The sequence below is a fragment of the Gordonia alkaliphila genome (assembly GCF_039542465.1).
GTDB lineage: Bacteria > Actinomycetota > Actinomycetes > Mycobacteriales > Mycobacteriaceae > Gordonia > Gordonia alkaliphila.
This window is the reverse complement of the sequence record NZ_BAABIE010000005.1, coordinates 169,622-220,674: the sequence shown is the minus strand read 5'-3', so window position 1 is coordinate 220,674 and position 51,053 is coordinate 169,622. Positions and strand designations below refer to the sequence as shown.

General features: G+C 67.0%; 56 protein-coding genes and 1 pseudogene (1 of these 57 cut by a window edge). 23 read left to right on the top strand and 34 right to left on the bottom strand.

Annotated elements, in window-relative coordinates:
* The first annotated feature begins 147 nt into the window (after positions 1-147).
* Entirely contained in the window at positions 148-813 is a 666-nt protein-coding gene (locus tag ABD989_RS07735) for an alpha/beta hydrolase family protein (RefSeq protein WP_345313031.1), read from the top strand.
* Positions 813-1,229, top strand: coding sequence for a type II toxin-antitoxin system PemK/MazF family toxin (locus ABD989_RS07730; RefSeq protein ID WP_345313030.1), 417 nt, complete (start codon positions 813-815; stop codon positions 1,227-1,229). Before ABD989_RS07735 ends, ABD989_RS07730 begins: the two co-directional genes overlap by 1 nt.
* A 12-nt stretch (positions 1,230-1,241) precedes the next feature.
* Here ABD989_RS07730 and ABD989_RS07725 read toward each other — a convergent pair whose 3' ends face one another.
* On the bottom strand, positions 1,242-2,381 hold the full coding sequence (locus ABD989_RS07725) for a sulfotransferase family protein (RefSeq protein WP_345313040.1): 1,140 nt from the start codon (positions 2,379-2,381) through the stop codon (positions 1,242-1,244).
* A 249-nt stretch (positions 2,382-2,630) separates the two neighbouring features.
* Between ABD989_RS07725 and rpsT the strand changes: the two genes are divergently transcribed.
* Positions 2,631-2,891, top strand: a complete 261-nt coding sequence (rpsT, locus tag ABD989_RS07720; RefSeq protein ID WP_345313029.1) for a 30S ribosomal protein S20 — start codon at positions 2,631-2,633, stop codon at positions 2,889-2,891.
* A gap of 163 nt (positions 2,892-3,054) precedes the next feature.
* Here the strand turns inward: rpsT and holA are convergent, their stop codons facing one another.
* Positions 3,055-4,017, bottom strand: coding sequence for a DNA polymerase III subunit delta (holA, locus tag ABD989_RS07715; protein WP_425556497.1), 963 nt, complete (start codon positions 4,015-4,017; stop codon positions 3,055-3,057).
* Positions 4,018-4,096: 79 nt separating this feature from the next.
* A pseudogene (locus tag ABD989_RS07710) lies at positions 4,097-4,873 on the bottom strand (ComEC/Rec2 family competence protein); the annotation flags it as partial.
* A gap of 274 nt (positions 4,874-5,147) precedes the next feature.
* On the opposite strand from ABD989_RS07710, the gene ABD989_RS07705 reads away from it, so the two are divergent.
* The 11 genes from ABD989_RS07705 to ABD989_RS07655 all read left to right on the top strand — a co-directional run bounded on the left by ABD989_RS07705 (position 5,148) and on the right by ABD989_RS07655 (position 16,269).
* A complete protein-coding gene (locus ABD989_RS07705; protein WP_345313027.1) occupies positions 5,148-5,504 on the top strand; it encodes a hypothetical protein in 357 nt (118 codons plus the stop codon).
* 185 nt (positions 5,505-5,689) lie between these two features.
* Positions 5,690-8,026 carry a hypothetical protein gene (locus ABD989_RS07700; RefSeq protein WP_345313026.1) on the top strand — a complete coding sequence of 779 codons (2,337 nt, stop codon included), beginning with the start codon at positions 5,690-5,692 and terminating at the stop codon, positions 8,024-8,026.
* Positions 8,026-9,828, top strand: coding sequence for a DNA polymerase (locus ABD989_RS07695; RefSeq protein ID WP_345313025.1), 1,803 nt, complete (start codon positions 8,026-8,028; stop codon positions 9,826-9,828). The genes ABD989_RS07700 and ABD989_RS07695 overlap by 1 nt, the downstream gene beginning before the upstream one ends.
* Positions 9,829-9,833: 5 nt before the next feature.
* Positions 9,834-10,400, top strand: coding sequence for a hypothetical protein (locus ABD989_RS07690; RefSeq protein WP_345313024.1), 567 nt, complete (start codon positions 9,834-9,836; stop codon positions 10,398-10,400).
* The gene (locus ABD989_RS07685) at positions 10,397-10,642 is read left to right on the top strand and encodes a glutaredoxin domain-containing protein (protein ID WP_345313023.1); all 246 of its coding nucleotides are present in this window, start codon (positions 10,397-10,399) and stop codon (positions 10,640-10,642) included. The genes ABD989_RS07690 and ABD989_RS07685 overlap by 4 nt, the downstream gene beginning before the upstream one ends.
* Positions 10,639-11,814, top strand: coding sequence for a hypothetical protein (locus ABD989_RS07680; protein ID WP_345313022.1), 1,176 nt, complete (start codon positions 10,639-10,641; stop codon positions 11,812-11,814). Before ABD989_RS07685 ends, ABD989_RS07680 begins: the two co-directional genes overlap by 4 nt.
* A 917-nt stretch (positions 11,815-12,731) precedes the next feature.
* The gene (locus ABD989_RS07675) at positions 12,732-13,442 is read left to right on the top strand and encodes a hypothetical protein (protein WP_345313021.1); all 711 of its coding nucleotides are present in this window, start codon (positions 12,732-12,734) and stop codon (positions 13,440-13,442) included.
* Positions 13,442-15,208, top strand: a complete 1,767-nt coding sequence (locus ABD989_RS07670; protein WP_345313020.1) for a relaxase/mobilization nuclease domain-containing protein — start codon at positions 13,442-13,444, stop codon at positions 15,206-15,208. Before ABD989_RS07675 ends, ABD989_RS07670 begins: the two co-directional genes overlap by 1 nt.
* The gene (locus tag ABD989_RS07665) at positions 15,192-15,668 is read left to right on the top strand and encodes a hypothetical protein (protein WP_345313019.1); all 477 of its coding nucleotides are present in this window, start codon (positions 15,192-15,194) and stop codon (positions 15,666-15,668) included. The genes ABD989_RS07670 and ABD989_RS07665 overlap by 17 nt, the downstream gene beginning before the upstream one ends.
* 2 nt (positions 15,669-15,670) lie before the next feature.
* Positions 15,671-15,913, top strand: coding sequence for an LIM domain-containing protein (locus tag ABD989_RS07660; protein ID WP_345313018.1), 243 nt, complete (start codon positions 15,671-15,673; stop codon positions 15,911-15,913).
* Between the two features lie 20 nt (positions 15,914-15,933).
* Positions 15,934-16,269, top strand: coding sequence for a hypothetical protein (locus ABD989_RS07655; protein ID WP_345313017.1), 336 nt, complete (start codon positions 15,934-15,936; stop codon positions 16,267-16,269).
* A 58-nt stretch (positions 16,270-16,327) separates the two neighbouring features.
* Here ABD989_RS07655 and ABD989_RS07650 read toward each other — a convergent pair whose 3' ends face one another.
* The gene (locus ABD989_RS07650; RefSeq protein ID WP_345313016.1) at positions 16,328-17,704 is read right to left on the bottom strand and encodes a TraM recognition domain-containing protein; all 1,377 of its coding nucleotides are present in this window, start codon (positions 17,702-17,704) and stop codon (positions 16,328-16,330) included.
* 4 nt (positions 17,705-17,708) lie between these two features.
* A complete protein-coding gene (locus tag ABD989_RS07645; RefSeq protein ID WP_345313015.1) occupies positions 17,709-18,020 on the bottom strand; it encodes a hypothetical protein in 312 nt (103 codons plus the stop codon).
* A 104-nt stretch (positions 18,021-18,124) separates the two neighbouring features.
* Here ABD989_RS07645 and ABD989_RS07640 point away from each other — a divergent pair, with 104 nt between their 5' ends.
* Genes ABD989_RS07640 through ABD989_RS07615 form a run of 6 tightly spaced genes read left to right on the top strand, consistent with a single transcriptional unit; the run spans position 18,125 to position 21,013 of the window.
* Positions 18,125-18,289: a hypothetical protein gene (locus tag ABD989_RS07640; protein ID WP_345313014.1), complete on the top strand. Its 165-nt coding sequence runs from the start codon at positions 18,125-18,127 to the stop codon at positions 18,287-18,289.
* Positions 18,282-18,962: a hypothetical protein gene (locus ABD989_RS07635; RefSeq protein WP_345313013.1), complete on the top strand. Its 681-nt coding sequence runs from the start codon at positions 18,282-18,284 to the stop codon at positions 18,960-18,962. The genes ABD989_RS07640 and ABD989_RS07635 overlap by 8 nt, the downstream gene beginning before the upstream one ends.
* 1 nt (position 18,963) lies before the next feature.
* A complete protein-coding gene (locus tag ABD989_RS07630) occupies positions 18,964-19,293 on the top strand; it encodes a hypothetical protein (RefSeq protein ID WP_345313012.1) in 330 nt (109 codons plus the stop codon).
* Positions 19,283-19,531, top strand: a complete 249-nt coding sequence (locus ABD989_RS07625) for a hypothetical protein (RefSeq protein ID WP_345313011.1) — start codon at positions 19,283-19,285, stop codon at positions 19,529-19,531. The genes ABD989_RS07630 and ABD989_RS07625 overlap by 11 nt, the downstream gene beginning before the upstream one ends.
* A complete protein-coding gene (locus ABD989_RS07620) occupies positions 19,528-20,127 on the top strand; it encodes a hypothetical protein (protein ID WP_345313010.1) in 600 nt (199 codons plus the stop codon). The genes ABD989_RS07625 and ABD989_RS07620 overlap by 4 nt, the downstream gene beginning before the upstream one ends.
* Positions 20,120-21,013 carry a hypothetical protein gene (locus tag ABD989_RS07615; RefSeq protein WP_345313009.1) on the top strand — a complete coding sequence of 298 codons (894 nt, stop codon included), beginning with the start codon at positions 20,120-20,122 and terminating at the stop codon, positions 21,011-21,013. The genes ABD989_RS07620 and ABD989_RS07615 overlap by 8 nt, the downstream gene beginning before the upstream one ends.
* Before the next feature lie 87 nt (positions 21,014-21,100).
* Here ABD989_RS07615 and ABD989_RS07610 read toward each other — a convergent pair whose 3' ends face one another.
* The 6 genes from ABD989_RS07610 to ABD989_RS07585 form a co-directional block, all read right to left on the bottom strand.
* Complete coding sequence (locus ABD989_RS07610) at positions 21,101-21,358, bottom strand: hypothetical protein (RefSeq protein WP_345313008.1); 258 nt, start codon at positions 21,356-21,358, stop codon at positions 21,101-21,103.
* Positions 21,359-21,360: 2 nt separating this feature from the next.
* Entirely contained in the window at positions 21,361-21,753 is a 393-nt protein-coding gene (locus ABD989_RS07605; protein WP_345313007.1) for a hypothetical protein, read from the bottom strand.
* Positions 21,750-21,998 carry a hypothetical protein gene (locus tag ABD989_RS07600; RefSeq protein ID WP_345313006.1) on the bottom strand — a complete coding sequence of 83 codons (249 nt, stop codon included), beginning with the start codon at positions 21,996-21,998 and terminating at the stop codon, positions 21,750-21,752. Before ABD989_RS07600 ends, ABD989_RS07605 begins: the two co-directional genes overlap by 4 nt.
* Positions 21,999-22,079: 81 nt before the next feature.
* Entirely contained in the window at positions 22,080-22,949 is an 870-nt protein-coding gene (locus ABD989_RS07595; RefSeq protein ID WP_345313005.1) for a hypothetical protein, read from the bottom strand.
* Positions 22,946-23,554 (bottom strand): recombinase family protein, encoded by a 609-nt coding sequence (locus ABD989_RS07590; protein ID WP_345313004.1) that lies wholly within the window; start codon positions 23,552-23,554, stop codon positions 22,946-22,948. The genes ABD989_RS07595 and ABD989_RS07590 overlap by 4 nt, the downstream gene beginning before the upstream one ends.
* On the bottom strand, positions 23,551-24,213 hold the full coding sequence (locus ABD989_RS07585; RefSeq protein ID WP_345313003.1) for a hypothetical protein: 663 nt from the start codon (positions 24,211-24,213) through the stop codon (positions 23,551-23,553). Before ABD989_RS07585 ends, ABD989_RS07590 begins: the two co-directional genes overlap by 4 nt.
* Before the next feature lie 220 nt (positions 24,214-24,433).
* Between ABD989_RS07585 and ABD989_RS07580 the strand changes: the two genes are divergently transcribed.
* Positions 24,434-26,179: a hypothetical protein gene (locus ABD989_RS07580; protein WP_345313002.1), complete on the top strand. Its 1,746-nt coding sequence runs from the start codon at positions 24,434-24,436 to the stop codon at positions 26,177-26,179.
* 194 nt (positions 26,180-26,373) lie between these two features.
* Here the strand turns inward: ABD989_RS07580 and ABD989_RS07575 are convergent, their stop codons facing one another.
* Positions 26,374-26,823, bottom strand: coding sequence for a hypothetical protein (locus ABD989_RS07575; protein ID WP_345313001.1), 450 nt, complete (start codon positions 26,821-26,823; stop codon positions 26,374-26,376).
* Positions 26,820-27,314 carry a hypothetical protein gene (locus ABD989_RS07570; RefSeq protein ID WP_345313000.1) on the bottom strand — a complete coding sequence of 165 codons (495 nt, stop codon included), beginning with the start codon at positions 27,312-27,314 and terminating at the stop codon, positions 26,820-26,822. The genes ABD989_RS07575 and ABD989_RS07570 overlap by 4 nt, the downstream gene beginning before the upstream one ends.
* A gap of 527 nt (positions 27,315-27,841) precedes the next feature.
* Between ABD989_RS07570 and ABD989_RS07565 the strand changes: the two genes are divergently transcribed.
* Positions 27,842-28,885, top strand: coding sequence for a hypothetical protein (locus tag ABD989_RS07565; RefSeq protein ID WP_345312999.1), 1,044 nt, complete (start codon positions 27,842-27,844; stop codon positions 28,883-28,885).
* Positions 28,886-28,902: 17 nt separating this feature from the next.
* On the opposite strand, the gene ABD989_RS07560 is transcribed toward ABD989_RS07565, so the two are convergent.
* The 13 genes from ABD989_RS07560 to ABD989_RS07500 all read right to left on the bottom strand — a co-directional run bounded on the left by ABD989_RS07560 (position 28,903) and on the right by ABD989_RS07500 (position 44,532).
* On the bottom strand, positions 28,903-30,909 hold the full coding sequence (locus ABD989_RS07560; RefSeq protein WP_345312998.1) for an ATP-binding protein: 2,007 nt from the start codon (positions 30,907-30,909) through the stop codon (positions 28,903-28,905).
* Between the two features lie 41 nt (positions 30,910-30,950).
* A complete protein-coding gene (locus ABD989_RS07555; protein WP_345312997.1) occupies positions 30,951-33,503 on the bottom strand; it encodes a DEAD/DEAH box helicase in 2,553 nt (850 codons plus the stop codon).
* Positions 33,500-35,584, bottom strand: a complete 2,085-nt coding sequence (locus ABD989_RS07550) for a site-specific DNA-methyltransferase (RefSeq protein ID WP_345312996.1) — start codon at positions 35,582-35,584, stop codon at positions 33,500-33,502. Before ABD989_RS07550 ends, ABD989_RS07555 begins: the two co-directional genes overlap by 4 nt.
* Positions 35,585-35,682: 98 nt before the next feature.
* Positions 35,683-35,886 (bottom strand): hypothetical protein, encoded by a 204-nt coding sequence (locus ABD989_RS07545; protein ID WP_345312995.1) that lies wholly within the window; start codon positions 35,884-35,886, stop codon positions 35,683-35,685.
* Positions 35,887-36,037: 151 nt separating this feature from the next.
* The gene (locus ABD989_RS07540) at positions 36,038-36,346 is read right to left on the bottom strand and encodes a hypothetical protein (RefSeq protein WP_345312994.1); all 309 of its coding nucleotides are present in this window, start codon (positions 36,344-36,346) and stop codon (positions 36,038-36,040) included.
* Positions 36,346-36,900 (bottom strand): antirestriction protein ArdA, encoded by a 555-nt coding sequence (locus ABD989_RS07535; protein WP_345312993.1) that lies wholly within the window; start codon positions 36,898-36,900, stop codon positions 36,346-36,348. The genes ABD989_RS07540 and ABD989_RS07535 overlap by 1 nt, the downstream gene beginning before the upstream one ends.
* Before the next feature lie 81 nt (positions 36,901-36,981).
* Positions 36,982-38,283: a hypothetical protein gene (locus ABD989_RS07530; RefSeq protein ID WP_345312992.1), complete on the bottom strand. Its 1,302-nt coding sequence runs from the start codon at positions 38,281-38,283 to the stop codon at positions 36,982-36,984.
* 305 nt (positions 38,284-38,588) lie between these two features.
* A complete protein-coding gene (locus ABD989_RS07525) occupies positions 38,589-39,593 on the bottom strand; it encodes a hypothetical protein (RefSeq protein ID WP_345312991.1) in 1,005 nt (334 codons plus the stop codon).
* A gap of 81 nt (positions 39,594-39,674) precedes the next feature.
* Complete coding sequence (locus tag ABD989_RS07520; RefSeq protein ID WP_345312990.1) at positions 39,675-39,971, bottom strand: helix-turn-helix domain-containing protein; 297 nt, start codon at positions 39,969-39,971, stop codon at positions 39,675-39,677.
* A gap of 442 nt (positions 39,972-40,413) precedes the next feature.
* Entirely contained in the window at positions 40,414-40,719 is a 306-nt protein-coding gene (locus ABD989_RS07515) for a hypothetical protein (RefSeq protein ID WP_345312989.1), read from the bottom strand.
* 225 nt (positions 40,720-40,944) lie between these two features.
* Positions 40,945-42,609 (bottom strand): recombinase family protein, encoded by a 1,665-nt coding sequence (locus tag ABD989_RS07510; RefSeq protein ID WP_345312988.1) that lies wholly within the window; start codon positions 42,607-42,609, stop codon positions 40,945-40,947.
* A 7-nt stretch (positions 42,610-42,616) separates the two neighbouring features.
* Complete coding sequence (locus tag ABD989_RS07505) at positions 42,617-43,357, bottom strand: ComEC/Rec2 family competence protein (protein ID WP_345312987.1); 741 nt, start codon at positions 43,355-43,357, stop codon at positions 42,617-42,619.
* Positions 43,357-44,532, bottom strand: coding sequence for a helix-hairpin-helix domain-containing protein (locus ABD989_RS07500; RefSeq protein WP_345312986.1), 1,176 nt, complete (start codon positions 44,530-44,532; stop codon positions 43,357-43,359). The genes ABD989_RS07505 and ABD989_RS07500 overlap by 1 nt, the downstream gene beginning before the upstream one ends.
* A 188-nt stretch (positions 44,533-44,720) precedes the next feature.
* On the opposite strand from ABD989_RS07500, the gene ABD989_RS07495 reads away from it, so the two are divergent.
* Positions 44,721-45,149, top strand: coding sequence for a DUF898 family protein (locus ABD989_RS07495; RefSeq protein ID WP_345312985.1), 429 nt, complete (start codon positions 44,721-44,723; stop codon positions 45,147-45,149).
* 24 nt (positions 45,150-45,173) lie between these two features.
* On the opposite strand, the gene ABD989_RS07490 is transcribed toward ABD989_RS07495, so the two are convergent.
* The 8 genes in view from ABD989_RS07490 to ABD989_RS07455 are tightly spaced (at most 44 nt apart) and all read right to left on the bottom strand, a layout consistent with a single transcriptional unit that may run on beyond the window.
* A complete protein-coding gene (locus ABD989_RS07490; RefSeq protein WP_345312984.1) occupies positions 45,174-46,022 on the bottom strand; it encodes a DegV family protein in 849 nt (282 codons plus the stop codon).
* Between the two features lie 9 nt (positions 46,023-46,031).
* Positions 46,032-46,802 carry a diglucosylglycerate octanoyltransferase gene (gene octT, locus ABD989_RS07485; RefSeq protein ID WP_345312983.1) on the bottom strand — a complete coding sequence of 257 codons (771 nt, stop codon included), beginning with the start codon at positions 46,800-46,802 and terminating at the stop codon, positions 46,032-46,034.
* Positions 46,799-47,530, bottom strand: a complete 732-nt coding sequence (locus ABD989_RS07480) for a histidine phosphatase family protein (RefSeq protein WP_345312982.1) — start codon at positions 47,528-47,530, stop codon at positions 46,799-46,801. Before ABD989_RS07480 ends, octT begins: the two co-directional genes overlap by 4 nt.
* A complete protein-coding gene (gene rsfS / locus ABD989_RS07475; RefSeq protein WP_345312981.1) occupies positions 47,527-47,925 on the bottom strand; it encodes a ribosome silencing factor in 399 nt (132 codons plus the stop codon). The genes ABD989_RS07480 and rsfS overlap by 4 nt, the downstream gene beginning before the upstream one ends.
* Entirely contained in the window at positions 47,922-48,575 is a 654-nt protein-coding gene (gene nadD, locus ABD989_RS07470; protein WP_345312980.1) for a nicotinate-nucleotide adenylyltransferase, read from the bottom strand. Before nadD ends, rsfS begins: the two co-directional genes overlap by 4 nt.
* A 44-nt stretch (positions 48,576-48,619) precedes the next feature.
* Positions 48,620-50,056 (bottom strand): VWA domain-containing protein, encoded by a 1,437-nt coding sequence (locus tag ABD989_RS07465; protein ID WP_345312979.1) that lies wholly within the window; start codon positions 50,054-50,056, stop codon positions 48,620-48,622.
* A 1-nt stretch (position 50,057) separates the two neighbouring features.
* The gene (locus ABD989_RS07460; protein ID WP_345312978.1) at positions 50,058-50,963 is read right to left on the bottom strand and encodes an AAA family ATPase; all 906 of its coding nucleotides are present in this window, start codon (positions 50,961-50,963) and stop codon (positions 50,058-50,060) included.
* Positions 50,960-51,053, bottom strand: the 3' end of a protein-coding gene (locus ABD989_RS07455) for a glutamate-5-semialdehyde dehydrogenase (protein ID WP_345312977.1). 1,181 nt of this gene lie beyond the right edge of the window; the window shows 94 of its 1,275 coding nt (coding positions 1,182-1,275); its start codon lies off the right edge, out of view — the gene reads right to left on this strand; its stop codon occupies positions 50,960-50,962. Before ABD989_RS07455 ends, ABD989_RS07460 begins: the two co-directional genes overlap by 4 nt.

Below are 51,053 nucleotides of genomic sequence, written 5' to 3'. Positions count from 1 at the left end.
CGACCGGCCAGACACCGTCGGCATCAACGGCTCCATCACAGACCACACCTCGTCAGAGATCTCCTGTCGCGTCACCGTTCAAGACTCGCCCACGACAGCGCGAAACCTCTTGATCAACACGCCCTAGGCGCCGATAGGGTGGACGCCATGACTACGCCCGACGCGCTCGTCCACGCTGACGGAGTGGCCGCCACCCTGGCCTGTCCGAAGAGTCCGCGTGGACTGGTGATCCTGGCGCACGGAGCCGGCAGCGACCGCGACTCGGTGCTGCTGCGCACACTGTCGGACGCGTTGACCGCCCGCGGGTGGGCCGTCGCCCGCATCGATCTGCCGTATCGACAGCAGCGCCCCAAGGGGCCGCCGTCGCCGTCGAAGGCGGTCGCCGACCGCGAGGGCATCCGCGCCGCTATCGCCGCACTCCGCCCGTCGGTGCCCGGCGGCCCCCTCATCGTGGGCGGGCAGTCGTACGGCGGCCGGCAGGCCTCCATGCTGCTGGCGGAGGATCCGACGGTGGCCGACGGCCTGCTGTTGACGTCCTATCCCCTGCACCCGCCGGGCAAGCCGGAGAAGGCCCGCACCGAGCACCTGCCGCACCTCACCACACCGACGCTGATCATCCACGGCCGCAGCGATGCCTTCGCCACCTCGGACGAGATCGCCGCCGCGGCAACACTTTTCGCCGGTCCGGTGCGCGTCGTCGAGGTCGACCGCGCCGACCACGGACTCAAACCCGAACGCAGCGGCGTGGGCGAACTGACCGCAGTCGCGGTCGACGAGTTCTTCGGCAGCGCCGAGTCCAGGGAGGACCACTGATGAGCACGCGGGGACGCGGCCCACTCGCCACTCGACCCACCGGCGACCTCGCGCGCGAGATCGCCTACGCGCCCGACCTGGACGGCGCCGCCGACCCGGGAGAGATCGTCTGGACGTGGGTGCCGTTCGAAGAGGACGCCACGCAGGGCAAGGACCGGCCGGTCCTCGTCGTCGGACGGCAGGGCCCGGAACTGCTCGGCCTGATGCTCTCCTCGCAGGACTACCACCGGAAGGACGACAACTGGCTCAGCGTCGGCTCCGGCGCCTGGGACCGCAACGAACGGGAGAGCTTCGTCCGCCTCGACCGCGTGCTGGTCGTCGAGGAACACGGCATCCGTCGGGAAGGCGCGATCTGCGCCCGCGACGCGTTCGAGGCCGTCGCCGACCAACTCCGGTCCCGCTACAACTGGGGCTGACCGCTCGGCCGCTCAGCGCTGCAGGCGATCGCGCAATCCGACCGCGCGACGCTTGACCCGCCGCGCCACGTCACGCGCCTGCGTCTTCAACGCGGGCCGCGGCTCCGGGTTGGGCATCGTCTTGACCCAGTACGCGAGGGCGTCCAGTCCTGCTTCCAGCGCCTGCTCGGGGGTGGGCGGCGGAGCTTCGTCGACGTCGACGGTCAGGTCCACGCGCAGGTCGTCGAGCGTCCCGGTGACCGCGTAGCCCGCACCTTCCAGGGTGGCGATCATGTCGTTGGACTGCTCGGCGGCCCAGACCCGCTGCTCCGCGGTGAGCCCGAGCGGCTTGCCGGCGCTGGTCGCCCGCAGCGCTTCGCCGATGAAGCGGCGCTTGACGATGCCCTCGTAGCGCCACCAGTCAATGTCGGCGGGCTGGATCCGACTGTTGAGACGCCGCAGGAACTCGGTCTGCGCCGCCGACAGCGAGGTGTTGTCGCGCTCGCCGACCTTCGGCAGCACCGCGGGGTTCACGCCGAGCACGGACAGGAACCGCTCCCACAGGCCGTCGCCCGGCTGCGCGGTACCGGCGGCCGGCACGGTGACGATGTGAATGCGCTCGGGCGGCAGCACCTTGGCCCACTTCTCGACCACGGCCAGGTAGTCCTGGTACTCCCAGAACGGCTCCTCGGCGAAGCCGTCGGCGACCGGATCAGCGTGTCGGTAGCGCGCCACCGACGCCAGGAAGTCGTCGAACGACGCCGGGCGCTGATTCTTGACGTTCTCCTGCCACACCGACGGCAGCTGGCGCGCGAGGTCGCGGACGGTGAGGACCATATGCACTTCGTCGGCGAACGACAGGTCGTCCATCAGTTTCGCGATGTGCTGATCCTTGGCGTTGGCGTACAACTCGTGGGAGACCACCGACTTCCCGGGCCAGGCCTTCATCTGCGCCACCATCCGCGGCCAGGCCCCGGCTCGCTCCGGGGTGGCCCACGCCAGGTAGCGCTCGGGCTGTAGGTGGGCGGCCGCGTGGAAGTGGTCCTCCATCGTCACGCCCGGGTAGAGCAAGTCGGCCTTCTCCAGCGCGAGGTCGCGATTCACCCACAGGCGATCCTGCAGGTGGGTGGTCCCGGTCTTGGGCAGTCCGACGTGGACGTAGACAATCGACATAATGCTGCTCAGCATAGGTCGCGGCGCACCCCGTCGACCGACGGCCCCGCCGCGCGCCGGTCGGCGCGCACTGGCGGATTTGGGGCGGCCCTACCCCGCTGGTAATCTAGAACGCTGTTGCAGTGACATCGGACCGCGAGCCTGGCGAACGGTCCGATCGGGCAGGTCGTTCGGCGATCTCCCACCGCACGTCAAACGAGAAAAAGCGCAGTCGCAGACGCGGCTGACCAAGGATGTAAGGAAATACGCGTGGCAAACATCAAGTCGCAGATCAAGCGGAACAAGACCAACGAAGCTGCCCGCCAGCGCAACCAGTCGGTGCGCAGCGCCCTCCGTACCGCTCTCCGCAACTTCCGCGAGTCCGTCGCCGGTGGCGACAAGGACAAGGCCGCCGCTCTGCTGGTCACCACCAGCCGCGAGCTCGACAAGGCCGCCAGCAAGGGCGTCATCCACAAGAACCAGGCCGCCAACAAGAAGTCGGCCATGGCTGTGGCAGTCAACAAGCTCTGATCTGATCGGCCCGCGGCTCACGCCGCACCCTGCATGAGACCCCTGCGGTCTCGCATAGCTTTCTACGTTCACCCCGACGATATCCACGCGGTCGTCGGGGTGTTCGTCGTCTCCGCGACAGAAGCGGTGGTGCCCCGACCGCGTCCGGCGCGCCGGGACCGGCTCAGCGACCGCGGCGGGGACGCAGCTGGGCGACCGTGGACACCGCGTGCTCGAGCGCGTAGTCGGCGTCGGCGGCCTGGCCCTTGACCGCGCCGTTGAGGTCGGCGACGACCAGGACCGCCTGACCGATCGACGTGGAGTCCCAGGCGCGCGCCTGCGTCTGCACCTTCCCCACCCGGCCCGGCGGCATGCCGAGCTCGGAGGCGATCGAGTACTTGTCGCCCGGCCCGAACGAACGCACCCGGGCGATCGCGTGCACGGCCTCGGCGAGCGCGTCGGCCAGCAGCACCCGAGCGGTGCCACGGTGCTGAGCCCAGGTCAGCGCTTCCAGTGCTCCGGCGAGGTCGCCGGTCACCGCCTTGTCGGCCACCTCGAAGCCGGTCACTTCCGGACGCCCCACGTAATAGGTCCGCACCGCGGCTTCGTCGACCTTGCCGCCGGTGTCCGACACCAGCTGATGACAGGCCGCCGACAACTCGCGCAGGTCCGAGCCGACCAGATCGGTCACCAGTTCCACCACGTCGGCGCTGACCCGCACACCCAGGCCGCGGAACTCGGTGCGGACGAAGTCGACGCGCTCAGACGGCCACTTCGGGGCGGCGCATTCGAACTCGACGGCGCCCGCCTTGCGCAGTTCGCCGACCATCGCCTTCTGTCGGCCGCCGCCGGTGTGGATCACCATCATCGTGATGCCCTCGGGTAGCGACTTCGCGGTGGCGGTGATCAGCCCGGCGGGTTCCTTACCCGCCTCGGCCGCCGACTCCACCACCACGATGCGGTCCTCGGCGAACAGCGACGGGCTCAGCAGCTCGGCCAGTTCCGGTCCGGTCACCTCGCCGGCCCGCACGCGCGTCACCGGGACGTCTTCGCCGGTGTCCCGGGACTGCTGCGCCGCGACCTGTTTGATGACCCGACCGGTCAAGAAGTCGTCGTCGCCCAACAGCAGATACAGCCGATCGCTCACGACGACCATCGTGCCATGCACCCCCGACGGCAGCGCCGCCCAGGCGCTCCCCGGCGCGCTCGCGGGCCCGCCAGACCAGCGCGACGAAGATCCCGATCAGCGTCACCACGATCGCCGCCTGCCACCCCGGCACCTGAGGGGCCGACCACGCGTGCCCGCCCAGCCCCTGCGCGCACCCGATCAGCCACCACATCTCCGGTCCGGTCGCCCGGATCAGCCACTCGGCTACCAGCGCACCGGCACCCGACGTCGCACCGACCGACCCCGCCAGTGCCGCCGCGGTCCCGAGCAACGCGATCACCCCCACCACCGGAGCCACGAGCAGATTCGCCGGCAGCGACACCAGGCTGACCCGGTCGGAGATCGCGATCACCAGCGGTGTGGTCAGGATCTGCGCCGCCATCGTCATCGCCAACAGCACCGCCACCGGCTCGGGCACGCGGCGGACCATCCACCACCGCCGCAGCGGTGCCGCCCACAGCACCAGCCCGAGCGTGGCCACCACCGACAGCGCGAAACCCGGCCCCACGGCCATATGTGGCCAGAACAGCAGCACCACGACTACCGCCGCCCCCAGCGCGGGCAGCGCCTGCGCGCGCCGCGCCGCCAACGCCCCGAGGAGGCCCACTCCACCCATCACCGCCGCCCGCAGCACGCTGTCGGTGGGCCGCACCAGGATCACGAAACCGAACATGGTCGCCAGGCCCACCGCCACCGTCACCCGCGTCGACGCCCCGGCGAGGCGGACCGCGAGCACCACCGCGCCGCACACGAGGGAGAAGTTGGCACCTGACACAGAGAAATAGGGGTATGCGTGACGGCTTTGAGTACTCTGTGATACTCTGTACTCAGTCATCGCAACCCGATACGCAAGGGGCGCGGTGAGGGATAACCCCGAGGGCGGAGTCACTTCCGCGGTGTAGCGCACCGAACGGCCGAGCAGCCGGTACACCTCCGACGCGACCAAGACCCCGCCCGGCAGGCGAGGACACAAGAGGCTGGGTATGGGGTTAGCGCTCCTGTAAAGCGACGGCGGCGTGGCCCGCCAACGAGCACGGTATTGAAGACCGCCCGATGCAGCCGGGAAAGCACCCCTCTCCGGACAGTTGTTTCTGTCTGGAGTTTTTCTCATGGGGACTTCCCTCCTGGCGGCCACCCCGGCCGCCGATTCCGATCGGCTGTGGTCCACTGCCGATGCTGTCCGTCACGGGTGGGCGTATTCGACCGTCCGCAAGCACCTCACCGGCGGCCTGCTGCTCTCCGCTGTCAAAGTCGGCCGCGAGTGGCGCTTTGACCCCGAGGAGTTGGAGGGGCTCGGCCGCAGGGCGATTCCTGTCCACGTCGAGCCTGACGTAACCGAGTTGAGCGATCCGGTGCGCAACTGGGCGCTTGAGCAGGCCTCGTCCGCTCCCCCGATGAGCGCGCGCGAAGCGCGTCTCGTCGCCGCGATCTTCCGGCGCGCTGCGGCGGGTGGTGCAGAGGGATGACCGAAAGCGAAAACCCCGCCGGCCAGGGCGGGGGTTCCAGGGAAACTGCTGTGGATGCGGCTTCTGACACCCACCTTACCGGACCTGGGTCCGCTTGCAAGGATCTCTCCGATGCTCACGCGGCTGAGCTGGCCGCGTCAGCGATTCCACTTGATGTCGCCGAGGCGCATGGTGTCTACACCGCGGTGACCCGCGATGGCTTGCCCGAGTGGGTGCGCTGGCTCGACGACGTGCACGGCGACGCGATCTACCCGGTGCTCTGCTACCCGATGACCGAACCCGACGGCAGTGAGACCGGGCAGGTGAAGCCCGCGGCCGGTTCCGTGGTCGACGCCGACGGCAATGTGATGAAGTATGTCTCCCCTGTCGGCGATAAGTCGCCGCAGCTGGTCGTGGTCCGTGAGGTTGAGAACCCTGTCGGGGTGATCATCGCCGAAGGTGTGAAGCAGGCGCTGGCGCTCGCCGCCCATGCGCCGCCCGGTTGGGCGATCTACCGGATCTGCGGCATCACTGGCTGGGTGCGAAACGGTGTGCCCACCAAGTATCTTCGCGTGGTCCGCGGGCTCGACGTGGTGATCGTGCCCGACGCCGACGCCGCTACCAAGCGCGCCGTGTACGACGGTGCCGCAATGCTCGGTGAGGCCTGTGAGGTGCGTCGGGCGATGTCGGTGAAGTTTGTGCGCGTGGCGGGATTCGGCAACACCGGCATCGATGACGTCCTGGGTGGGTGCGCCGACGACGACGAGCGCGGCGAACTGATCTTGGACCTGCTGGACGCGGCATCGGACAAGCCTGCGAAGAGTCAGCCGAAGGCACTCACGGCGGCTCAGCGCAGGGAGAAGGAGGCCGACAAGGCCGCTACCCGTCTGGCCGCACAGCGCCGGCTGGACGAGCGTCCGGTGATCCACGTCGGCGAAGACCGCGCCGTGGTGATCGACCGGCTCGACGAGGTGCTGCACGAGCGGTTTGACGGCCGGAGTCTGTTTCGGCACGGCGACGCGCTGGGGCACCTGACGGTCGAGGCCAAGGGCCCGGTCGTGGCGGTGGCCTCGCAGGGTGTGTTCGCCGACCTGGTGGCGAAGGCTGCCATCACTGTCGAGGGTGATGGACGTGACGACGGCAACGGCTGCCGCCACGCTCACGCCTGGCCCGACAAGAACTCGCTGGCGGCCGTCGAGTCGCGCTATCGGACCTATGTTCCGTTGGACGGCGTGAGCGCGGTGCCGTTGGTGCGCGAAGACGGCTCGGTGGTGACCGAGTCGGGCTATGACGTGGCCACGCGCCACTACGTGCACCTGTCCGACGAGTTGGCGGGGCTGTCGGTCCCCGAGCACCCGTCAGCGGCTGAGGTCGAGGCTGCACGGTCCTTGCTGGTCGAGGACCTGTTCGGCGACTTCCTCCTCAAGGATCGGGCCGACGTGGCGCACGCGGTGGCCGCACTGATCACCCCGTTGGTGCGGTCGCTGCTGCCGACCTCGCCCGGCTTTGCTGTGAACGGTCTGCAGGCCGGTGTCGGCAAGGGGCTCCTGCTGCACGTGCTGTCGACGGTGGTGGCGGGCGTGAACCCGTCGCTGGCGATGCTGCCGGGCAATGAGGATGAGATGCGAAAGTCGCTGACGGCGTTACTGCACTCCGGCGCGACGTCGGTGTTCTTCGACGAGACTTCCGAGATCGACAGCGCTGTGCTCAACGGGTTCATCACGGCCGAGTCGTGGTCGGACCGGCGCCTGGGTGTGACCGAGCGGATCGAGATGCCCAACAAGTCGGTGGTCGTCTTCGCGGGCAACAACATTGCGATCATCGGCGACGCCGCACGGCGCATGGTGCAGATCCGGTTGCACACCAACAACCCGAATCCCGAGAGCCGGACAGGATTCCGCCACAGCGACCTGAAGGTGTGGGTCGCTGACCACCGATGTGAGCTGTTGGCCGCGTGTCTGACTTTGATCCGGGCGTGGTTCGACGCCGGACGGCCGGTGCCCTCGCACGCCGCCCGTATGGGCTCGTTCGAACGGTGGCAGGACGTCCTGTCCGGAATCTTGTCCGTCGCTGGCATCGATGGTCTGCTGGAGGGTTGGTTCGAGCAGCGCGCTGCGGCTGACACTGAGGGTCAGCACTGGTCGGCGCACCTACGCTGGCTGGCCGATCACTACGGCGACGACGAGTTCACTGCGAGAACCGCGGCCAGTGACTTGTGCTTCGACGAGGACGCGGAGTACCCGCCCGGGCTGGAGAACTTGTCCGAGAAGTCGTCGTCTGCGGCTCGCGAGCTGGGTAAGGCTTGGTCCAAGCAGGCCGACCGCTGGCGTCCGAACGGCCTGCGCATCGTGCGTACAGCCGAAGGCCAGGGTGGCCGGATGAAGTGGCGGATCGAGGAGTTCGACACCGCTGTCGGCGGCCCTGCCGCCACGACTGCGCAGGTTCCGGCCCCGGTAGAACGGGCGACGCCCGCTCCGAAGATGCCCGCTGAGGCTGGCCGTCCGATGCCGGTCATCACGGACCTCGACGGCGGGGTGGCGTGATGGGCAGCCTCTACTTCGACATCGAGACCGCCTCGGTCGACGTGCTGTACACCTACGGCCCGGGCTTCTGTCGCCTGGCCGCCTACGCGGTCGACGACGGCCCCGTGGTTGTCACCGCGGACATGGACGAACTGTGCGAGGTGATCATGGCCGCTGATCGGATCTGGGCACATAACGCGGTCGGGTTCGATCTGGCAGCGCTGGAGCACTGGCACGGTCTCGACGTGGTCACGCTGGTTGAGCAGGGTCGGGTGCGGGATTCCCTGATCCTGGCTCGGCTGAACGATCCCCCGCTGCCGGGCAAGGCCGATGCACGCCGCTACGGCCTCGACGCGCTGGGTCGCCGGCTGCTCGACGAGGGCAAGGTGGCCAGCGACGGCGCATCGGCGTTGAAGACGCTCGCCGCGGAGCACGGCGGCTTCGACCGCATCCCGCTCGACGACCCGATGTACCGGGGGTACTTGATGCAGGACGTCGAACTGCTGCGGGCGGTGTCCCGGTTCCTGGCCTGCGACGCCTATGGCCTGCGTGAGCATCGGGTCATGCACCGGCTGTCGCAGATCAGCCGGAACGGTTGGCGCGTCGATGTGACTGAGGCGCAGCGCCGTGTTGCGTCGCAGGAGCTACGGACCGCCGGCCTGCGCGACGAGCTGGCCCGGCGCTACGGATTGCCCACCGAGGGCAAAGCGCCGCACCGAACCAAGGCCGGCATCGCGGCACTGGAGGGGGCATTCGAGGCCTGCGGTGTGGTCCCGCCTCGAACTGCCAAGGGCGCACTCGCGACCGGCAAGGATGCATTGGCGACGCTGCTGGAGGACCGGTCCGAGAACACGGCCCTGCGTGAGCTGTGCGAGCTGCTGCTGGCGCTCAACGGACAGCGATCGGTGACTCAGACGGTCCTCGATCACACCGGCCCCGACGGCCGTGTGCACCCGAGCATCGACGCAGGCCAGAGCACCGGCCGAATCTCGGTGACCAAGCCCGGTCTGACCGTGATGGGCAAACGTGACCGAGCCAACGTGCTGGAGCGGTCGCTGCTGCTGCCAGATGAGGGTGAGGTGCTGGTGGCATTCGACCTGTCGCAGGTAGACGCCCGCGCCGTCGCCGCCCATTGCCAGGACCCTGCCTATATCGAGGCCTTCGCGCCAGGCAAGGATTTCCACAGCGAGATGGCTGTGGCGCTGTTCGGCGACCCCGGCCGGCGGTCGGACGCGAAGCCGGTCACCCATGCGACCACGTACGGGATGGGCCCCCGCGGGCTCGCCATGACGGCTGGCATTCCGCAAATCGAGGCCGAGAAGCTCATGCGGACTCTGGACGTCCGGTTCCCCGGTTTGGCCAAGTGGAAGCAGGAGATCCGGCGCGAGGCGGAGCGCGGGTTCGTATTCTCCGCGTGGGGTCGTCCGATGCGAATCGAGCGGGGCCGGGAGTACACCACCGCCCCTGCGTCGCTGGGCCAAGGAACTGCGCGGGATGTGCTCGCGGAGGGGATCCTGAGACTGCCAAAGTGGCTGGTCCCCTGCCTGCGCGGGATCGTCCACGACGAGATCGTGCTGTCGGTGCCTGCCGATCGCGCAGACGAGGCCGAGGCGGCCGTGCTGGCCGCGATGCAGTTCGAAATGCGCCTGACGCCCGAATCGGTTCCGGTTCCGGTCCTGGCCGACAGGTCCGATAGGGGCTCGGACTGGACGGACTGCTACCGGAGCGAGAAGCCGAAGTGGCCCGAAGTGTCCACAACCCATCGCAGTCAGCCGGATTGCGATGAACCCGGGTGTGCATGGCACCGCGACGGAAAGGAGTGATTGAGGTGGATACGAAAGCACGGAAGACCCTGACGGAAGCGGTGATCGAGCGCTCACATGCCGATTCGTGGGAGTGGTCACGCCTCGAATGGCGGGTGAAGGGCCTCAGCGGATCTGCACGAGCCACCTGCGTGTGCGGTCAGCCCGGACTCGTCCGACGGTTCGTTGTGGCAAACACGGTGACCGCCGAGGAGCTCGAACCTATCGGGTCGAGCTGCATCAAGCACTTCGGCAGCCACGCAATGAACGATCAGCTCAAGGACTTGACAAATCTGCTTGAGATGGAGGTTGCCGCCGCCACCCGACCACTGAATATCAAGGTGGATCTCAACCGTTCGAAGCTGGCGACGCTCTACACCCACGGGGCGTTCGTACCGACGAAGTGGAATGGCGGCGAGGGGTACAACGACTACCGGTTCCTCGTGGACATGTTCAACCGTCGGCAGGCCCCCTCACAGCGCCAGGGCTGGAAGACCTCTGCACTGTTGCGCGATGTCGGGGCGTTCTTGAAGGCCACGGGGTCTGGCGAGCGTCCGCGTCTGCGGGTGGCGGATCTGGGCGGTGCGGCATGAATGCGAACACGATCACCGCCTGTACCAAGCCCGCCTGCGTCCAGTGCAAGGCGACCATCCGCGCGCTCGACAAGGCCGGCGTTCCCTACGACGTCGTGGACATCAGCGTCGACGACGCAGCCCGCGACTACGTGGTGGTGCTCGGCTGCCAACAGGTGCCCGTCGTGGTGGTCGGCGACGAGTACTGGTCCGGCTTCCGGGCGGAGCGCATCAAGAACCTCATAGAAGGAGTACCGGCATGACAACGAGTGCACTCGGGCCTAAGCCCGACCGCCACCGCTGGGGATTCTATGCCGTCGTCATGGCGGTCTGCCTCCTCTTGTCGATGGCCGGCAACGGTCTGCACGTCTGGTCGCAGTGGCACACCGATGTGGCCGCAGGCGTCGACCGCGGTACCGCTTCACCGTGGGTGCCGACCATCGCCGTGATGGTATTCCCGGCGATGGTCATGGTGATGACCGAGATGGTCGTCATCTCGCACCGGCGCAATGCCGGACGGGTGCGGACCGTGGTGACTGCGTTGGCCGCGTTGGTCGGTCTGGTCACCCTGGCCGTCTCCTACGTCGGCCTGGTGTACGTCTGCACGACGATCATCGGTATCCCCGGCTTCCTGGGCTACCTGGCTCCGATCGTCGTCGATGCGCCGATCATCGCGGCGACAGTCGGCCTGTGGGATGTGCTGGGCAACATCCGGGCCGACGCCGTTGATCATGTGCATACCGCCCCTGCGCCCCCGGCGCACGCCGCCCCTGCCCGTGTTGGATGGGAGCCGTCGCACGCTGTGCACGACGAGGTTGCACAGTCTGTTCACGACGAGGTTGCGCGAGGTGTGCAGCAGCCTGTGCCCGCCCCGGCCACGCCCGTGCACAGTGTTGCTCAGCACGACGATCTCGACCGTGCACAGCTCGCCGTGCACGAGCAGGCTGACTCAACCGCGCACCGTGTGCACAGCCCTGATCTGCGTGAACACGATGATGAAGCCGTGCACGCCGACCCCATGCACGCCCTTGATGACAACCCCCTCGAGCGTGCAGGCGAGCCCGTGCACGCCGATGATCACGACGTGCACGATGGGGTTGCCGAACCTGTGCGGGAGCCCGTGCACACCGCTGACGATGCTGTGCACGATGAGGTTGCACAGCGTGCACGCCCGGTGTTCACTGTCGTCGGAGACGATGTGCACGGCGACTTTGCACACGCCGACGAGGGTGGTGTGCACGCACTCGCGGCGCGTGTGCACGCCGAGTTGAACCCGTCCGTCGACGTTGACGTCCTGGCTCGGCTGATCGGGGCTCGACGCGATTCCGCGGCCTCCTACCGTGATTTGAGTGAGGCCGCTGGCGTCTCGCCGAACACCGTCAGGAAGTGGATCAAGGCCGCCGAGGATCTCGTCGGCGAGGAGGTGACAGCCTGACCCGCTGACCGTGCGATCGACAAGACCCCGCCTGCCACTGGCCGGCGGGGTCTGGTGCTCTACCAGCACAAGACGCGTCGATGCCCCTCGACGGCTGGTGCCGACGTCGAGCAGGCCCCGGGTCCCGACGTCACCCCCGCAGCGTCGGTGTCGGGGCCCTGCTGGCCACGTTGAGGTCCAGAGCGACGAACGTGGCCAGCTCGCGCAGCGCCATTGCGGTTAGCGGAAACGGCCATGCCGAAGACGCGATTTCCGGCTCAAACCGGCGCTACCGCGCTAGCTAGAGGGGGGTTTCGACCGCCGCGTCACACGCGTCGAGGGGTTGCGCACCCCCGCGATAGCCGCTGAACTGCGATAACGCATTTCCGACCGAGGGGGTTGCGCACCCCCTCCCGGCCCCGAAAATCGGGCATCGCTACCGCTATAGCGCTAGCAAGAGGGGGTTGCGCACCCCATCTAAACTGCAGCGATGCGAAAACATGCGTCGCGACGGGCCCGGGAGCCCCAAAACGACCGAAAACCGTGAAAATGGAATAAGAGCGGGTGACGTCACCCGCCGTTACCCCGCGAAATCGCACCCGCGCATCGGCCGCCGCCCCGGCCACAGGTGCACAGGCCATTTCCGCTCCGTAGACGTGTCGTTGCGGGGTTAAACAGACCGCAGTGACCAGCGGTTTCGACCACCGCCATCCTCGGCCAGCACTCGGCTGGGGGTTTGGGGCGCGCAGCGCCCCAACGAGCACCGCGAACCCGAGCGCAGCGAGGGCGTGAACACGGCGAGCGGAGCGAGCACGTGTTTACGGCGGGGATGCTCGCCGGGTCGCAGGACCGTAGCGAAAGACTGCAGCGACCCCGTTGCCACGTCGCTCCCTCAGCTGTACTGTTGTGGTTACATCACCACATCTGAAGGGCGAATCATGACGGCGAAGGACGGCGCGGAGAAGTCGGCGGGGCAGCGCCCCGTCGACTTCGCAGCGCTGGCCGATGCCGTCTCCGCGGCGGCAGAGCGGCCCCGGGCCGCTGCGCCGCCGGCGGACCTCGTCGCCGAAGCGCTGGCCCGCAGGGCCGGCGGGGAGGCGTTCGCGGCCATCGGCCGCGACCTGGCGCCGCGGCTGCGGATCGGCGCGCAGCAGGCCGCGAAGGCGGTCAGCACTTGGTGCCGTCGGGCGGCGGAGCTGGACCCGGGATACGACGCGGGGAACGCGCCGCAGCGGGCCGCCAAGGGGGCTGGAAAGTCGCGCCCGGTCGCCGTACGGCTTATGCCGAGCGATTATGAGCGGTTAATCGAAGTCGCCGAGGGCATGGCCGTCAGCGCGGTCGTCGAGCGCGCGGTGCGGGCTTACCTACGGCGCTCCGCACCCAGCCAAGACCGGGTCATGACCGAGCAGCGCAGGCGGTTGCTCCAGGACGAGCTGAGCCGGGTCGCCGACGAGCTGTCGGCCATCCGGGTTCAGGAAGCCGGGATCGCGAAGAACTTCAACCAACAGACGAAGTTCCTGAACACGTACAAGGAACTCCCGGTGGCGCACGCGCGCGAGGTCGCTCGAGTCAACGAGGTGCGTGAGTCCCTCATCGGCGAGCTGGTGGAGATTCGACGATCGGTCGATCGCCTCGCGGAGGCCGGCTGATGGTCGCCACAGTGGGCAGTGCCGCTGGCAACGCGGTCGCGCTGGACCGATACATCGGTCATGCGCTCGCGCACGACCAGAACAACCCGGATGGCCCAAGTCAGCGGGTCGAGTTTGCCAGCACCATCGGTGATTGCGCGCCGGAGACCTTCATCGCCGATATGCGGCGCACCCGTGCCACATACGGGAAAAGCGGCCTGAAGGTGGAGACCTACCACTGGATCTTGAGCCACTCACACGAGGAGGCGGACCCGACGTCGGAGCGCGACGGCTGGATTGCGCACGAGCTGGCGAGGACGTGGGCAGCTGAGGCCTTTCCTGGCCGGCAGATCAAGCTCGTCACGCAGCGGGACAACGGTCGAGCTGAGCTGACCAAGGGCGGCGTGGTGTGGGTGCCCGGCAAATGGCACTCGCACATTCAAGTGGCGAGTGTCGCCGAGCGCGAAGCCACGATCAGGTGGATCGACAAGAGCGGTGTCGAGCAGACCAAGCGCTACCCGGCTGGTCGAGCCATCGACGGCACGATGAAGAACCTCCACCGCGTCCGCGGGGTCACTGACGCGGTCGTCGAGCGCGAGCTGCAGTACAGCAATCGCGACTACATGGCGGCCTGCCGGAAGGCCTCACGCGGCGATCAGGTGACCCGCGCCGATTACGCGCAGCGCGCGGACCGGGGCTACAGCGACCACGACCAGGTGCGGGCGACCTTGCGCCATGCGCAAGCCCAGGCCACGTCCTGGGAAGACTACATCGACCGCGCAGCCGCCGAGGGCGTGATGGTCCGGGGTGCGGGCAAGTCCGGCGCGTCCTATGCCTGGATCGGCGAGGACGGGACCGATCAGAAGGCCCGCGCTCGCAAACTCGGCGATGCCTACACGCGCCGTGCCGTCGAGGCGCAGTGCGAGAGGAACGTCGCAGCCCTGGCTCGCGGCGAGACGCTCGAAGCGCCCGAGCCCGTGCTTGCTCCCCCGTCACCTCCGCGCGAGGGCCGGCCGGTGCCGGAGTTCTTCACCACCGACGGCAAGCCGCCATGGGAGTCGGACAAGGAGCTGGCCGACTACGTGGAGCAGGTCGAGCGCGAGGGCGGCACCTACGAGGGACGGGCGCGCGAGGGTCTCAACGAGGCGCTAGCCGACCCGTTTTCCACGGATGCCGACACCCTCGCGGTGGTCGCCGAGGAGCACGGCGTCGAGATGGTCGACGGCGATAACGGCGCGCTGGTCGTCGTTGTGGAGACCGATGGTGGCCGCGCGGCGATACCTGCCGAGAGGCTGGGCGGCGCCTATGCCGATAGAGACGCGCTCGAACACGAACTAGAGGTCATTCAGGAAGGAATTGATGATGGACGAGACCAAGCGCGAGGAGCTGAGGGCGCGGCGCACGGCGGCCACGTCCAGCTCCGCGACGTCAGATCAATTGACAGCGCTCTCATCGACGCTGCAATCGCTGAGCGGGACCGTGAATCAGCTCGCCTACGAGCAGGCCGCGGCAGCGAAGTCGGTCGAGAAGATGGCGGTCGCGATGGGATCGACCTCGCCGAGCAGCGCCGCCGCCTCGGCGAAGTTGCAGCAGCTGGAGCAAGGCCTGAGCGATCTGCGCGAGGCGACGAGCGAGCGGTCGCGCGAGCTGGCGCAGACGATGGTCGCGCTGACCAGCGCCGTGACCGCGCTCAGCAACCGCGCCGAACGCTTCGAGACCAGGCTCTCGACCGAGCAGCACGACCGACTGACCGCGACCGTGGCGACGACGGTGACCGAGGTCGCTGAATCCTCGTTGGCCGGAGTACGGCCGGTGGTTCGGCTGGACGCCGCAAAGGTCGCGAAGGCGGTCACCAGCCAGGTCGGCGAAGCGGTGGCCGCGGCGTCGGCCGAGCATCAGCTGTCGGTGGCCGCGTCCACCGAGGCAGCCGCGCAGCGGTTAGAGAGCGCGACAGCCACTGCGGACCGGTTGAGCCGCGCGCTGACCTGGCAGGGCGTCGGGCGGGTGGCTGCTGCCGCGGTACCGGTAGCCCTCGTGCTCCTGTCGCTGGCTCTGCTGACGGTGCCGCTGGGCCAACTGCTGGGCATCGGCCCTCTGAGCCAGTGGGCCTGGGACAGCTTCACCGCGGCTGGCGCGTGGTGGTCGAGGCTGCTGATCGCCGTGGCAACTCTTGGGGTGGTCGGTGCAGCCGGCTACGGGGTTTTCCGAGCAGGACAGTCGTTGCACCGCGTCTACAGGGGGTGGTGACGATGGCTGACAAGCCGATCACTCCCGCACCGCTTGTCGCCGCACCGTCGATCCGTGAGCGGATCGACGCTCTGCTGCCGCCTCCGCCGGCGTGCCGGCGCTGCGGCCGCCCCGCGACGACGCAGATCGTCTACGGCGGCTGGCGGTGGCACTACGAGATCTTCACCTGCCTGCGCCACGAGGAGGGGGTGATCGATCACCTGCAAGCACTCGACGCGCGGATCACCGCGATCAAGACGATCTGAGAACGTTGGAGGAGGACATCATGGCAAGAACTGTTGACGAGACACTCGATAGGCGGCGCGTTGAGCTGATGCGGCAGATGCTCGCCGATCAGCAGCGGGGCGCTCAGGAGGTACGCAAGCGGTTTGGCGACGGCGCTACAGGCAGCAAGGAGTACCAAGAAGCGGCCCGGCAGGTGCGCGAGCGTCAGCGGGTGGCTCAGCGCCAGCGCGAAGCTCGCGAGCGCGCCGCCGCCGATATCGAGGTGAAGAAGGGCCGCGTGAGCGGTTCAACCCGTCGCGGTTCGCCGCAGAGGGACCGGATGCTCGACCGCGAACGGGAGCGGCAGGGCCACACGGTGGAGGCGCGGGGCCGCTGACCGATAAGACGAAGGAACCCCTGGTGCTGTCGCGCCAGGGGTTCCTTCGTCTTATCGGTCACGTAGCGTGGAACGGGATCTGTGAGATGTCCACCAGGTCGACCAGCAGGCCGGCCTCTCGGACCTTCGGCGAGGTGCTCCCAGCCGGTGCGCCACGCAGGAGCCGCCCGTGGTCGATGTCCTGCGGTAGCAGGTCTGAGCCGTGGAAGACCTCGGTAAGTTCACTGGACTGGCTCTGCTTACCTTGGTGGTCGGAGGAGATCTTCTGCCGTTCGGAGCGGCCATGTGCCCAGGCGGCCTTCTCCAGGATTTCTTTCTCCGGCGCGCCGACGAGGACTAGCGTCGCGGGGAAAACTTCGCGCAGTTCGGTCATGCCGTCGGAGCCGTAGCGGCGCGCGAACTGCGAGGTCGCCTGGACTGCGGCGAGCACCGCAATGCCCATGGCGCGGGCCTCGGTGATCACGGTCGGGAGCTTCGGCCAGGGCAAGGTGTTGCACAACTCGTCGACGGCCAGCAGCAGCCCGGGCAGCGGCTCCGGGCGGGTCTGCCCGCGCCGCCAGTGAGCCGAGATCGCGTCAACGGCCGCCACTGCCGCACCGGCGGCGACGCCGGTGGCCGGCGCGACGATGAACAGGGTGCTGCGCGGATGCTCCAGCATCTCGGGCACGAACGCCCGCTCGGTGCCGCGTCCCACGACGGTCGAGCGCCACCACGGTGCCAGTGCACTCTTCATCGTGATGGTGACGGAGTCGCGCATCTTCGCCTCCAGCTCGGCCGCGCTGGACAGCTCATGCGCGAGCATCTCGCAGCCCGCCTCCTCGAGTCGGCCGATCGCGTTGGCCCAGCAAGGTGACTCGGTGTCGTGGTGGTCGATCTCGCCGCTCTCATCGATCGGCGGCGCCTGCCGACCGACGGCCGACCGCGCCCAGGCGATGCCGTCGTCGCCGGCGGCGCGCAGGATCGCAGCCAGCGGCGCGGTGGCGAGCGTTTCCCAGAAGGCGTCACCGCCACTCCCCGTCGCCGACGAGCTGGAGCCGGCGCTGCCGGCCTTCATGAGGATGGTCGCGAGATCGATGGCCTCGTCGTCGGTGCTGATGAGCGCAACGGGGTCGATGATCACTTTCTCGACGCCGACGGGCAGTACCTCGCCGGGCACTTCACCCGAGAGGTCCAGGACGTAGGTGTGCCCCTGGCCACCCCACGCGAGGCGCTGCTGGAGGCACAGGTCGATCAGGTCGGGCTTCGAGCTGATCGCGACACACGGTCCGTCCCACATCAGGATCCCTGGTCCAATCACCCGTCTCGACTTGCCGACTCCGCTGGGGCCGCTGACCAACAGGTGCGGGCCCGACTGGGCGGGCACTCCGTCATGGAAGCCGCCGAACGGGGTCGGCTTGGGCTTATACGGCCCGTCGTTCTTTCGATAGATCCCCACGGGGCTACTCCTTCTGTCGGGCCTTTTGTTGGGCCCTCTGCCTGTTCGTACCCCCGCCGATCTGTCCACCTCGTCGGCCCGCGGCAGACCGCCGCTGCCGTTCCGCCTCGGCGGCCTCCTCAACGGCGTCGGCCAGATCCTCGTTAGAGGTCAGGTTGTCGAGGCCCCACATCACAAGCGTTCGGCTAAGCACCGCTGCAGGTGTTCGCGCGTCGGCCGCCGCTCGTTTCAGCCGGTCTGCGTCGATTGGGCTCACGCTCATCGCAATCCTCACGGTCGGGTCGGTTGGTTCGGCGGATTTCTCCTGGTCGGACACGGGGAGCCTCCATCATAGCAAGTACTGTTGTATTTACATCTCCACACAAGTACTGTTGTAAGTACTCACCCGGCCAGTTTTACACACGTGAAGGAAGTTCCGACATGGGCAAACGCAACACGAGCAAACCGTCAATCCTGACCAGCCGGGCGTTCCTGATGGCACTGGCCGCGCTGGCGATCCTGGTGGCCGGAATCGTCATCGGCGCGAGTGGCGTAAAGGCGCCGCAATGTGGGCCGGTGGCCGTGGCGGCGGTGCCCCATGGTTGACGAAACCCGCTGGGCGCGCGAGCGCAGCGCGTGGGTCGTGGCCCGCGCGGGCCGCTCCCCGGCTGCGAACCGGCGCGGCGAACGGTTGGCCAGTCGCGCCCGCAAGGCCGCTCGTTACGAGGCCGGCACCGGTGATGCCCCGGTAGCGGAGGTGTACACGAGGCCTCGCGTGATGCGGGGTCTTACCGAGAACGAGGAGCGCCCCATCCTTCGCGGCTTGGGGACTCTCTTGTACGAAGCAGGACGGCTCGTCATCGCCGGTCCGGGAATCGCGCTGAGTTGGGTGGTCTACGGGCTGTGGTGGAAGAACGTCCCGGCATGGGGCCCGCTGCGGTGGGACCGGCTGCTGTTCGCAGCGATGACGCTAACCGGCGCACTGATCCTCGCGTGGTGGATCATCGTGCCCGATACGACCACCTCGAAGTTCTGGCTCTTCTACTTCATGGCGCAGCTCGTGATTGGCGTCGGCCGCGCGAGCTGGCTCACCTGGGCTTACGGCTGGGCCGCCGCGCCAGCCGGAGTCCGGGCTGGCGCTGTCGCACCAATCCGCGTGATGACGGGCACCGAGCCCCCGCTGCCGACTACCGAACCGACCGAGCCGGTGGGCTCGCAGTCGGTGCCGATCCGGGCCGTACGAATTCCCGTGCAGCCCAATGACATCGAGGAGAACTGACGTGAAGGCAATAGACACGGTCGACCGCATCGGCCAGAGCCTGCAGGAGGAGTGGTGGTGCGCAACAGGTAGCCGGCCGCTGGAGCCGCGCGCGATGGTCGCGGCGGCCGGAGCAGTCATCGCGATCCCCGCCGCACTGTGGGCGACGGGCCTGTTCGAGCCGGTCGTCGGAACCGTCCTCGGGATCGCGCTCCTGACCGCCGTGGCGGTGCTCCCGTTCGCTGTCGTCGATGAAACGTTGCGCCTGATTCGCAAGCGTCGGCAGCGCCGGTTCGAGGAGAGTTGGCCCGAGCTGGAGCGCATTCCGGAGGAGCGCGCTGATGAGCAATGAGGGGCGTCTGATTCATCTCAACCGCGCGGCGCGCGCGGTCGTCGCGATCGAAGCGTGGTACCGCGTCGCCGAATCACGTGGCATCTGGGAGGCGCTGATCGAAGAGGCGCGCGCCGAACTGCATCCCATGCCCGGCACACCGGTGAGCCCCGCGCTGAGCGCGGCGCTGGCCACCATGATCGCGGACATCGAAGCCACGGAGACCGCGCCGAACGCTAGCGAAGGAGTACTGAAATGACTGCTCAACCCGTACACGTCCACGTTCAAACCGGCACCGGCGAAGTTTTGCGGATCGTGGCGACGGTCCTGATGTTCGGTGGTGTTGGTGCGGTGGCGTGGTCGTTCGCGCAGGGCGCGTACGCCGACATCGCTGCCACCGGAATGACGATGACAATCGTGATGATGGCCAAACTCCTCTACGCGCGGGGTCTGATCGCTGTTCCGAGCGGAGACGGTGAGGACCAGTTCAAGGTCACCAAGGGTGCCGTTCAGCAGATCCTCGGCGAGTACAAGAGTTGGCTCGCTGGTACCTCGATGCCGGCGATGGCGGCGATCTCGGTCGCCTACGCCGTGGGCTTTCTGGTGCTGCGCGCGGCGGTGAGCACCGCGTTCGGCTTGTTCCAGAACGTCGTCATCGCTGGCGGTGCAGCGGCGATCGTGGGGGCTATCGTCGTCTTCCCGAGCCTGATGCCGTCGATGGTCGCCAGCATGAAGCGAAAGGGTGTAGTCACCGATCCAGCGCCGGCTCCTGCACCCGCTCCGGTAGCTCCCGCACCGGCAGCACCGGTCAAGAAGGTCGTCAAGGTCGTCAAGAAGGAGGCCGGCAATGCCTGACGAGGAGTACGAAGAAGTCGAGATCTATCAGCACGAAGACGGCACCTACACCGACGTCGACGGGAATCCCGTCGATGACGAGGGCAACCCGGTCCCTGTGGTCGCGCCGACGCCTGCGACGCAGTCGCCGGCGGTCGGGGGTGACTCGGCGACGCCTCGCGTCGGCAAGGTGTCGAAGGTGGTGATTGCCGGTGCCGCTGTTGCCGTACTCCTGGTGGGTGGCGGCATTGCCTACGGCTTGTCCGCCGTCGGTGACCGGAACACCGTTTCGGACGTGAAGCAAGAGGTCGCGGCCAAGAGCTCGCAGGCAAAGGTCGCGGTGTCGAGCAAGAAGAACGAGGTGGTTGGCGATGCCGACGCGTGCACTACCTCCGGCCTTAGTTCCGCGATGATCAGCGGCTCCAACGACCCGGGAATGGCACTGAATGCGCTGTCGTCCGCGCCCCTGCCCGCCGCGTTCGTCGCGGCACAGACCAACGCCGATGGGGTCACCGGGCAGCTCGGTCTGCTCCAGCTGAGTAGATCCAGCTGGGGTGTCTACACCGAGGTCCTGCTGACCCGCGCAGAGAAGAAGGTCCGGGCCGACAAAGCTGGCTGGTGGAAGGCCGATGTAACTGTCGACGGTGACAAGGTCGCCGTCACCGGTGACCAGGCATGGCCTGGTGGCGACGCAGGTGGTGCCGGATCTTGCGAGCAGGGCAAGGCGGGCGTCTACGCCGTGACCGGCGCGGTGCCGGCTGATGCTGCCGGTCTGGTCGACGGACAGGCCGAGATCATGGCGATCCAGGGAATCGCCGGGAGCGAAACGCAAGCAGTCGCCGTGATGGGCGACAACGTCGCGCTCGTTGAGTTAACCGAGGTCGCGGGCGCGGACGACGCCGAGTAGGAGCAACAGAAAGGAAGACCCCCGCAGCCACGAAGGCTGCGGGGGTCTTCTGCTGGCGGGGCCACGAACCCCGCCCGGCAGGGGTGGTCAGGTTCGGCGCGCGATGACGCGCAACGCGAGCATGTCAGCGAGAATCATCGTGTGGAGCAACTCTTCATCGAGCCAACGCAGGACGACTGAGATTTCCGCAAGCCCGTGGTCCCCTGGTTCGCTCAGATCGATGCTGCGCAACCCGGTGATGAGCGCAGTCAGCTCGGCGGCGCCGAGGTCGAGCAGAATGTCACCGCGCCGGAGTTCGTGAGCGGCGACGATCTCGAAGTCAGCCAGCTCGGGCTCGAAGCTCAAGCTCATCCCTCCGCCACGTACTCGTAGCCGGCCAACTGCGCGAATTGCATTGGTGCAGTCAGAACTTCGATGTAGTAGGTGGCGTGGGTGCTCGCATACTCGGGCCCCTCACCCGTGTATGGCAGCAATTGACCTGCCGCCCAATCATCGAGAAACTCGGGATCCTTGAGAACGTCGGCGGCCGGAGCGTCGACGGACACGGCGAGGTCATGGGTGTATTGCGCGTGGGAATACGCGTTGGTAACCCGGATCAGAAGCGCGATTCGATCGATGGCGCATGCGCTGGCCCGCTGCTCCATGACTTCGGCGTACGGCATTGAGCGGGCAGCCGGACTCAGATCGCCGTTAACGATCAGTGCCTCGATCCGACGTGCCTGTGCTGGTGTGGTGGTCACGCGACCTCCTTCCACGGCAGGGCGTCGACAAGCCGGTCGCCGTCGATGCTCTCGCCGGTGATGAGACGAAATTGCTCGGCCGCGCCGGCGACCTGGCTGGGATTGACCAGAAACCCCTCCGCGCAGAGACCGGTGCGGTCACCGTCAGTGAGCACGACGGCGGTGGTGGCGGGAAGGTCGATGCCGACGGTGCGCAGGACGTCGCGCGCGAGTTCCTGTGTTCGGGCTGTAGGTGGTGCAGACATGTGAAAGGGCCTCCTCGGATCTGGGATTCGAGGAGGCCCTTGGCGGCGGCTGTGCCGCTGCGAAGTCGCACTGTCGATCAGTCACGACGCTGGCGCTTGCGCCTCCTGGTCCGGCGGGGGCGCGAATGCCGGCGAAATGTCCCAGAGCGCGTGGCGGTCATCTTGCAGCACGGTTTGACAGGCGACGCGCGGGCCCAGCTCGGGGTTCAGATCGAAGCCATCGCGCTGAGCGTCTTCGATGCACCTGTCTCGTAGGTCCGACAACAGCCCGCGACCCACCTCGTCCAGGACAGTGACGTGCATGGTTATCAGCACTAACCGCCCGTTCGGGAGCACGAAGCCGTCGATTATCCCGGCGTCGATCAGGTAGTCGGCCGGACCGATGTCGAGCAACGGATGCCCCGCTTCACCAATCAGCACCCGGAACTCGGTGACCGTGTCGATCCGTTCGGGTTTGGCGATCCAGCGAACCTTGTTGGGGGCCTCCCAGCCCGCGCCCGCGTTAGGCCGTACGTCTTCGGTCGGCACCATGAAAGTCATCAGGTGGGTCCAGCCGGGAACGAAAGGCTCGGGCCGATCCCAAGCGCTGACACGCCGGTTCTCCGGGTCGGGCCGCTTGACCCACTCGGCACCCGGATGCTCGACGGACGACAGATGGAAGATGTAGCGGCCGCTCTGGTGAAACGAGAACTTGGCCAAGTCCTTCCATGTGCGAATCGAGGCGTAGACGTCGAGCTTGCCCTTGTTCGCCCACACCCGAAAGATGCTGGAACACTCGCCCGGCTGCCCGACGGCGAACCGGGCCGCAGTGCGCTTGGTGACCGAACGGAACTTGACGATCGGTTCCGTCGCCGTGCTGAGGGTGCGGAGCGTGGCCTGGCGCCGATCCTCTGAGAGGTCGAAGACGAAGCCGGACGAGACGATGCCGTTGAAGACGGTGCGTTCGGTCATGAGTCGCTTTCGTTGACGTACCTGTACACGGTTTGTCGGCTAACGCCGAACGCTCGGGCCAGGGCTGCGACCGACTCGCCGGCATTTTTGCGGCCTACCAGCTCGGCCGCTTGGACCTCGGTGAGCTTCGGCTGCCCGCCGCGGTATCGGCCCTCGGCCTTGGCCAACGCGATTCCCTCCGCCTGGCGCTGCTTGATGAGGTCACGCTCGAACTCGGCGAAGGTCCCCAGCATGGAGAGCATGGCTTTCTTGAACGGGTCCTCAGTGTCGGCTGTGAACAACAGCTTCTCCTTGAGGAACTCCACGTCCACCCCACCACGATGCTCGATCTCCCCGCCGTCGATGGTCAGCGTTCCACCCTTGACGAGCAGGTCGACGAGCTGACGAAGGTCGATGAGGTTGCGGGCAAGCCGGTCCATGGAGTGAACGACGAACGTGTCTCCGCGGCGGCAATGCCGGATCGCCCGGGCGAGCTCCGGGCGATCGGTGCTCTTGCCGCTGACCTTGTCGACGAAGATCTCATCGAGCACCTCCCCGTCGAGTTGGCGCGCAGCGTTCTGGTCGGTAGAGCTGACTCGCTTGTACCCGACGCGCTCACGGGTCATTGGGCCACCGCCCCATGGAGCAGCCATGCCGCTGCCGCGTCAGCCCAAGCGGTGATGTCCGCGTCCCGCGTCGTAGTGCAGCTACGGGATACGCCAGCCGGCTTGAATGTGCCGTCGTCGTTCCGCTCGAAGCCCTCCCAGGCGAGGACGATCGAAACGTCTTCCTCGTCGGCACTGTAGACGATCTGCCGATCCCCCTCGGCACGGGCACGGTCGGACCAGCAGGCGCTCCGGGTGTGGTCGCACGCGCGCAGCAATTGACGCGGCGCATTTGGCGGCGTGCACAGCCGCGGGCCGCGATTTCCGAGCGCCAGCCGTGCAGCAGGGTCGGGAGTTGCGGCCAGCGTGTACATCTTGTGCAGGGCGTACCAGGCGACCTGCTCGGCGCAGCCGCGATCGTCAGGCGACGGGCCACTCGGGGTGATGCGGGTCCACCCGCCGGGTACGTACCAGGCCTCGGCCCAGGGGGCGCCGGCGCTGGTGAACGCCCAGGGCGGCGCCTCGCCTGCGGGGTGGGCGCGGTCCAGCGTCGCGGTCCCGTGCAGACCGCGAGCGACGAACGCTTGCCGTTTGAGTTCCAGGATTTCCGGTCCCGTCAGTTGATTCATTTCGATCTCCTCGTCGTCCGCATCCGTCGCGGCACTTCGCGTTTGTTTCATCAAACTCTAAGACCCTGTCGCGAATATGTCAAGTGACTCGGAAATGAACCCTGCCGTGACGGTCGATCCCGCATTTCACGAGTGCTCCACGGGGGTACACCCTGATTTGTCGAATGAACGTTCGCATCACGAGCGGTTGTGTCCTAGGGATGCTCTACTCTGCGGTCACGATGTGCGATGCGGCCTGTACGCGCGCCGACAAAGCGGATGCGAGGTGGACATGACGACGACGGGTGCCGTCGATTGGACCGGGCTGGGCGAGGTCGACTTCTCGCGGATCGTCCAGGTCATGGTGAAGCGCCGGTGGGCCGGTATTGCTGACGTCCACGCTCCCGATGGGCGCGGTGGGGACGCCGGGATCGACGTCCTCGCCGTCGACCGCGGCGGACGTCGACGGGTCTACCAGATCAAGTTCTTCACCGACGGCTTCAGTGGCGACCGCAAGTCGACGAGGCAGAAGCAGATCAGGAAGTCATTCCGCACCGCGTTGGAACTGGACCCGCCGCCGTACGAGTGGATCCTCGTCGTGCCGAAGACTCTGACACCCGGAGAGCGGAAGTTCGTCATAGGCCTCGCTGACGACGACGGTCCCAAGATCACGATCATGGACGCTGACGATCTCGACGTGATGATCGCCAGTATGCCGGACGTCTACAACTACCTCGTGCGCGACCGGCTTGAAGACCTGATGTCCAAGTACGGCCTCGAAACCTCAGCGCTCCTCGGCGCCCCGGAGGATCTAACCAATCGCATGACGAATCTCCGCGACGCAGCCAGCGCCCTAAATCCGAACTGGGGCGTGAGTATGTCGATCAGAGAGAACGCAATCAGTTACGGGCTGTATCCCAAGCATCCGGCCGCGGCTGTCGACGATCCGATTCGCCTGGAACTCGGTTTCAAGTTCCAGGCAGCGGACGACGCCGCGTTCGGCCCACTCAGGCGTTCGATCAGCTTCGGTGCCCGGGGGCAGGTCCTCGTGCCCGGCAAGTACGTGACCCACGCCGAGGTACGCAGCAGTCACCCGTTGTTCAACACTTCGGTCGCCAACCCCGAGGTAATCCTGGAAGCCCACTCACGCACCGAGCCCTGCGAGGCTGAGTTCAGGTTCATCGACGCAGCGGGCACCGTCGTCGCCAGCCAGGATGCGACGCTCGAACATGCAGCGAACGGCGCAGAAGGCGGCTCGATGGCCTTCGAGGTGCTCGACTGCATCGAAGTCGAGGTCGACTTCGCGGTCACGCTCGACGATGACGGCGCGATGATCTCCTGCGAGCCTGGCGGACCGATGCAACTGCGATACGGGCTCACAGGTCTCTATCCGGACGAGGCGGTGCGCTGCATCAAGTTCCTGGAACGACTCAACGAGGGTGCGTACCGCTGCGCGGTGCACATCGATGGCCAGCACGCGTTCACCTTCACCGGGGACTACGAGATAGATGACGAACTCCTGCAGCTGTTGACCGTGGCCGACGATCTCGCGGCGATCCAGGAGAACCTCGATCGGAGGTTCAAGATGCCATGGGACTACTCAACACGCGACAGGATCGACATCCGCGTCGCTCGCGCGATCCTGGAGGGGTACTTCATCGAGTCACCCGGAGCCGCGAACTTCAACGCCGAAGTGATTCCAGGCCAGATCGACACCGCCGATTTGGACCGCCTCATCGCGGATGGTCATCCGGTGAACGTCCCCGTCAGCGACTACTCTTTGCGCGTGGGTGATCACACCCTGCCGATCCCCAATGTCCGGGCGACTACCGCGCGCGCCAAGCTGGTCAACGGCGCGGAGTTGAGGGAAGCCGTGGAAGCGCGGAGTGCTGAACCGTTCCACGCCGTGATGCGTCCCGTCGAGCACCGGTACTTCCTCGTGTACAAGACCGATCGGATCCCCGATGCCGAGGCTGACCGGTTACAGGCGTGGTGGACCCTGCCGGGCGTCACGCAGCCTGGTGCCCCATTGGGGTAGGCACACGCCGGGAGATGACTCCCGAACCGAGGATCTGAGCTATCTCATTAACGGCGTGCCCGCATCGTGTTGGATTCTCCGTGGCCTCGACCCAGCGGACCAGCTCGACAAGCTCATCCTCGATGACCCGCTCCTGGTCGATGCCTGCGATCTCGCCCGAAGTCTCTTGACCTTGATATGTCGGTTGGCAGGCGTCAGCTAAGGCCGAATGCGCGCCGGAGGTGCGCCAGCGACATCCCCGCCTCCTCGGCGACAACTTCCGCGTCGATGCCCAAATCCAGAGCCTTCTGAATGCGTTCCGGCTTGACCCGATCGAGCCCCTTCTTGGTCGCCGACCTCAGACTCCGCAGAGCTACCACCTGGGCCACCGTCAGCCCTGGCCGTTCACCGGTCAAGTTCACCACGCGGTCCGCGTCCGCCACACTCCCCGACCGACTCGCCTTGAGCCGCCGGACCGTATTCACTGACACTCCAGCCGCGTCGGCGACGGACTGGGCCGGAACCCCCGCCGCCAACGCTTCAGCGATCCGCGCGAACAGATCCTCACGGGCGTCGACAGCACGCTCAGCCGCTAAGCGGACAAGGTTCAGCGCCTGAGCTCGCGCAGGCGTGATCTCAACCGGCGGCCGGCCGGTGCGGCTCATGCAGCAACCGCCGCTTCGACAACACCGAGAGGCGCGTATCCGTAGTTACCGCCCCAATCATCGAGCTTGGCGGCCAATGACTTGCCGGCCCTGCGGACGGCGTCACGATTGTTGGGGTCGGCTACCGCGGCGAAGTCGGCGAGACCAGCCCGCTCACGGATACCGTGGTAGCGAGAGGGCTGCAGAGGTGCGTCGTTGTAGATGTCGTACACCTCGCTGTACAGATCGGCGAGGGCGCGAGCCGCCTTGCGCGTTTTCACCGTCGCGATGACCTCGAAGTTTCGGCTGTAGCGGTAGTAGCCACCGCCAAATTCGTGGCCCAACTTGGCGTCCAATTGCGCCTTGAGGGCGTCAAATCGGGGCGTCCGCGTGCCGCTGTCGTCGTCATGCTCGATGACTGCAGCGTCGCGCGGCGGATGGAACTGGAAGCGGTTCTTCCCGTGACCCTCAGCCCACTCGTAGCGAACGACATCCCACTTCTTGCGCGCCATGGTGAACCCTTCTGTAGTAGTTGCTTACCTGACACCACTAAGATACCCACACTGGGCATGTAAGTCAACGGCGCGCGACGCTAGTCGCATGTCTCCGGCAGCATTTCGCAAGCAAGGCAGATACTCAGAAACGCCCAAGGGCGCTGGTTCCGCTGGCTTTCCACGAGGGCCTCTCGGTTCGCGTCGAGAACAGCGAGCACAGTGTCGTCCTCAGTGCGACAACCTGTGGGAAAGTCTTGTGAGACAGTCCAGGCCTGCATTCACGCCGGCGGGACGAGGACTGAGCGGGTGTCTCGATGAACGACCAGATTGCGGACACGTGAAATGAGCGATCCCCCGCGAGCACGTGGCCCGCTGGGACGGTGGTCAGTCGCTGAATCGGTTGCGGAGCGGCGAGCGCGGTCGGACCATCTGTGATGTTCGTGTCGCCGAGGAAGACGCTGACGCTGCGTTCGATCTGTTGTTATTCCTTGCCGGGTGAACTGCGTAGACCTCGGCTCCCCTGGGCGCCGGCGTAACGTGACGGTGTGAGTAGAGGCTGGCCCGCTGGTATCGATGAGTACGCGTACGAGATGTTGCCGACTGTCCTGTGGGACGGCGCGAGCAACCATGCGCAGCTGGCGTGCAAGCTTCATCCGGGTTCCGAGGGTTGGGATGCCCAGCAACTTGCCATCTCGATCGGAACGTCGGTTGAACTGCTGATCAAGCACATGCTGGCCCAGCGCAGTTTCAACCTTCTCGCCGACAGGTTCTCGGACGACACCGCGCTGACCTTGGACGGCAAGGCCAGCAAATCTGTGTCTCTTCCTCCGTTGACGACGGTCACCGCGGCTGCTGCGTTCGACCGAGCGAAGAGGGTCTGCAACCTGAACCTGGTGAAGTCGGACTACGACATCGTGTTCGAGGTCCGCAACGCCGCTCTTCACCTCGGCATCGCATCGGAGCACGCCAACACGGAGGCGTTGAAGAAGATGGCAGCCCTCGCCGGCGAGATCTTCGACCACCTCGGCGTCAGTAGAGCCAAGCGTTCGGCGTACTGGGGAGGTGCCGCGGCACACGCGTTCGTGGAGTCGCTCGTGGATGAGGCCGCAGATGAAGTGCGAGCACGTTACGACTGGCTGCTCAGCGTTGCGAGATCGAACTACGAGCAGCTGGTCGAGAACCTAGTCGGCTCTGGCAAGGAGTCGGTGGTGAGGCAATTCGCGGAGGTCCGCCCCACAATAGACCCGATCGCGGAGGAATCAGTGCCGCAGCAGTGTCCCGCGTGTAGGAACATGGGCTGGATCGTCTACGCGGTGGATCGGAGCAGTCCCATCGTCGAGTACGCGGACGAGGAGTACGGCTACCGGCTCAGCGAGACGTACGTCGAGCGAGACGGCATCGCGGATCGGTTCGAGTGCGGGGTCTGTCGGCTGAAGCTGAGCCGTCGCGAGTACCTGGTCCAGGCCAAGATGCCGATGGAGACGACGCTAGAGCCGGACGGGGCAACGGAGCAGGAGATCAGCGACTACGCGGACGCCCAGATCGAACGGTACATCGAGTCCATGGATGAGCAGGCTCGCGGCAACTAGCACAGGCCGACGATCGACTATGGCATCGGCGCTTCGGCAGCTGGCTCGGTCTCGCCGACGTTCTCGGCTTCGAGCAGCCCCTCGGGGATGACATCGCCGTGCTCCCGGCGCAGGTACTCCTTGGCCTCGTCGAGGGAGGGGTCGTGCTGCAGCTCCTTCTGGAAGTAGTCGAGCCGATGCTTGGCCTCGTCGAGGATCTGCCCCCAGGTGCGGACCCAGACACGGACGGTGGCGCCGGGGGCGTCGGGCACCTCGTCGGGCTCGAACGCGAGCCCGCGATCGCGGCCACGCTGGTTCGACTTCTGCCGAACGACGGCGTCCACGTCGCTGGTAACCAGCCAGAAGTCCCAGTGGGTCGTACTGTCTGCAAAACGGGGGTCCGCGGCCAGCGCCATCGCGTAGGACTCGATCTGGTCCAGTTCGGCCCGGCCGGCCGTGACCCTCGGTGCCTTCAGCTCAACGACGAGGTGCCGGTTGCGATCGTGCTCGGTGGCCGCTGCCGACAGCAGGAGATCCATGCGGCCGACTCTGCCGTCGAGCCGCTTCACGGGCGCCGTGTCAGTTCTATCGATGCCGAGCAGCTCGCAGTGGCGGTCCAGCGCGGCCGACAGGCTGCGCTCGCTAATCATGTAGTTGTACTGCTCGCCGAACACCCAGAGTTCGCGCTCGAGGATCCTGTGCAGGTGCTCACGCTCGCCGACCAGCTTGTGCTCTTCCGGATCGAACACCATGTGCTCCAGGGCGGCGAGGAAGGCCAGGCGATTGGTGACGTCAGTCGACGCTTGGATCACGTTGGACAGCCCAGTCCTCTTGAGCAGCCGATCGAGCTGCTCGCGCGCCTCGTGGGAGAGGCCGACGTACTCGGCGAGCAGCGTCGACACGTCGCCCGGCCGCTGCTGCAACGAGTCCTTAAGCAGCCCGAGGGTGAGTCGCTGCTTCTTCTTTGTGTCCTTCGGGATGTGCCGGCTGATGGAGGTCGCCACGACGTCGAACGCGGCGCGCTCGACCTCTTCTTCGACCGACTCCGGGTCGCCTTTGTACGGGTAGACATTGGTGGACTTCCACGCCTGCACCTGCTCGCGGCGTCGCTCGTCGCGTCGAGCGTCGAGGTAGTCGGCGAGCACCAGGTCGAGTTGTTTCAGCATCGCGCCCAGCACCGTCGGGGTTGTCTCCAACGCAGCGACCGTCCACTGGCCTTGGTGCTGGGGCATCTGGTCCCACAACAGGTACGCCGAGTAGATGAAGTCCGGCCCCGGGCCGGAGTCGCGGGTGTCGACCACGACGGCGTCGGCGTCGCAGAGGTGGATCTCACGCCCGGTTGCCTTATGCCACTCGATGATCCGCAGATCGGCGCGCAGGGTGGAGTCCTCGTGGTCCCACTCAACCGGAAGAGTCGTGTCGCGGGCTATATTCTCGGCGGGCAGGATCCGTTCGCCGTCGTAGGCGACCGCGACGCCGTTGTGGGCGATGAGGTATGGCGCCAGGGCCGTGGTCAGCCGCTCGGCCGCGGCGTCCTTCTCGAGCGGCTCGATCGATTCCTTGCCCTCGGCCGTGAACCTGGTTCCGGTGTCGGCGTCGGTCTCGGCCGCATCGGAGACGTCGACGTGGTTGCGGTCGTCGGAGCGGGCGGTCACGACCGAGCACAGGCGCTTGCCGTCGGTGCTGTCGCCGACAGTGTCCCAGGCGACCTTGGTGCCGAGCGCAAACGCGCGCAGCCGGCCCTGCCCGAACTTCCCGTGCAGCGGCCGCTTCTCGCCCCGGCTGCGGAGAGCAGTCCGCTTCCACGAGTTGCCGACGAACCTGAATGCTGCGGGGATCTCCTCGGGCGCCATCCCGTGGCCGTCGTCAACAATCTCGACGCCGACAACCACGTCGGCCTGGCTCCTGTGCAGGACGACGTCGACGTGATGCGCGTTGGCATCGAGGCTGTTCCAGACCAGTTCGATCACGGCCCTTACAGGGTCGTTCTCATGAGCGAGCTTCTGAACGTGGTCGTCGCCAGCTTCGAGCGAGTACGTCTTCACTCGGTCATTCTGTCAGTCACCACGGACATACTGTGTACACCTCACGGATACGACACTCCTTCAGCGCCGTAGATGGCCGTGATCAAGTTCTGGTTCGTGGCCGCGGCGATGCGCTGGTCGATGCCGGGGATCGTCAGGTCGAGTGCTCGCAGAGAGCCGTCGATCTTGGCAATGGCGAGGCACCGGCGGACACGGTCGGTGTGGTCCTGGGCGTAACGCGAGAGCGCCGACCATTTGGCCGAGGTGTCGGCAAGATCGAAGCGGTGGGGGTCGACGATGTCCATGACGTACTGGCCATCGCCGTCGTCGTGCCAGAACAAGAAATCCGGGTGCATGAGCTGGTGCTTGTCGCCGAACTCGTACGGGACTGCCAGTGCATGCCGGCCGGACGACGGGTTGCGGTACCAGCCAACGAGCGTTTCGGATGTGAGTTCCGCGGCCAGCACCTCGGCCTCCCAAGAAGACCGCGAGGTGTCGACGGGAAACCCGCCGGCGTGAGACTTGCCCTCGGGAATGACATAGATGTGCGACGGGTAGGTGTCGATCTCCTCGACGGTCTGGCCGCGCACCTTTTCGGTCGCTGCTGGGTACGCGTCGCGGACCTCGACGGTCGTCGGCAGCATCTGGGCGCCGCCGAGGTGCCAGAGCGGCTCGATCTGTTCGCGGACATGCCTGGGCTTGGCCGACACCTTGGCGGCGTGCTGGTTGCGCCAATCGTCGATGAGAGCGGCGGCCTGCTCCTCGACGACGGCCTTGAAACCGAGGTCGGCCATCGCGACCAGTCGGGCAGAGGCGTCGATGTCGTCCTCGCCGCGGTCGCACAGGTCGTTGTAGTACCAGTTGGCCGAGCCGTCCGGGAGCAGTCGCTTGGCCTTGGCGAAGTAGCTCTCCAGGTCACGTTCGTTAGTCGGGGTGTCGGACTTGCCCTCGCTCTGCATGATCGCCTCGCCGTACGCGACCATCGTGGTGCTGATCGTGAGCGACATGATGTCGTCGACCCTCGCGTCGATCTCGTGGCCACGCTGCCCGTCGGCGGCCCGCATCTGGTCGACGATCCACTGCTTGGCCTTGGCAGAGCCCTGCATGACCAGGCCGTGTTCGTTCAGTGCGGCGGCCAGGCGCATCAACTGCGCGGTGCGGGAACTGTACGACGTCCGCTGCCTAGTGTAGGACGGCAGGGTGTCGAGCAGGTCGAACAGGTCGGCGGGAACGTCGGCTGACTTCTGGCACACGACAGGCGCGATGACGACGTCGACCTCGACGGTCTCGTCCTCGGTCAGCGCGTTGACGACGCGCGCGACGTGCTCAGTGCGGAATCCTGGCAGATACGCGGCGACCTCGTTGAGCCGGTCGTCGCCTCCGTCGACTCGTTTGGCCAGCGGGGTTCGGACGAGCCGCCCGATCAGCTGGGCGATCTCGGTGTAGCTGTCTTTGTTCTGGAACGAGATCATGACCTCAGCCCGCGGGCAGTCCCATCCCGTCGTGAGCGCTGACTTGAATAGCACCACACGCGCCTGGTCGTCACCGGAGATGGCCTCGGGTGGCAGGTAGCGGATCGTCTTGTCCCCCACCTTGTACGGGCCGTGGTCGCCGAATGCGTGGGCAACCGCGTAGTCAGACAGCACAGGCCACGCCGACTCCATGACCGCAAGGATCTCGGCGAGGCGCGCTTCCTCCTTCGCAGGAGATAGACCCTCCTCGACTTGGACGACCAGCAACGGTTCAACGAGGCGGTCACCGGTGGTCTGGTGGTGGAAACGCCAAGCCTCGTCGGAGGACTTGAGGTCGTCGACGGCCAGGGCGAGCATGGTGTTGTCCGCCGACTGCGATTCGCCCAGGCTGCGGAGCAAGATTCGGTCCTTAAGCAACCCGGACTCGCGGACATCGCCCGCCTTGACCTCAGCAAGGCGTGGTGTGCGATTGGCGGCGTTCATGGCTGCGAGGAACCGATCCGGTGTCGCCGAGATACCTAGTACCACTGGCGCCGGCGGCTGGAAGGTCCCGATATTGGTGGCCCCTCCGTCGACGATCGTGCCGGCGATCGACTTACGGTCGGTGTTCTTCGTGCCCGAGCCCCGGTGCGCTTCGTCCCAGATGACCAGGAAGTCCTCGCCGCGCTCACGAACTGTGTTAGCGATCATGTCCCACGCGCCGTAGGTGCGCTTGTCGTTCTTCGTGCCGTCGGGGCGGACGGCGTGCAACGTCGAGTTCTTCTGCATCGCCTGGATGTGGATGAAGTAGATGTAGCCGGGGTCGAGCGTGCGGTGGTCGGTGTCCCCGAGGAACCGGATGCGGTTGATGTCGATCGCACCGCCCGATGCCTGGGTGATCTTGGCGATGGTCTGGGCGTTGAGCGAACGGTCATCGGTGATCCACAGGACCGTCATGGCTGGGTTCGGAGGGCGAGTCGCCGTACCCTTGTAGATCCCCTCGAGCACCGCGGTCGCGATGACGGTCTTCCCCGCGCCGGTCGGGGCCGTCAGCCCCACAGCGGTCCGTTCGCCGTCGTCGAGGAAGCCAGCGCGGGCCTTGGCGAGACTGGTGAGCACTGACTTCACAGCGGTGTTCTGGTAGCGCTCCAACGTGAACTTCATCGCGCACCACCGGCGATATTGATGGTGTAGTTCGACACGTAATCCTCGTACAGCTGGACCGTCTCGACCCCTACAGGGAGCCGCTCGACTGCCTCCTGATATTCGGCTTCGGAATCAGTGATCACGAAAATCACCGATGGAGAGGTTCCACTGGTGGCAGCGTCTGTAACAGCCTCGGCGAATGCAGTTAGAACATCGACGTCGAACAGCACCCCGTAGGTGTCCGTCAGCGCCCAGCCCCCCTCGGGCATCTCGTCAATCCTCGGACCGTGTGCGCCGCCTTCGAGCCACATGAGCGGGGCGACCGACTCGAACTCGTGACCTCGCCGGACCATGCCGGGGTCGAGGTAGGTGAGGTCAAATATCTCGACGTTCGCAGGAAAGCCTTCGGAGTAGACCGATCCGTCAGGTCGAACACCAGTGACCACGGTCGAGATCCGAGGGCGGCAGACGCGCTCAAATACTCCACGTTCTTCCCACTGCCGATCTCCTGGGTGCAGACCGGCTTCTCGGAGCCTCTTGGCTTCTGTGGCGCCAACCTCGTTGTTAGTCACCAGTATCGACTGGCGGGAACCGCCATCCTCAGCATTCAAGCGCATAATCGCTTGACTGAGCGTTCCGGACCCTCCAAAGAAGTCAAGGACCGTCAGATCTCGGTTGCTCTGTCCAAAGCCGAGGAGGACATCAGTGATGAGATCGAGGGGCTTCGGGTATGGAAACTGCCCCTCACCGAGAACGTCGGCCAGCGCCTTGTTTCCACGACTGGTGCGGTGCCCTTGCTCGCTCCATATGGTGGGAACGGAGGTTCCCGCAGTAGTGCCCTTCCCAAATATCAAGGTTGGGACGCCATCGACCGTGCCGCTCGGAACTAGGACACCTTCGCGGATCTTTTTCTGATTCCCGCCAGCAATGTACTGGATCCGGAAACTTGGCTCTCCGCGCAACTTCTCCGGCGTTATCCGAATTAGACCCTTTTCCCAGTCCGCAAGAAATGACTGCGGGATCAGGCGCCAGACGCATTCCTTGCCCTGACTGGTGACAGGCCATACAGCGATGCAACCGGCCGGAGTGCGATCGGTTTCGAAAACGAAGTCGGCAGGATCCCCAATATAATCTCCGGCCTTGATCATCTCTGCGAGAGTCTTACCGACGCCGTGCAGGGCGCCAGTCTTAGCGTCTACGAAGATCGGATACGCCTGATTGGGTCGAGTCACAGGGGTAAAGGTAGTCAACGTCATTCGCTCCCACGGCGAACGGGCGACGCCTCCCGTGAACGACGTGGCGGAAGGCTCAAAAGCCCCGGAAGTGACGACAACCAGATGTTCATGCATATAGTCGAGGCCGTTCGAGGGCTTTCCACCGCTGGTCTGGACAGTGATGCACTGAACTACCTGTGTGCAGAAGACTTGCTCACACAAAGAAACCAGTCGATGGACTTCCTGAGCACCAATACTTATGCAGATGACACCGTCAGTCCGTAGTATGTCGCGCGCGATTAACAGTCGACGCTCCATGAATGACAGCCACTTCGAGGACTTCGCCCTGTCCGCTTTGTCGACGTAGCGGTCGTTGTAGATCCAGCCATCATTGCCGGTGTTGTAGGGCGGATCGATGTAGATCAGGTCTACCTTGCCGCGGTGGGTGGACCGCAGCGCCTGTAGGGCGTGGAAGTTCTCTCCGTTGATCACAACATGCCACGGGGCGTCCGCCGGACCGTTCTCGATGCGCTCGAGTGAGCGCAGGCCGGGGTAGATCGGCTCGCCGAACTCGCGGACGACGATCAACTCGGAGACGTGCCGCTCGCCGCCATCCCCGCCGAGAACTGCCATCTCACGGGTTCGATCGGTGAATCGATCGACGACCCACGTCTCGGTCGAGGACTCATCACGCAGCGCGACGCGGATGCCCTTGCGGATGGGGTGGTCTGGCAGACGCACCGACTCGGGTAGGTGGCGGTCGAACACCAAGCCGAAACGGCGTGAGCCTCGCAGAAGATCCACCTCGTGGGCCAACCGGGAGCGCAGGACATCGTCGTCAATGCGTGAAATTAGTTGGTCAAGGACATTGGAGTCGTCCGTCAATTTTACCCCTCACCTCAATAGATTTCCGCGACAGCGCAGCCGATAAGAGACTATGCGGGGCTAACAGTGCCGCCGCGGCTGGGTATCAGAGCGGCTGTTCAGTCATCGGAGCCGCGGCCGACTTCGTCGAGCGCTGCCACGATGATCCGATCGAGCCTTTCCTGCACGTCGGCCGGCAGATCGTCGACGGCGGCAACGGCCAGCTCGGCCTGAGCCAATGCATGCAGTGCGTTGCCGATCGGCTGCGTCCGCTCGAACTCAGCGTCGATCTCAGCCTCGGTCATGGTCGGGTCGTCATCCACCGAACCAGTAGACCGCACTCCCGCAACCCGCCGCAGCCAAACCGTGGCCGGCGTGAGCGCAGCGAGGGCCCGCCATGGGCGCTCCCGGCAGGGCGTCAGGTCAACGAGAAAAGGAAGAACCCGCACCCCGGTCAGGAGTGCGGGTTCAGGGTCAGCGGGCAGTTGTCAGGACGTACACGGGGGTGACGCCCAGTTCGGCTAGAAGCTCAAGCGAACCGATCCCGTTGTAACTGGGGAACAAGGCGTCGAGCCGTTGGCCCTCGGTCAGCGACTCCCACACGGGGTCGCTGGCACGCGCGGCGCCGGCGGCATGGATGCGGTCGATCACGTCGGTACGTAACCCGCCGGCTGCAGCGGTGAAAGTGACTGTGCAGCTCTGCGCCGCAGCGTCGGCGGCGACGTCGGCAATCCACGCCTCGGGGACGAGCTCGAGCGCGTCGGCCAGGTGGTCGGCGCTCATCAGAAGTTCCGGAAGATGTAGACGCCGTTTCCGGGTGCCCGTTCGACGCTGTAGTCGACCTCCAGGTCGCGGATCCACGAGTCCCAATGGAAGTAGCGTTCGACCTCTTCGGGTACGCCCTGCAGCAAGCCTGTGTCCTCGGCAAACTGAAACGCGAAGTCGCGGAACGACTCCCACTCTCCGGCGTACCTCTCCTCGAAGTCCGACAGCACCGGGAAGTCGCTGTCCCCCTCGGCCGCGTACGCGCCGCTACGGACCCAGGCGCACAGCGCCAGCCATTGCTCCGCGCCTACTTCCTGGTAGATCTCGCCCCAGCGCGCCGCCTCAGACAACGACGGCTCACCGTTGGTCGGCAAGCCATCGGTGTCCATGCACGTGAACTCTTCGCAACCCTCGACGCGCCAGTCCACGTCGGACTCGGCATGGATCGCCTCGGCAGTGACGTCGGCCGCGTCGACGGCGTTGACCCAGAAGCCGACGAGGCGGCCTGCGGCATAGCAGCTTTCGCACCCGACCCACACACGGGGCGGGGACGTTTCGGTAGTTGTTGACATGAAGAACAAGCCCTCCTCGAATCGGTGTCGAGGAGGGCTTGTTCGCGGCTGCGCCGCGCGGGAACGGCGGCCTCTTCTGCCTCAGATCCCGTAGTCGAAGTCGATAAGCATGTGGCCCGATACCCAGAAGCCGAAGCCGCACCAGAGCCCACCGATCTCGACCCCGAGGATGACCCAGAGCCAGGGATAGCTTTGCCTGGACGCCCACCGGGTTGCCCGAACGACGAAGGGGATCATGAGCAGCAAGGTCGGCAGCAGCAGGAGCCGGGGCCTGGAGTGCATGATTCCGCCGGAGCCCAGCACGATAAGTGCGACGGTAGTCGCCGTCAGCCAGACCGGCCAGGGCAACCACCGGCCGAGCAGCGGCCACAGGGACACCGCGATCAGCCCCGCGACGAGGATCATCGACCAGCTCGACAGACCCAGCCCCAAGCCGGTGGCGTCACCGACGTCAAGGGCGAGGTTGTTCGCCAGCCAGTCCAGCGTTGAGGAGCCCCAGTCGAAGCCGGAACCCCAGCCGCGGTCCTGGGCCGCAAAGTAGCCGCCGATGTCGGCCACGGTGGCGTCGGCCCACAGCAGGTAGCCGCCGATTCCGGCCGAGCCGATGATCGGTGCGAGGACCGCCGCGACCGGGAACTCTGTCCGCCGCCGCGCCCACTGCCACAGCTCGACGACAGCCACGGCACACAAGGTGAGGACCAGCGCACTCGCGGTGAGCCGGGTCAGACCGGCGACAAGCACCAGCAGTCCGGCCGCGAGGTACTGGCGACGCAGCACCAGCACCAGCGCCCACACCGCTGAGGCGGTGAACAAGGACTCCGAGTACGGCATCCAGTAGATGACGCTCATCGGCGCACCGAAAGCCAGGACGGTGACCGCTACGGCGACGCAGACCTGCGCCCGTGTCGTCGGTGGCGGGAGCCGGACCGAGTCCGGCAATCGACGCCAGAGCTGGAGGGCGAGGACGGCCAGCCCCGCTGCCAACGCGACGCAGGAAGCTGTCGACACGATCACAGCGGCGATGTAAGTGGCGTCGTGGACCCCGAAGATCGTCATCGGCGAGGCGACGATCCGGACGAGGGTCGGGTACCCCGGGAAGAAGGCGACCGACTGCCACCGAATGGGCTCGTCTCCGATGCTGAAGCCGAGGTAGCCGTGCTCGGCGATGTTGGTCATCCACAGCGAGTCCCATTGCATGAGCGCACCGCGTAGGTCGTGGCGATCGGCCCATCCGCGTATTGCGATCAGCTGAGTCAGGCCCAGAGCCAGCGCCGTCAGCACTGCGCTGAGCGGGGCGATCGCCGCCGACGAGCTGGCGTAGAGAGTCCCCGATTGTGCCAGGCTCGGTTCCGGTGCGTAGTCAGTAACCACAGCGGCGGACATCTTTGCGCTCCTTACTATTCGTCTGGCGGAGGGTGCGAGCCGACCCCCCAGTCGGCGCAGGGTCACTCCACGGGTGGCTTCAGATCTCCGTAGAATTGCTGATTTGAATCGCGTACAGCGAACACAACAAGGGGCTGCCCTTCGGTTTCCGGGCGCTCAGTTGTGGTTTGGCCACCGCCATCGACTCGGCTTCGCGAGAATTGAGCAGCGAGGGGAAGCCACTGTCCATTCGTGGCGGCATGCGACAACAGCGCCCCGGGTCGTCGTTCTTCACCACCGGGCCACTGGTCACCCGGCCCCGGGGCCTACTTCTTGTAAGGCTGCAGCTCGCCGAAGTAGATCAGACGCGACATGTCGCTAGCCAGCCCCTGCCACAGCATCAGTGGATTGCCCGCTCCGAACTGCACGTTGCGCGTAGTCAACAAAGGACGGACCTCGCCGTCCTCTTCACGCACGGCCAGATACTCAGTCTTACCAGCCCGCGCCGAGCCACCGACCAGCGCCGAGTCATCAATATCAGATTTATCCCGACCATCGGTCTGCCACTGCTCGAACCCCTCGACCTTCACAATCTCGACAGCCGTGTTGTCCTTAGTCGGAGCGAATGTCACACGCCATTCGAGGTTGATCAGACCCGAGTAACTGAATAGACCGGGGTCGGAGATCTGCATGTCGACTACCGCCGTGCCCTCGTCCGTGACTTTCGCTCGTTTGAAGTACGGGATCGGCTCTGCACGTGTACGGACAAACCCGTACGGTTTGAGCGCCGCACTCAGGTCGATCGTGCCGGTGGTCACTACCATCTGTGTGGGGGAATCACCCCTGGCCGATTGGCTATCAGGCACGAACTTGCTGGACGTGGGCGATGTCGAAGACTCCTTCGCCGCGCCGCTGCTCGCGGCCGCCACTGAACTCGCGACCTCCTCGTCAGAGCCGCCGAAGGCGACGACCACGATAAGCAGCACGGATAGCGCGGCGGCGACAACACTTAAGATAATGGTCCGCTGTCGGCCGTCGCCGATGAATCGGGCGATCCCGGACGGCTGGTGCGGGGCCGGCGCCATCGCGAGATTGTGCAGCTCGTCAGGGGTCCACGGGTGCGCCTGCGGATTGTTGAGACGGGCGTCGTAGACCCGGCGCTTTCCCAGATCGCCCAGAACGGCCCTCGCCTGCTCCAACGGGATACGCGCAGGGCCGGGCGGAGTCTGACCGATCCGTCGAGTCAGTTCGGCGACGAGGTTGCGAGGTGACGCCGCGCGATCGAGGCCAAGAGCGGCGTAGAAGTCGACAGATGGTGGCATTTCGGGCATGGAGTACCCCTTCGAGGTGTGAGTGAGATCGACCGGCGTGCTCGTGTCGGTCGTTGAGAAGAGCCCCGGAAGGGCTACGTACTAGGCGTCGCCGAGGGTTTCGGCAGCCTCGGCGTCAGCCTCGGCCAGCAGGAAGAACTTGCTCGGGCGCATTCCGAGGGCGACACAGAGATCCCAGAGCCTGTCGCTGGCGATGCCGGCGTCACCGGCTTCGAGGCGGGCGATGGCGCTCCGGCTCAGCCCGGCCGCTTCGGCGAGTTCGGTCTGCGTCATGTCGGCTGCGGTACGTGCGGCGACGAGCGCCTCGGCAAGGGCCTGCCTACGCACGGCACGAACCCGCCGCTGAGCGGCGGTCAGTTGGGCGTCGGGTGCGGGCACGGCCCGATTGTTTCACGGGCCCCGTGGCACGGCCATGCATGATCTCCCCCTGGGTTGCAATGTAGCTCTACGGCTACATTGTGGATACTACGGATGATCCGACAAAACACAAGAACCGGAGTCGTTCGGCTGAACGACTCCGGTTGAGCCGGGTGCTACGGGCCTTCTCCGGGCCGCTCCGCGGCCATGGCTGGGTCACGTCCTCGCCACGGTTGGGTCGGTTGGGTCGGTTGGGTCGGTTCGATCTCACCTACGCGCATGCGGAATTTTCTCTGCGCGTGCCCGCTACGAGCTGTTCCCGTGCTCATCTCGCGTGGGTACAGGCTCCAAGCAACCGACCCAACCGACCCAACCGACCTTTGTAGGACTCAGCGCCGCGTGGGCGCGGCGCCAGTCGGCGTCCGCGACGTGCAGGCCGCCAGGGGCGGGTGGCTCATGGTCGTCACGAGTCGAGGACCCCTGGGTCGGCGACGAGCTGCGCCATTCGGAGCGAGGTCAACCTCCGCTCGGCGATGTGAAGCTCAGCGGGGCAGGTTAGTCCGAGCAGGTTGTCTCGGATAGGCGGTCCAGGCGTTGGGGCACCGACCCGGGCAGTGGCAAGCTCGGCCAACACAGCCACCTTCTCCTGCTCGACGGTGACCTCACCACGCAGTAGCCGGCGCATAGCGGAGATGTCCCCGGTGGTGAGGTGGAAGCCGGAGGCGGCCTGGATCGCAGCGACTTGATCGATGATGTAATCCTCGTGCATACCAATGCTCCTTGCAGGGCGTGGGTGGTGGCGACAGCCGCCCGCCGCGTGCGGCCGGCGGCCATGTCCGGGAACAGGGCCGCTTTGTCGGCGGCTACGCCGCAGACGATAGGCCAGCGGTGAATCGGACCACGGTCCGATTCATCGCTGTGGGGGGATCCCGGGGGATCGAGAATGGGCTAACCCCCTACGATCCCCCGGGATCCCCCCACAGCCGCCAACGCGCTACTTCCAGCCGGGGGTGATGCGCTCTGGAGAGAGCCCCCGGAGGCCCTTGCGTTCGGCCGGCAGAAGCTGCGGCACGGCGATGGCGGCGATGACTCGGCGCTGACTGACGATGTCCATCGCTTCCCAGGCGGTTCTGACCGAGCCCTCTTGCGCCAGCGTCAGCACGAGCGGGTCCACCGCGGCCAGCTGCTCTAGTCGCGCTTGGGCAGCGTCGATCTGCGGCTGGATTCGAGCTTGCTGGTCGAAGTAGATGTTGAGGTCACGCTTTTCCGCGGCCTGCGCCTTGACGTCCTCTAAGTACGCGCGGTCGGCGTTGATCTGGGCCAGGAGCTCGCGGCGTTCACCGCTGGCGCTGTCGGTGTTGTCGTTGATCTGCGCGAGAAAATCCGGTCGCTCCAAGCGTGCGATGATCATTTCGCTGATAACGCGGTCGAGATGCTCTGTCTTCATCGTGACGTGGAAGCCGCGCTCGCCGTCCGGCCCAGGTAGGCCGGAGCACACGTACGTGCGGTAGTGATACACGCACCGGTCGGCCCCCTGGACACCGTCGTCGTCGGGTCCCTCTGCGCAGGCACACTCCTCGCGACGACGTTGTTTCCATTGCTCGCGCTCCCGCTCGGCCTGCTTGTACTCGATCTTGGTCACCGACTCCGGCTTCGGGACGCGCGGCCCCGCGCCCCTGTTCTGCTTGCCGACCCGCAGGCGCGAACCACAGACGCCGCAGACCACGACGCCGGTGCACAGGTAGCGGACGGTCCACGCGTTGGCGTTCCGGCGTCGGCCCGGCTGGAACAGTATCGCCTGCAGCGCTTCCCACTCATCGGGCTCGATCAGTGCGGGCCACACGGCGTCGGCGACGACCTCGCCCCGGTGCACCCGCTTGGCGGCGTAGGCGGGGATGGAGAGCATCTGCTTCACGGCGCCTCCGGTCCAGCCGAACCCTTTTCGCCGCCCGGCCGGGTCGTGTGACGGTCGCCGTGGCGGTAGGCCTCGCGCGTTGAAGTCCTTGGCGATCGCGTAGAGGCTCTCTCCCGCCAAGACGCGACGGGCCGCTTCGCGAACGATCGGGGCCTGGTCGGGGTGCTCAGTGATCGCGTCGAGCACGGGGCCGCGGGGCCCCTGGACGTAGTGCCGCTGGTAGCCGTAGAGGTTCTTGCCGTGGACACGGCCGGCACGCGCAGCGGAGGCGACGTCGCGTTTGATCCGCTTCGAGATTTTCGCCGACTCATACTCGGCGTCGACTGCGTCCTCGGCCAGGCTCTTGCGGTCGCGGGCGTTGGCCGTGTCGTACAGCTTGCGGTCAGCTGTGACCCAGATCTGTACCCCCTGGTCCTCGCACAGGTCCATCAGGGTGGCCCACTCGCCGAGCCGGCGGGAGCCGCGGCTGGACTCCCACAGCACTAGGATGTCCGCTTCGAACGACCCGCCCCGCAGGTCTGTGATCAGTAGTTCAAAGCCGTCGCGACTCTTGCGCGTATAACGGCTCGCGCTGATTCCCTGGTCCCGGTATGGCGTCGGGTGGATGCTCCAGCCTTGGGCTGTTATCGCGGGGTGGTTCTCCTCCTGCTGTTGGTCGAGAGACTTCCCTCGACCGTCCGCGTCCTGCGAGACCCGCAGGTATTCTCTCGCTACCAGCGGCTTTATAGCGTCGACGATACCCATACCTTTATTATGCTGTGTCTCCGGAGACCGCGGTCAAGTGAGTGAGGCCGGCCGCGGAGAAGTCGGTACGCAACTGCTGATCGAGCAGTCCGGTGTCGCCGAGCACCAATCCCGGGAACAGACCGGCCGCCTGCGGCGGCAGGGCCCGTGCTGACAACTCTCGCAACCGGAAGCGAACGTGACCCGCCCACCGCTGCCACGGCGGCGCCTGCGCCACCACCCGGGGTTCGTCGACGGCGGTGAGGCGTGCCGCCACCAATCGGTTCGCTGGCCCCGGCGGCGGTGGTCGCACCCGCACCCGGACCGAAAGGCGCTGTCCCGGAACAGTTTCCGGCAGTTGCGTGACGCGGGTCAGGAGCACGGCGTCGACGGCCCGTAGCTGCCGTCCACCCGCCGCCAGAACCCGCACCGGCAGCGTGGCGCCCCCGTTCCCGGCGAAGACCCGCGGATCGCCGGACACCTGCAGCACGACCCGCGGTTTGCCGTCCAGGTCCCGGACCGGCGACGATTCCACCAGTCCGATGCGGATCGCACACACCGCACCGGCGGCAGCGGCCACGCCGCACACGCCCAGGACGGTGGCCGCGAGCGCCGCCCGCCGGTGACGCCAGCCGAACCACCCCGCGGCCGCGGCGACCGTCCACGTCGCGGTCAGCACCAGCGTGACCGGCAGCGGTGTGGCGAGCGCGATCGCGCAGGTGCCCCAGCACGCCGCGGCCGGTCCCGCGAGGCGCAGGTCGACGGCCATCAGCCCACGGTCACCGCGTCGCGGAGCTTGGCCAGTCGTGCGGGGCCGATGCCGTCCACTTCGGCGAGTTGGTCCACCGAGGTGAAGCCCCCGTGCTGCTCCCGCCAGGCGATGATCGCCTGTGCCGTGACCGGTCCGACGCCGGGCAGGGTGTCCAGTTCGGCGAGGGTGGCGGTGTTGAGATCGACCTTCGCCGCGGCGCCGCCGGCCCCGGGGACGACGGGCGCGCGGCCGGCGGTCGCACCGTCGCCCGCCACCGGTCCCGCGCCGGAGGACACCACCGCGCTGCGCACCGAGCCGACCGCGGGATCGCGCGTGCCGACGAGGACCTGATCGCCGTCGTGCAGGATCTGCGCCAGGTTCAGGCTCAGCACGTCGGCCTGCGCGCGGGTGCCCCCGGCCTGCTCCAGTGCCTGGGCCACCCGAGAGTTGGGCGCCAGCCGGACCAGCCCCGGCTTGTGCACCAGACCGGCGACGCTCACCACGATCTCGGTCGCCGCCGCGCTCGAGGGCGCACTACTCGCCGACGGGCCGCCTTCCGCGCCGGGCGATCCGCCGGACTCCGCGGTGGGGGTCGGCCCGGCCGACGCCGGAAAGTTCACGAGCGGCGCCGCGGGTTCGGTGTTCCGCAGCAGGGTGAAGCCGGCGATGACGCAGGCGATCATCCCGATACCGATCAGAGCGAGCGCCGCGGGCGGGAGCATGGTCAATCGCCGCTTCGGTGCCGCACCCCAGTCGTCATCGAAATCCTCGTCGTCGAAATCCTCGTCATCGAAATCCCCGTCGTCGAGGTCCCTGTCATCGAAACTCCTGTCATCGAACTCCTCGCCGCCGGGATCGCCGTCACCGACATCGTCGGCTCGGCGATCACCGTCTCGGAGACCGTCCCGATCGAAGTCGTGCGCGTCGACGTCGTCCGCCGGGTCGAGGTCGCCCTCGCCGGGGTCCACGTCACCGCGTCCGGCCCACGCCCGACGGCCCGCCGGCGTGTCCAACCAGGCCGGAATCGCGGTGGCACCCCACTCCTCCGCACCCCATTCCCCAGCCGACTGCTCATCGGCGGCGCGGCGCGCGGACGACTCGCCCGGTTCGGTACGCGGTCCCGGGACGAGGTGCGGACGCGGCAGCACCCGATCGAGTGGACTGCTCGCTGCGGTGGAAGATCGCCTGGCCATGCCGCGACGGTAAGCCGCCCCCGCGGCCGCTACGAGGCCGTCGCACGGTGCCCTGTGGACAGCCGCCGTTGTCCACAGGTTCCCGGTCCCCACCGTGGCGCAGGCTGCCCATCGGTGATCTTTGTCGGAGGTGCGTCATAGTCTCTGGCGACTGCATCAACCACTCACACTCACGAAAGGGGGACGGCATGGTCACACCAGATCATCGGCGCTTTCGATTCGACGGCGGCGCCGCCACGTACTTCGGCACCGGCCTGCTCGCTCTGCTCATCACCGTCTGCACGCTCGGTATCTGTTACCCGTTCGCACTCGTGCTCCGCGAGCGCTGGCGCGCGAAGCACTCGTACATCGACGGTCATCAGCTCGTGTTCACCGGCAGCGGATGGGGTCTCTTCGGCAACTGGGTCAAGTGGTTCCTGCTGTGCATCATCACGCTCGGCATCTACTCGTTCTGGGTCGGACCGCGCATCCAGCAGTGGCGTTGGGAGCACATCGCGTTCGCCGACCCGAGTGTGAACCCGTACGCCTCCGCGGCGCGGGGAGTCTCGCCCGGCCAGATGGCGCCGATGCCCGGATTCGTGCCGACCGCGGCCCCGCCCGTGTACCCCGCCGGCTAGTCGACTTCGGAGTTCACTGGAGAGTCAGTCGAGGGGCTGCAGGCCGCGGCCGACGGTGACGCCGACGGCGCCGCGGCCGACGTGAATGCCGAGCACCGGGCCCAACTCCACCACCAGCGACGACGTGACGTTCGGCAGCCGATCCACCACGCTCTGATGCACCTGCACCGCCAGCTCGGGCGCGTGGCAGTGCTGGATCGCCACCGTCACCTCGTCGTCGCCCACCGACTCGACGATGGTGTCGACCATCTTCTTGACGGCCTTGGTCATGGTGCGTTGCCGCTCGAGCAGGGCGAGCACGCCATCGGACATCTGCAGGATCGGCTTGATCGACAGCGCCGACGCGAGCAGATGGCCCGCGGTGCTGATCCGGCCGCTGTTGCGCAGGTTCTCCAGGGTCTGCACGCACATCAACGACTCGGCGGTCGCCGCGGCGCGCACCGCCGCCTCGTACACGGCATCGCGGTCGGCGCCGGCCTCGGCCGCCTGCGCGGCCGCTAGCACCGTGAGCCCGACGGACACCCCGGCGGCCCGCGAGTCGACCACCCGCAGCACGTCACCCAACTCCTCGGCCGCCAACCGCGCTGCCGCCCACGTGCCCGACAGTCGACGGGACATGTGCACGGCCACCACGCCGTCGCCGTCGCTGCGTTCAATGGCCTCGCGGTAGGCGTCGATGAGGTCCTGCGGGTTCGCACCGGAGGTGGTCGCGCCCGGCGTGGAGATCACGTCGCTGGAGATGTCGTCGACACCTTCGAGATACTCGGCGCCATCGGGCATGCTCACATGCAGCGGGACCTGCACGATTCCGTAGCGGTCGGCCAGTGACGCGGGCAACCGCGACGACGAGTCGGTGACGACGATGACAGGCACCCCTACAACTTAGCCGGAGCGCTCAACCTCGCTCGCGCCGCCCGGGAGCTGCGCGGCCACCGCGGGCGCCACCAGCTCGGCGATCGCCGCGTGGGTGTGCAGGCCCCAGTGGATGCCGTCGGGGTTCATCGTCGCCGGCGCGTCGGTGAAATCGACGGAGGTGATCGGGAAGAAGTCGACCACGGCCAGGTCGTGCTCGTGCGCCCACCGCTCGATGGCCGCACTGGTCGGCACGCGCCCCGGATGGGCGTAGCCGTAGTACGGGCTCGCATGCGTGGGCGGCAGCGCGACGACGATCGGCAACTCCGGCCGCAGGTGCGCCAGAGAGGCGCGCACCTTCTCGTAGTACCCGACGGTCACCGCGGGCGGCAACGCCATCGGCCAGCCGAGCGACGACAGGCGCGGCTGCAACCAGCCGTACGCGCCGCGCACCCGCTCGCGCAGGCCCGCGGGCCGCACGTAGCGGATCTGTTCGCGCAGCGCCGTCGGCAGCGGCGACGGCAACGAGTCCATGCCGCCGTACGCCAGCACCACGACGTCGGCCTTGCTCAGGTCCGACCACAGGCGCGGATCCTGGGTCACCGCCCACCAGATGTCACGGCTGGTCCACCCGATGCGCGCGTGCAGCTCCACCCGACGCCCCAGCGCGGCACCGACCCGGTTGGGCCAGATCTGCGGGTCGTCGGCGGGCAGCCCGCCGACCGGCCCATAGAACGACAGTGAGTCCGCGAGCACCAGGATCGATCCGGGTTCGTCGCCCGGCGCGGTCTCCGGGCTCACTGCACGCCCGGATCGGCGGTGTCAGGCGCGTGGTTCCACACGTCCAGGGCGTTCCAGACGTCCAGCCGCCAGGTCGGCTTCTCCCCGGGCAGGCTGTGGCCGGACAACTGCACCCAGCTCGTGTTCGCCAGGCCGCCGAGCACCGGCCAGTTGGCGACCGGCAGATCCAGCAGGCGGGCGGTCATCGCGGCGATCACGCCGCCGTGCGCCACCAGCACCACGGGCGATTCCGGACGGTCGCCCTGGCCCCAGTCGTGGATCTCGTCGACGAGTTCGGTCACCACCGGCACGGCGCGGGCTGCGACGTCGACGCGGCTCTCCCCGCCGGGCGGGGTCCACGTGGCATCGTCGCGCCAGATGCGGCGCGCCCCCGGCATGGCGGCGTCGACCTCGTGGTGGGTCAGGCCCTGCCAGTAGCCCAGGTGCGTCTCGCGCAGGCGCGAATCGGTGATGACGTCCAGGCCGGTCTCGGCGCCGAGCGCCAGCGCGGTGTCGTAGGCGCGGTTGAGGTCCGACGACAGGATCATCCGCGGCGACCGGGCCGCCAGGACCTTGGCCGCGCGGGCGGCCTGCGCCACGCCGACCTCGGACAGTTCGGTGTTCAGGTGTCCCTGCATGCGACGGGCGACGTTGTATTCGGTCTGCCCGTGGCGGAACAGGACGAGCCGCCGCACGATCGGCGTGAGGCGCTCGACGCTGGTGTCTCCCTGATCGGGCTCGAAACTCATGCCTCGTCCGTGTCGGAACCACCGGCGGCGGCCTGCTCGAGGCCCTCGATCTCCACGATCGGGCCGTCGGCCCAGAGTCGTTCGATGCCGTAGAACTCGCGCTCCTCACCGTGCTGCACGTGGATCACGACGTCGCCGTAGTCGAGCAGCGCCCAGCGGCCCTCGCGGGTGCCTTCGCGGCGCAGCGGCTGGTGGCCGGCCTCGCGGAGGCGGTCCTCGATCTCCTCGGTGATCGCGTTGACCTGACGTTCGTTGTCGGCCGAGGCGATCAGGAACAGGTCGGTGATCACCAGCAGTTCGGAGACGTCGATGACGACGACGTTCTCGGCCTTGCGGGCGGCGGCGGCGTGGGCGGCGATCGTCGCCAGCGCGCGTGCCTCATCGGTAGCGGTCACGTGGTTTCCTTTCGATACAGGCCGTGTTTGCTGATGTACTGGACCACCCCGTCGGGCACCAGATACCAGACCGGGCGGCCCTCCCGTGCCCGAGCACGACAGTCCGTGGACGAGATCGCCAGGGCGGGGATCTCCATGGTCTGCAGCGCGTCGGCCGGTTTGGTCGCCAGATAGTCGTCCAAATGCGAAGCATCGAGGGCGTATCCGGGTCGGGAGACCCCGATGAAGTTCGCCAGCTCAAACAGCTCTTCCCAATTCTGCCAGGTCAGAATGCTCTCCAGCGCATCGGCTCCGGTGATGAAGAACAGTTGGTCGTCCGGATACTCGCGTCGTAGGTCGCCGAGGGTGTCCACGGTGTACGTCACGCCGGTGCGGTCGATGTCGACACGACTGACGGTGAAGTCCGGGTTCGACGCGGTGGCGATGACCGTCATCAGGTAGCGGTGCTCGGCCGGGGACACGGTGCGGGCGACGACCCCGTCGGCGGCGCCCTCCTTGTGCCAGGGGCGTCCGGTGGGCACGAAGATCACCTCGTCGAGGCCGAACCGGTGCGCCACTTCGCTGCCCGCGACCAGGTGTCCGTTGTGGATCGGATCGAAGGTGCCGCCCATGACACCGATGCGGCGCGGGGTGTACGGCACGTCGGACATGGATGCAGAGCTTACGCGGGCGGGATGCGTCCCCGCGCCGGACATCACACCGGCAGCAGTTTTCCGATCACCTGACCGAGTTGCTCGGCATTGCGGCATTCGTACATCTCGATCACCTCGCCGTACCGGCCGGCGATGGAGTCGCCGGTGTCCCAGTTCTCCCGGCGCTCCGGATTGAGCCAGTACGCGTTGCGCACCCGATCCCGCAGTGTCGCAAGAGAATCGACGCTCGAGAGCGCGTAATTGTTGCGCGCATCGCCCAGGATCAGGAGGGCGCCGCGGTGGGTCAGCGAGTCGAGGTAGTTCTCCACGAAGCCGCGCAGCATGTGCCCGTAGTCCGAATGGCCGTCCCGCGTGCTGATCCGCGCCTGGCTGAGCATGGTGGTCATCCGCTCGCCGAACTGGTCGTCGGCGTTGGACCGATCGAAGTAGTCGGTCACCTCGTCGACGGTGTCGACGAACGCGAACACCCGCACGTTCGAAAACTGTTGGCGCAGTGCGTAAACCAGCTGCAGGGTGAACGAACTGAACCCGGAGACCGAACCGGACACGTCGCAGATCACCACCAGCTCGGGCTTGCCGGGACGCGGCTTGCGGCGCCGCAGTTCGATCGGCACGCCGCCGGTGGACATCGACGCCCGCAGCGTGGAACGGATGTCGACGGCGCCGCGGTTGTTGCGGCGTCGACGGAACTCCAGCTTCGCCGCGAGCAGCCGGGCGATCGGGTCGATGGTGCGCCGCAGTTTGACCATGTCCTGGGGGTTGGCCGAGAAGAAGTCGATCTGCTCGGGCAGCTTCGGCACCGCGTACGCGGCCACCTCATCGCGCCCGCGCAGCGCCGACATCCGACGCTGCACCTCGGTCTCCACCGCCGCCCGCAGCGCCAGCGTCGCGTCCCGCGCGGCCCGACGGGTCAACGCGTCCGTGCCGGCGCGCTCCCCCTCCTCGCGGGGGATCCCGGCCGCCATGGCGGCCGCGATCCGGGCGATCAGCGTCTGCGGCGAGATCGCCGACATCGCCTGGTACACCGAGAAACTCTCGCCGCGCGCCGACTCGTACCGGCCCACCTCGTTGACGATGGCGGCCACCAGCTGATCGAAACGGCCGTCGGCGACGGCCTCCTCGTCGGACAGGATCTCGGCGGTCAGCTCGCGCAGCGCCGCCACGTCCACCTCGCCGTCGTCGGTGCGCGGCACGTCGACCGCGCCGGCCCGTGCGCTGTGCCCCAACGGGAACCACAGCTCGAAGCAGAGGTCGAAGGTGTCGCGGTGCAGGTGATCGGACAGCAGCGTCGCGGCCAGCCCCTCCCGCAGGCTGGTGCGGTCGAGCAGGTCGAGCACTTCCATCGCCTGCCCGGCGTCGATCAGGTTCGACGGCCCCACCACGATGCCCCGTCCGCGCAGGTCCTCGACGAACCCGGTGAGGGTGTCGACCAGTTCCTGCGCCGACCTCTGCTGCTGCGGCGAGGTGGAGTGACTCACGTCAGTCCAGCTTCAGCTCGCGCACCGCGGTGAGCACGTCGGCGCGGTGCTTGAGGACCACGCCGAGCGTGCGCTTGAGCAGCGAGTCGGAGACACGGCCGTCGTGCTCCTCCGGCGTGCCGGTCACCATGGCCAGCAGCGTGTTGCCCCAGTCGATGGTCTCGGCCACCGACGGCTTCTTCCGGATGTCCAGGCCGCGCAGCACACCCACGATGCGCACCACCTCGGCGGCCAGGTTCTCCGGCAGATTCGGCACCCGGGAGGCGAGGATCTCGCGTTCGAGGTCGGCGTCGGGGAAGTCGATGTACAGGTACAGGCAGCGCCGCTTGAGGGCTTCGGAGAGCTCCCGGTTGGCGTTGGAGGTGAGCAACACGATGGGACGACGCTGCGCGACGACGGTCCCCATCTCGGGGATGGTGATCGCGAAATCGGACAGGATCTCCAGCAGGAGGCCCTCCATGTCGACGTCGGCCTTGTCGATCTCGTCGATCAGCAGCACGGTCGGCTCGGTGCGCGAGATCGCGGTGAGCAGCGGGCGGGCCAGCAGGAACTCTTCGGAGAAGATGTCGTCCTTGGTGGCATCCCAGTCGCGCTGACCGGCCGCCTGGATCGCGAGGATCTGCTTGGCGTGGTTCCACTCGTACAGGGCGCGGGCCTCGTCGATGCCCTCGTAGCACTGCAGACGCACCAGGTCCGCGCCGGTGGCGGCGGCGATGGCGCGGGCCAGCTCGGTCTTGCCGACGCCGGCCGGGCCCTCCACCAGCAACGGCTTGCCGAGTCGGTCGGCCAGGTAGGTGGCGGTGGCCGTCGCCTCGTCGGCGAGGTAGCCGGTGGTCTTGAGCTGGGCCACCACGTCGGTCGTGCTCGTGAAGCTCGGCACGATGGCCTCGGCCGCGGCGGCGGTCATGCCGGACGCACCTGTCCGTCGCCCCACACGATCCATTTCGACGAGGTGAGCTCGGGCAGCCCCATCGGGCCGCGGGCGTGCAGCTTCTGC

Excerpts from the sequence above, each read along its gene's own strand:
- ABD989_RS07580 (WP_345313002.1), top strand. The coding sequence starts at position 24,434 with ATGACGACGACGGGTGCCGTCGATTGGACCGGGCTGGGCGAGGTCGAC.
- ABD989_RS07535 (WP_345312993.1), bottom strand. The coding sequence starts at position 36,900 with ATGTCAACAACTACCGAAACGTCCCCGCCCCGTGTGTGGGTCGGGTGC.
- ABD989_RS07505 (WP_345312987.1), bottom strand. The coding sequence starts at position 43,357 with ATGGCCGTCGACCTGCGCCTCGCGGGACCGGCCGCGGCGTGCTGGGGC.
- ABD989_RS07530 (WP_345312992.1), bottom strand. The coding sequence starts at position 38,283 with ATGTCCGCCGCTGTGGTTACTGACTACGCACCGGAACCGAGCCTGGCA.
- ABD989_RS07510 (WP_345312988.1), bottom strand. The coding sequence starts at position 42,609 with ATGGGTATCGTCGACGCTATAAAGCCGCTGGTAGCGAGAGAATACCTG.
- ABD989_RS07600 (WP_345313006.1), bottom strand. The coding sequence starts at position 21,998 with ATGTCTGCACCACCTACAGCCCGAACACAGGAACTCGCGCGCGACGTC.
- ABD989_RS07575 (WP_345313001.1), bottom strand. The coding sequence starts at position 26,823 with ATGAGCCGCACCGGCCGGCCGCCGGTTGAGATCACGCCTGCGCGAGCT.
- ABD989_RS07730 (WP_345313030.1), top strand. The coding sequence starts at position 813 with ATGAGCACGCGGGGACGCGGCCCACTCGCCACTCGACCCACCGGCGAC.
- ABD989_RS07675 (WP_345313021.1), top strand. The coding sequence starts at position 12,732 with ATGACGGCGAAGGACGGCGCGGAGAAGTCGGCGGGGCAGCGCCCCGTC.
- ABD989_RS07500 (WP_345312986.1), bottom strand. The coding sequence starts at position 44,532 with ATGGCCAGGCGATCTTCCACCGCAGCGAGCAGTCCACTCGATCGGGTG.
- ABD989_RS07590 (WP_345313004.1), bottom strand. The coding sequence starts at position 23,554 with ATGACCCGTGAGCGCGTCGGGTACAAGCGAGTCAGCTCTACCGACCAG.
- ABD989_RS07660 (WP_345313018.1), top strand. The coding sequence starts at position 15,671 with ATGGCTGACAAGCCGATCACTCCCGCACCGCTTGTCGCCGCACCGTCG.
- ABD989_RS07640 (WP_345313014.1), top strand. The coding sequence starts at position 18,125 with ATGGGCAAACGCAACACGAGCAAACCGTCAATCCTGACCAGCCGGGCG.
- ABD989_RS07635 (WP_345313013.1), top strand. The coding sequence starts at position 18,282 with ATGGTTGACGAAACCCGCTGGGCGCGCGAGCGCAGCGCGTGGGTCGTG.
- ABD989_RS07495 (WP_345312985.1), top strand. The coding sequence starts at position 44,721 with ATGGTCACACCAGATCATCGGCGCTTTCGATTCGACGGCGGCGCCGCC.
- ABD989_RS07540 (WP_345312994.1), bottom strand. The coding sequence starts at position 36,346 with ATGAGCGCCGACCACCTGGCCGACGCGCTCGAGCTCGTCCCCGAGGCG.
- ABD989_RS07460 (WP_345312978.1), bottom strand. The coding sequence starts at position 50,963 with ATGACCGCCGCCGCGGCCGAGGCCATCGTGCCGAGCTTCACGAGCACG.
- ABD989_RS07705 (WP_345313027.1), top strand. The coding sequence starts at position 5,148 with ATGGGGACTTCCCTCCTGGCGGCCACCCCGGCCGCCGATTCCGATCGG.
- ABD989_RS07625 (WP_345313011.1), top strand. The coding sequence starts at position 19,283 with ATGAGCAATGAGGGGCGTCTGATTCATCTCAACCGCGCGGCGCGCGCG.
- ABD989_RS07695 (WP_345313025.1), top strand. The coding sequence starts at position 8,026 with ATGGGCAGCCTCTACTTCGACATCGAGACCGCCTCGGTCGACGTGCTG.
- ABD989_RS07595 (WP_345313005.1), bottom strand. The coding sequence starts at position 22,949 with ATGACCGAACGCACCGTCTTCAACGGCATCGTCTCGTCCGGCTTCGTC.
- ABD989_RS07735 (WP_345313031.1), top strand. The coding sequence starts at position 148 with ATGACTACGCCCGACGCGCTCGTCCACGCTGACGGAGTGGCCGCCACC.
- ABD989_RS07680 (WP_345313022.1), top strand. The coding sequence starts at position 10,639 with ATGACAACGAGTGCACTCGGGCCTAAGCCCGACCGCCACCGCTGGGGA.
- ABD989_RS07670 (WP_345313020.1), top strand. The coding sequence starts at position 13,442 with ATGGTCGCCACAGTGGGCAGTGCCGCTGGCAACGCGGTCGCGCTGGAC.
- ABD989_RS07620 (WP_345313010.1), top strand. The coding sequence starts at position 19,528 with ATGACTGCTCAACCCGTACACGTCCACGTTCAAACCGGCACCGGCGAA.
- ABD989_RS07570 (WP_345313000.1), bottom strand. The coding sequence starts at position 27,314 with ATGGCGCGCAAGAAGTGGGATGTCGTTCGCTACGAGTGGGCTGAGGGT.
- ABD989_RS07480 (WP_345312982.1), bottom strand. The coding sequence starts at position 47,530 with ATGAGTTTCGAGCCCGATCAGGGAGACACCAGCGTCGAGCGCCTCACG.
- ABD989_RS07555 (WP_345312997.1), bottom strand. The coding sequence starts at position 33,503 with ATGAAGTTCACGTTGGAGCGCTACCAGAACACCGCTGTGAAGTCAGTG.
- ABD989_RS07685 (WP_345313023.1), top strand. The coding sequence starts at position 10,397 with ATGAATGCGAACACGATCACCGCCTGTACCAAGCCCGCCTGCGTCCAG.
- ABD989_RS07515 (WP_345312989.1), bottom strand. The coding sequence starts at position 40,719 with ATGCACGAGGATTACATCATCGATCAAGTCGCTGCGATCCAGGCCGCC.
- ABD989_RS07615 (WP_345313009.1), top strand. The coding sequence starts at position 20,120 with ATGCCTGACGAGGAGTACGAAGAAGTCGAGATCTATCAGCACGAAGAC.
- ABD989_RS07585 (WP_345313003.1), bottom strand. The coding sequence starts at position 24,213 with ATGAAACAAACGCGAAGTGCCGCGACGGATGCGGACGACGAGGAGATC.
- ABD989_RS07725 (WP_345313040.1), bottom strand. The coding sequence starts at position 2,381 with ATGTCGATTGTCTACGTCCACGTCGGACTGCCCAAGACCGGGACCACC.
- nadD (WP_345312980.1), bottom strand. The coding sequence starts at position 48,575 with ATGTCCGACGTGCCGTACACCCCGCGCCGCATCGGTGTCATGGGCGGC.
- ABD989_RS07525 (WP_345312991.1), bottom strand. The coding sequence starts at position 39,593 with ATGCCCGAAATGCCACCATCTGTCGACTTCTACGCCGCTCTTGGCCTC.
- ABD989_RS07655 (WP_345313017.1), top strand. The coding sequence starts at position 15,934 with ATGGCAAGAACTGTTGACGAGACACTCGATAGGCGGCGCGTTGAGCTG.